The 48,097-nt window shown below is 72.4% G+C and carries 40 protein-coding genes, 1 pseudogene and 2 riboswitches; of the genes and pseudogenes, 16 read left to right on the forward strand and 25 right to left on the reverse strand.

Going from position 1 to position 48,097, the window contains the following annotated elements:
• From ACFOWE_RS26215 to ACFOWE_RS26245, 7 genes and pseudogenes are all read right to left on the reverse strand, one after another.
• A pseudogene (locus ACFOWE_RS26215) lies at window positions 1-685 on the reverse strand (glycine dehydrogenase (aminomethyl-transferring)); the annotation flags it as partial.
• A gap of 160 nt (window positions 686-845) precedes the next feature.
• A riboswitch (glycine riboswitch) is annotated at window positions 846-936 on the reverse strand.
• A 15-nt stretch (window positions 937-951) separates the two neighbouring features.
• Entirely contained in the window at window positions 952-1,572 is a 621-nt protein-coding gene (locus ACFOWE_RS26220; protein WP_377292342.1) for a MerR family transcriptional regulator, read from the reverse strand.
• Between the two features lie 144 nt (window positions 1,573-1,716).
• The gene (locus tag ACFOWE_RS26225; RefSeq protein WP_377292344.1) at window positions 1,717-2,196 is read right to left on the reverse strand and encodes a bifunctional nuclease family protein; all 480 of its coding nucleotides are present in this window, start codon (window positions 2,194-2,196) and stop codon (window positions 1,717-1,719) included.
• An 80-nt stretch (window positions 2,197-2,276) separates the two neighbouring features.
• Entirely contained in the window at window positions 2,277-2,927 is a 651-nt protein-coding gene (ftsR, locus tag ACFOWE_RS26230; RefSeq protein ID WP_449301230.1) for a transcriptional regulator FtsR, read from the reverse strand.
• Window positions 2,928-2,953: 26 nt separating this feature from the next.
• The gene (locus ACFOWE_RS26235) at window positions 2,954-3,466 is read right to left on the reverse strand and encodes an FHA domain-containing protein (RefSeq protein WP_344863388.1); all 513 of its coding nucleotides are present in this window, start codon (window positions 3,464-3,466) and stop codon (window positions 2,954-2,956) included.
• A 289-nt stretch (window positions 3,467-3,755) separates the two neighbouring features.
• Window positions 3,756-6,257, reverse strand: coding sequence for a sugar phosphate nucleotidyltransferase (locus tag ACFOWE_RS26240; RefSeq protein WP_377292349.1), 2,502 nt, complete (start codon window positions 6,255-6,257; stop codon window positions 3,756-3,758).
• 11 nt (window positions 6,258-6,268) lie between these two features.
• Window positions 6,269-6,859 carry a CDP-alcohol phosphatidyltransferase family protein gene (locus ACFOWE_RS26245; RefSeq protein ID WP_377292351.1) on the reverse strand — a complete coding sequence of 197 codons (591 nt, stop codon included), beginning with the start codon at window positions 6,857-6,859 and terminating at the stop codon, window positions 6,269-6,271.
• 139 nt (window positions 6,860-6,998) lie between these two features.
• Window positions 6,999-7,111: riboswitch (TPP riboswitch) on the forward strand.
• Here ACFOWE_RS26245 and thiC point away from each other — a divergent pair.
• A complete protein-coding gene (gene thiC / locus ACFOWE_RS26250; protein WP_377292353.1) occupies window positions 7,104-8,921 on the forward strand; it encodes a phosphomethylpyrimidine synthase ThiC in 1,818 nt (605 codons plus the stop codon). Its footprint overlaps the riboswitch before it by 8 nt.
• A 228-nt stretch (window positions 8,922-9,149) precedes the next feature.
• On the forward strand, window positions 9,150-10,793 hold the full coding sequence (locus tag ACFOWE_RS26255; RefSeq protein ID WP_377292355.1) for a methyl-accepting chemotaxis protein: 1,644 nt from the start codon (window positions 9,150-9,152) through the stop codon (window positions 10,791-10,793).
• Window positions 10,794-10,885: 92 nt separating this feature from the next.
• Here the strand turns inward: ACFOWE_RS26255 and ACFOWE_RS26260 are convergent, their stop codons facing one another.
• The 3 genes from ACFOWE_RS26260 to ACFOWE_RS26270 form a co-directional block, all read right to left on the reverse strand.
• Window positions 10,886-11,305, reverse strand: coding sequence for a hypothetical protein (locus ACFOWE_RS26260; protein WP_377292357.1), 420 nt, complete (start codon window positions 11,303-11,305; stop codon window positions 10,886-10,888).
• Window positions 11,306-11,382: 77 nt separating this feature from the next.
• Window positions 11,383-12,081, reverse strand: coding sequence for a response regulator (locus tag ACFOWE_RS26265; RefSeq protein ID WP_377292359.1), 699 nt, complete (start codon window positions 12,079-12,081; stop codon window positions 11,383-11,385).
• 46 nt (window positions 12,082-12,127) lie between these two features.
• A complete protein-coding gene (locus ACFOWE_RS26270) occupies window positions 12,128-13,792 on the reverse strand; it encodes a sensor histidine kinase (protein ID WP_377292361.1) in 1,665 nt (554 codons plus the stop codon).
• Between the two features lie 130 nt (window positions 13,793-13,922).
• On the opposite strand from ACFOWE_RS26270, the gene ACFOWE_RS26275 reads away from it, so the two are divergent.
• On the forward strand, window positions 13,923-14,513 hold the full coding sequence (locus tag ACFOWE_RS26275) for a class I SAM-dependent methyltransferase (RefSeq protein ID WP_377292363.1): 591 nt from the start codon (window positions 13,923-13,925) through the stop codon (window positions 14,511-14,513).
• Between the two features lie 227 nt (window positions 14,514-14,740).
• Window positions 14,741-15,922, forward strand: a complete 1,182-nt coding sequence (locus ACFOWE_RS26280) for an acyl-CoA dehydrogenase family protein (RefSeq protein WP_377292365.1) — start codon at window positions 14,741-14,743, stop codon at window positions 15,920-15,922.
• Between the two features lie 23 nt (window positions 15,923-15,945).
• Here ACFOWE_RS26280 and ACFOWE_RS26285 read toward each other — a convergent pair whose 3' ends face one another.
• Window positions 15,946-17,352, reverse strand: coding sequence for an amino acid permease (locus tag ACFOWE_RS26285; RefSeq protein ID WP_377292367.1), 1,407 nt, complete (start codon window positions 17,350-17,352; stop codon window positions 15,946-15,948).
• 112 nt (window positions 17,353-17,464) lie between these two features.
• Between ACFOWE_RS26285 and ACFOWE_RS26290 the strand changes: the two genes are divergently transcribed.
• Entirely contained in the window at window positions 17,465-17,929 is a 465-nt protein-coding gene (locus ACFOWE_RS26290; protein WP_377292369.1) for an Lrp/AsnC family transcriptional regulator, read from the forward strand.
• Window positions 17,930-17,998: 69 nt separating this feature from the next.
• On the opposite strand, the gene ACFOWE_RS26295 is transcribed toward ACFOWE_RS26290, so the two are convergent.
• The 3 genes from ACFOWE_RS26295 to ACFOWE_RS26305 all read right to left on the reverse strand — a co-directional run bounded on the left by ACFOWE_RS26295 (window position 17,999) and on the right by ACFOWE_RS26305 (window position 20,590).
• Entirely contained in the window at window positions 17,999-18,844 is an 846-nt protein-coding gene (locus ACFOWE_RS26295; RefSeq protein WP_377292371.1) for an enoyl-CoA hydratase/isomerase family protein, read from the reverse strand.
• Entirely contained in the window at window positions 18,841-19,755 is a 915-nt protein-coding gene (locus ACFOWE_RS26300; RefSeq protein ID WP_377292373.1) for an alpha/beta hydrolase, read from the reverse strand. The genes ACFOWE_RS26295 and ACFOWE_RS26300 overlap by 4 nt, the downstream gene beginning before the upstream one ends.
• A 148-nt stretch (window positions 19,756-19,903) precedes the next feature.
• A complete protein-coding gene (locus ACFOWE_RS26305) occupies window positions 19,904-20,590 on the reverse strand; it encodes a gamma-glutamyl-gamma-aminobutyrate hydrolase family protein (RefSeq protein WP_377292375.1) in 687 nt (228 codons plus the stop codon).
• Between the two features lie 508 nt (window positions 20,591-21,098).
• On the opposite strand from ACFOWE_RS26305, the gene ACFOWE_RS26310 reads away from it, so the two are divergent.
• Both ACFOWE_RS26310 and ACFOWE_RS26315 read left to right on the forward strand, forming a co-directional pair.
• Window positions 21,099-22,214, forward strand: coding sequence for an FAD-binding oxidoreductase (locus ACFOWE_RS26310; protein WP_377292376.1), 1,116 nt, complete (start codon window positions 21,099-21,101; stop codon window positions 22,212-22,214).
• A gap of 121 nt (window positions 22,215-22,335) precedes the next feature.
• Complete coding sequence (locus ACFOWE_RS26315) at window positions 22,336-23,415, forward strand: WD40/YVTN/BNR-like repeat-containing protein (RefSeq protein ID WP_377292377.1); 1,080 nt, start codon at window positions 22,336-22,338, stop codon at window positions 23,413-23,415.
• A gap of 67 nt (window positions 23,416-23,482) precedes the next feature.
• Here ACFOWE_RS26315 and ACFOWE_RS26320 read toward each other — a convergent pair whose 3' ends face one another.
• The 4 genes from ACFOWE_RS26320 to ACFOWE_RS26335 all read right to left on the reverse strand — a co-directional run bounded on the left by ACFOWE_RS26320 (window position 23,483) and on the right by ACFOWE_RS26335 (window position 29,512).
• Window positions 23,483-23,896 (reverse strand): SRPBCC family protein, encoded by a 414-nt coding sequence (locus ACFOWE_RS26320; protein WP_377292378.1) that lies wholly within the window; start codon window positions 23,894-23,896, stop codon window positions 23,483-23,485.
• A 359-nt stretch (window positions 23,897-24,255) separates the two neighbouring features.
• A complete protein-coding gene (locus ACFOWE_RS26325; RefSeq protein ID WP_377292380.1) occupies window positions 24,256-25,818 on the reverse strand; it encodes an ABC transporter permease in 1,563 nt (520 codons plus the stop codon).
• Window positions 25,815-26,711, reverse strand: coding sequence for an ABC transporter ATP-binding protein (locus tag ACFOWE_RS26330; protein ID WP_377292426.1), 897 nt, complete (start codon window positions 26,709-26,711; stop codon window positions 25,815-25,817). Before ACFOWE_RS26330 ends, ACFOWE_RS26325 begins: the two co-directional genes overlap by 4 nt.
• Before the next feature lie 86 nt (window positions 26,712-26,797).
• Window positions 26,798-29,512: an ATP-binding protein gene (locus tag ACFOWE_RS26335; RefSeq protein WP_377292382.1), complete on the reverse strand. Its 2,715-nt coding sequence runs from the start codon at window positions 29,510-29,512 to the stop codon at window positions 26,798-26,800.
• 97 nt (window positions 29,513-29,609) lie between these two features.
• Between ACFOWE_RS26335 and ACFOWE_RS26340 the strand changes: the two genes are divergently transcribed.
• Window positions 29,610-29,825, forward strand: coding sequence for a hypothetical protein (locus tag ACFOWE_RS26340; protein WP_377292384.1), 216 nt, complete (start codon window positions 29,610-29,612; stop codon window positions 29,823-29,825).
• A 94-nt stretch (window positions 29,826-29,919) separates the two neighbouring features.
• Here the strand turns inward: ACFOWE_RS26340 and thyX are convergent, their stop codons facing one another.
• The 5 genes from thyX to ACFOWE_RS26365 form a co-directional block, all read right to left on the reverse strand.
• A complete protein-coding gene (thyX, locus tag ACFOWE_RS26345; protein ID WP_377292386.1) occupies window positions 29,920-31,554 on the reverse strand; it encodes an FAD-dependent thymidylate synthase in 1,635 nt (544 codons plus the stop codon).
• A 136-nt stretch (window positions 31,555-31,690) separates the two neighbouring features.
• Complete coding sequence (locus ACFOWE_RS26350; protein ID WP_377292388.1) at window positions 31,691-32,482, reverse strand: class I SAM-dependent methyltransferase; 792 nt, start codon at window positions 32,480-32,482, stop codon at window positions 31,691-31,693.
• A 207-nt stretch (window positions 32,483-32,689) separates the two neighbouring features.
• Window positions 32,690-33,856: an amidohydrolase family protein gene (locus ACFOWE_RS26355; RefSeq protein WP_377292390.1), complete on the reverse strand. Its 1,167-nt coding sequence runs from the start codon at window positions 33,854-33,856 to the stop codon at window positions 32,690-32,692.
• Window positions 33,857-34,089: 233 nt separating this feature from the next.
• Complete coding sequence (locus ACFOWE_RS26360) at window positions 34,090-36,234, reverse strand: anthranilate synthase component I (RefSeq protein ID WP_377292392.1); 2,145 nt, start codon at window positions 36,232-36,234, stop codon at window positions 34,090-34,092.
• Window positions 36,235-36,413: 179 nt separating this feature from the next.
• Window positions 36,414-37,187 (reverse strand): SGNH/GDSL hydrolase family protein, encoded by a 774-nt coding sequence (locus ACFOWE_RS26365; protein WP_377292394.1) that lies wholly within the window; start codon window positions 37,185-37,187, stop codon window positions 36,414-36,416.
• A 250-nt stretch (window positions 37,188-37,437) separates the two neighbouring features.
• On the opposite strand from ACFOWE_RS26365, the gene ACFOWE_RS26370 reads away from it, so the two are divergent.
• Together ACFOWE_RS26370 and ACFOWE_RS26375 are read left to right on the forward strand one after the other, a co-directional pair.
• Window positions 37,438-39,060: a CocE/NonD family hydrolase gene (locus ACFOWE_RS26370; RefSeq protein ID WP_377292396.1), complete on the forward strand. Its 1,623-nt coding sequence runs from the start codon at window positions 37,438-37,440 to the stop codon at window positions 39,058-39,060.
• A gap of 92 nt (window positions 39,061-39,152) precedes the next feature.
• Complete coding sequence (locus ACFOWE_RS26375; RefSeq protein WP_377292398.1) at window positions 39,153-40,250, forward strand: helix-turn-helix transcriptional regulator; 1,098 nt, start codon at window positions 39,153-39,155, stop codon at window positions 40,248-40,250.
• On the opposite strand, the gene ACFOWE_RS26380 is transcribed toward ACFOWE_RS26375, so the two are convergent.
• A complete protein-coding gene (locus tag ACFOWE_RS26380) occupies window positions 40,241-41,155 on the reverse strand; it encodes an SDR family oxidoreductase (RefSeq protein WP_377292400.1) in 915 nt (304 codons plus the stop codon). The two genes, ACFOWE_RS26375 and ACFOWE_RS26380, sit on opposite strands and share 10 nt — an antisense overlap.
• Before the next feature lie 424 nt (window positions 41,156-41,579).
• Here ACFOWE_RS26380 and ACFOWE_RS26385 point away from each other — a divergent pair, with 424 nt between their 5' ends.
• Both ACFOWE_RS26385 and mctP read left to right on the forward strand, forming a co-directional pair.
• Entirely contained in the window at window positions 41,580-41,792 is a 213-nt protein-coding gene (locus ACFOWE_RS26385; protein WP_377292402.1) for a DUF3311 domain-containing protein, read from the forward strand.
• A gap of 4 nt (window positions 41,793-41,796) precedes the next feature.
• Entirely contained in the window at window positions 41,797-43,377 is a 1,581-nt protein-coding gene (gene mctP / locus ACFOWE_RS26390) for a monocarboxylate uptake permease MctP (RefSeq protein WP_377292404.1), read from the forward strand.
• Window positions 43,378-43,495: 118 nt separating this feature from the next.
• Here the strand turns inward: mctP and ACFOWE_RS26395 are convergent, their stop codons facing one another.
• Window positions 43,496-43,933 carry a DUF6285 domain-containing protein gene (locus tag ACFOWE_RS26395; RefSeq protein WP_377292406.1) on the reverse strand — a complete coding sequence of 146 codons (438 nt, stop codon included), beginning with the start codon at window positions 43,931-43,933 and terminating at the stop codon, window positions 43,496-43,498.
• A gap of 52 nt (window positions 43,934-43,985) precedes the next feature.
• On the opposite strand from ACFOWE_RS26395, the gene ACFOWE_RS26400 reads away from it, so the two are divergent.
• The 4 genes from ACFOWE_RS26400 to ACFOWE_RS26415 all read left to right on the forward strand — a co-directional run bounded on the left by ACFOWE_RS26400 (window position 43,986) and on the right by ACFOWE_RS26415 (window position 47,934).
• A complete protein-coding gene (locus ACFOWE_RS26400; RefSeq protein ID WP_377292408.1) occupies window positions 43,986-45,176 on the forward strand; it encodes an acyl-CoA dehydrogenase family protein in 1,191 nt (396 codons plus the stop codon).
• Window positions 45,176-46,195 carry a phosphotransferase family protein gene (locus ACFOWE_RS26405; RefSeq protein WP_377292410.1) on the forward strand — a complete coding sequence of 340 codons (1,020 nt, stop codon included), beginning with the start codon at window positions 45,176-45,178 and terminating at the stop codon, window positions 46,193-46,195. The genes ACFOWE_RS26400 and ACFOWE_RS26405 overlap by 1 nt, the downstream gene beginning before the upstream one ends.
• A 265-nt stretch (window positions 46,196-46,460) precedes the next feature.
• Window positions 46,461-47,048 (forward strand): TetR/AcrR family transcriptional regulator, encoded by a 588-nt coding sequence (locus tag ACFOWE_RS26410; RefSeq protein ID WP_377292412.1) that lies wholly within the window; start codon window positions 46,461-46,463, stop codon window positions 47,046-47,048.
• Window positions 47,049-47,154: 106 nt separating this feature from the next.
• Window positions 47,155-47,934 (forward strand): hypothetical protein, encoded by a 780-nt coding sequence (locus tag ACFOWE_RS26415; RefSeq protein WP_377292414.1) that lies wholly within the window; start codon window positions 47,155-47,157, stop codon window positions 47,932-47,934.
• Window positions 47,935-48,097 lie beyond the last annotated feature (163 nt).

Consider the following 48,097-nt stretch of genomic DNA (forward strand, 5'->3'; position numbering starts at 1 on the left):
CGCGGACGTCGCGGACGCGGCCGCTCGCGCCGGGGTACTGCACCAGGACGCCGAAGCACTCGGGGAGCTCGGCGGCCAGGTCGCTCTCGACCAGCTCGATGCCGAGCGGCTCGGCGCGGGTGCGCAGCACGGCCTTGGTCTGCGGCAGGGCGTCGGCGTCGACCACGAACACGTCGGACTTCGCCTTGGCGGCGCGGCGGGCCAGGGTCATCGCCTCGGCCGCGGCGGTGGCCTCGTCCAGCAGGGACGCGCCGGCGATGGGCAGCCCGGTCAGGTCGGAGACGACCGTCTGGAAGTTGAGCAGGGCCTCCAGGCGGCCCTGCGAGATCTCCGGCTGGTAGGGCGTGTACGCGGTGTACCAGCCGGGGTTCTCCAGCAGGTTGCGGCGGATGACGGCGGGGGTGACGGTGTCGTGGTATCCCAGGCCGATCATCGAGGTCAGCACGGTGTTGCGCGCGGCCAGGGCGCGCAGCTCCGTGATGGCCTCGGTCTCGCTCGCCGCCTCGGGCAGGTCGAGCCGGTCCGCGGCGCGGATCGCCTCGGGCACGGCCACGGCGGTCAGGTCGGCGACGGAGTCGAATCCGACCGCCTCCAGCATGCGGGCCTGGTCGGTGCCGTCCGGTCCGATGTGGCGGGTCGCGAAGGGCGGGGGGGTGAGCTCGCTGAGCGGTGACAGGTCGGTCATGGGAGCCTCCTGAGGCGGTGGAGACCGGCGCTGGGCGCGGGCGTACGGGCCGGGTCTCCCCCTCTGTCATCTCGACCTGAGAGCTTCACCTGCCCCTGGCGGGGCGGCTTTCACCGTCGGTGAGACGCGCCTGGCGGGCGCGTCTGCTTTCCAGAGTCGCCTCGTCCGTGCGGTACAGGGGCCTGAGAGATTCCGGGGAGGTTGCTCCTTCGGCGCCCCGATCGGGTCGGGGTCTCTCCCGCACAGGGTCATCAGCGCGACCAACTTTACCCCGTGCGGCGAGCCTGGCGACGGCGGGCCAGCTCATCGGCGGGGTGCCCGCCTAAAGGGCTCTCGGCGCTCTCCGCGCGCTCGCCGGGCAGCTCCGCCAGGGAGCCCTCGACCTCCTGCCAGACCCGGCCCAGCGCGATGCCGAACACGCCCTGGCCGCCCTGGAGCAGGTCGATGACCTCGTCGGGGGTGGTGCACTCGTAGACGCTGGCCCCGTCGCTCATCAGGGTGATCTGGGCGAGGTCGTCGACCGTGCGGGAGCGCAGGTGGTGCACGGCGATCCGGATCTGCTGCAGGGAGACGCCGGTGTCGAGCAGGCGTTTGACGACTTTCAGCACGAGGATGTCGCGGAAGCCGTACAGTCTCTGGGAGCCCGAGCCGTGCGCGGCCCGGACGGTGGGCTCGACCAGCCCGGTGCGGGCCCAGTAGTCGAGCTGCCGGTAGGTGATGCCGGCAGCGACACAGGCCGTCGGGCCTCGGTAGCCGACGTCGGCGGGCGGGCTCACCGGTCGCCCGTCGAACAGCAGACCCTCTTCACCGGCGCGCTGACGCGCCGACCGGCGCCGCACCGGATCATCCTGGCCGGCCGCCTTTCCTTCGCCGCTGCTGACCGCCACTGCGGACCTCCGGCTTTCTCTCATCCCGCGGCCTGATCTGGGGGTTTGTGCACGGCCACAGGTTCACTCGCACCGTAAGACTGGGATCTGCCTCAGTCAACGACCCCACTCGGCGCGTCGTGAAGCGTAAATGCACCGAAATTCCTACCCCGCGCGGCCGAAGTCCTCCGGCGAGATCTGGTCAAGGAACTCCCGGAACTTCTCCACCTCGTCCTCCTGGCCCTCCTGGTCCTCCGGAATGATCACTCCGGCCTCCCTGACCACGTCCTCGCTCGCGAAGATGCGGGCGCCGGTGCGCAGCGCAAGGGCGATCGAGTCCGACGGCCGGGCGCTCACCTCGGCCCCGTTGGAGAACACCAGGTCCGCGAAGAAGATCCCCTCCCGGAGCGCGACGATGTTCACCGTGTTCAGCCGGACCCCGAGCGCGTCGAGCACGTCACGGAACAGATCGTGCGTGAGCGGCCGGGGCGGCGGCTCCTCCGCCTGGGCCATGGCGATCGCGGTCGCCTCGGTCATCCCGATCCAGATCGGCAGGTAGCGCTCCCCGTGTGTCTCCTTCAGCAGGACGATCGGCTGGTTGGTGGGCATCTCGACCCGGACACCCACGACCTCCATCTGCAACACGGGCTGCTCCGTCTTTCGCTGGGTTCCAACCGTTTCATTCAACGTAACACCCGCGGGGCCGCGGGCGCCCGGTCAGGCCCTCACCTGCCCAGGACCCCCCGAACACCGGAACGCAGCAGGGCTGCGTGCAATTCCAGCAGCAGCCCGGAGATCTCTCTGGCCGTCTCCTCGGCCCGGTCGATGGCCCCCGGCGCGCGGCGGCGCAGCAGCGGGGCGACGGCCTGCTCCACGAGCCCGGCCTCCCGCTCGGCGGCGGCCCGGACCGCCCGCAGGTGCCGGGCGCGCAGGCCGAAGGGGGCCAGCGCCCCGACGCTGCGGGCCACGGCCAGCGCCTCGGCGTCGTAGTGGCGGGCCACCGCGGCGACCAGCCCGTAGTCCTCGAGCTCGGCCAGCGTCTCCTCGTCGATCTCCGCGGCCGCCAGGAGCTCCTCGCGGCTGAGCCGGACCTCCGGCTGCGCCTCCGAGGGCACGGCGCGCGGCCGGGCGACGGGCCGCTCCTCGCGGTCGGCCGCCTCCAGCCGGTCCTTGATCACACGGAGCGGCAGGTAGCGGTCACGCTGCTCGCTGAGGATGTAGCGGAGCCGCTCGACGTCGGCGTAGGTGAACTTGCGGTAGCCGGAGGGACTGCGCTCCGGCTCGATCAACCCCTCGCCCTCCAGGAAACGGATCTTGGAGATGCTGACGTCGGGGAACTCGCCCTGCAGCAGGGCGAGCACCTCCCCGATGCTCATGTGCGCACGAGCGGCCTGCGAGCTCATCATCCTCCAGCGGCGCCGCGGGTGAAGAACACCAGCCGGAACTTGCCGATCTGCACCTCGTCGCCGCTGTAGAGCGGGACCTCCTCGATCCGCTCGCGGTTGACGTAGGTGCCGTTGAGGCTGCCCACGTCGCGGACGGTGAACACGCCTCCGCCGCGCCGGTAGAACTCCACGTGGCGGCGGGAGACGGTGATGTCGTCCAGGAAGATGTCGCTCTCGGGGTGGCGGCCCACCGTGGTGAGGTCACTGTCCAGCAGGAACCGGCTGCCGGCGTTGGGGCCGCGCTGGACGACGAGCAGCGCCGTGCCCGGGGGCAACTGCTCGACGGCCTGCCTCTCGGCGAGAAGCGTCTCCCCTGTCTCCGCCTCGTAGTTCTCGATCCCGGAGAGGGAGATCGTCGTCGTGCTGTCTCCGGGTGTCTCGACTCGGGTCAGCGGCGATCCGCAACGAGAGCAGAAACGGGCGTCCTCGGGGTTGGCATGACCGCACTGCGTGCAGTAGACGCTCGGCATCGATCGGCTCGGCCTCCTACCGCGAAGGCGCGGCAACGTCGCTCGGAGATGCGCGCCTCGCTTCTTCGCCACTCAAGTGTTTGCTGGGACTGCGAATGCAGCAACTTACGCCCCCTGAGGAGCAAAGGTCAAGGCGAGCACTGGACCGGGGGTTCGGTCGTGACAAAGTTACAGGCGAGCACGGTCCAAGGTCCATATCTTTGCCAAGCCCGGCGCGTCGCACGGCGGCGGGCGCCTCCCCTGGGCCACCGGTCCGGGGTGGCGCCCCGCGAGCACCCGAAGGGCCGCCTCACAGGTCGGCCGCCCGCTCCACGACCTGCGCCCAGTGCTCGAGCAGCGCCTGCGCCGAGTCGGCGTCGGACCCCTCGGCCCACAGGTGGGTGACGGCCTCGGCGGGGTCGGGCAGCACCAGCGCCCAGCCGCCGTCCTCCCCGACGACCCGCACGCCGTCGGTGGTGTCGATGCGCTGGCGCTCGGCCGCCTCGATCACCGAGCGCATCACCGCGCCCTTGGCCGCCCACGGGGTCGGCACCGTACGGCGCAGCAGCCTCGCCTCGGGGATCCTGGCGTCGATCTGGCTGAGCGAGAGCCGGGTCCGGGCGACCAGGCCGAGCAGGCGCAGGAACGCCGCCAGGCCGTCCACCGTCGGGCCGAACTCCGGCACGACGAACCCGCCCCGTCCGTCTCCGGCGAACACCATGTCGGCCCCGCGGGAGGCGGCGGTGAGCGCGTCGAGGGCGGTGGGGGTCCACTCGACCTGCACGCCGTGGAAGCGGCAGACCTGCTCGGCCACCCGGGTGGTGGTCACCGGCAGCGCCACCCGGCCGCCGCGCCGCTCGGCCGCCACCAGGTCCAGCACGACCAGCAGGGCGCGCTCCTCGCTGATCAGCTGCCCCATCTCGTTGACCAGCGAGATCCGCTCCCCCACCGGGTCGAAGCGCACCCCGAACGCGGCCCGGGAGGAGCTGACCAGCTCCGACAGGCGCTGCAGGTCGCGGCGGCGCTCGGCGAAGGTCTCGGTGGGCGAGGCCTCGTCCAGCCGGTTGTTGACGGTCAGCACGTCCACCCCGACCCGGCCCAGGAGGCTCGGCAGCACCAGCGAGGAGGTCCCTCCGGCGCAGTCGACCACGACCTTCATGTCCGCGTCGCGCACCCCGGTCATGTTCACGCAGCGCAGCAGCTCGCTGGTGTAGTCCTCGACCACGCGGGGCGGGAAGACGAGCTCGGCGATCTCCCCGGGGAAGGCGCGGCGGAACTCCTGCCGGGAGAAGACCCGCTCCAGCTTGCGCTGCGCGGACTGCGACAGGTCCGCCCCGCTGGAGTCCATGAAGACGATGTCCACGCTCTGCGGGTCGCCCGCGGTGGTGCGCAGCGCGATCCCGCCGACGGCGTTCTCCTTGGCGGTGTGGAAGCGCGCCACGGGCAGCGGGGTCGCCTCCAGGTCCAGCACGTCGATGGCGCCGGCGTTCAGGGCGCTGACCACCGCCCGCTTCAGGGCCCTGGCCGCGCGGGAGGAGTCCCGGGAGGTGACGACCGCGGCGCCCTTCCTCAGGGTCGTGGCGTAGGCGCTGGCCAGCCGTACGCACAGCTCGGGGGTGATCTCGACGTTGACCAGCCCGGAGATCCCCCGCGGTCCGAACAGGCTGCGCTGGCCCCGGGACTCCCAGATGACGCTGGTGTTGACGACGGCGCCGGCCTCGATCGTCTTGAACGGGTAGACCTTGACCCCGGAGGAGACGTAGGCCTCGGCCTCGATGATGCACTCGTCCCCGACCACGGCGCTCTCCTCGACGCGGGCGCCCGTCATCAGGTCGGTGTTCTTGCCGATGACGCAGCCGCGCAGGTGGGTGCTCGGGCCGACGTAGACGTTGTCGTGGACGACGGCGCGGTGCAGGAAGGCGTTCTCGCGGACCACCACGTTGCTGCCCAGCACGGTGTACTCGCGCAGCTCGGCACCCGCCTCGACCTTGGCGTAGTCGCCGATGTACAGCGGGCCCTTGAGCACCGCCTCCGGATCGACCTCGGCGCCCTCGGCCACCCAGACGCCGGGCGAGAGCTCGAAGGCACCGAGGTCCACCGCGACCCGGCCGGAGAGCACGTCGGCCTGGACCCGCAGGTAGCTCTCGTGGGTGCCGACGTCCTCCCAGTAGCCGTCCGCCACGTAGCCGTAGATCGGGGCCCCGCGCGCCAGCAGCCGGGGGAAGACGTCCGCGGACCAGTCGACCGGCTCCCCGGCGGCGACCTCGCCGAGGACCTCGGGCTCCATCACGTAGATGCCGGTGTTGACGGTGTCGGAGAAGACCTGGCCCCAGGTGGGCTTCTCCAGGAACCGCTCCACCCGGCCCCGCTCGTCGGCGATGACGATGCCGAACTCCAGCGGGTTGGGCACGCGTTTGAGCCCGATGGTGACCAGCGCGCCCTGCTCCCGGTGGAAGCGGATCATGTCGGTCAGGTCGATGTCGGTGAGGGCGTCGCCGGAGATGACCAGGAACCGGTCGTCGCGGAGCTTGTCGGCGGCGTTGCGCACGCTCCCGGCCGTGCCGAGCGGCATCTCCTCGGTGGCGTAGTAGAGGTCCATGCCGAGTTCCTCGCCGTCACCGAAGTAGGTGCGGACCAGGGCGGCCAGGAACTGCACGGTCACCACCGTCTCGGTGAACCCGTGCCGCTTGAGCAGGCGCAGCACGTGCTCCATGATCGGCCGGTTGACCACGGGCAGCAGCGGCTTGGGCTGGTTCGCGGTCATCGGCCGCAGCCGTGTCCCCTCCCCGCCCGCCATCACGACGGCCTTCACGAATCACCTCATTAAGGCGTTCCAGCTCCTTTGAGAAGTTGCCGCACCTGTACCCAATACAGCACGCCGGACCACCAGTACAGACCCACGCCCCAGATCGCCGTCGCCCAGCCGAGGATCCGGGCGGGGTCGGCGTACCAGGCGTCGTGGTGGGCCAGGAAGAGCAGCGGGAAGGAGTAGAGCAGGTTGGCCGTGGCCGCCTTGCCGAGGAAGTGCACCGGCAGCGCCGGGCCGTACCCGAGGCGGCGCAGGATGGGCGGGATGCCGAGCAGCATCACGTCCCGCAGCGGGATGACCAGCGCCAGCCACCACGGGATGATCTCGCGCAGCGCCAGGCCCAGCAGGGTGGCCAGGATGTAGAGCCGGTCGGCCAGCGGGTCCAGCAGCCGGCCGAGCCTGCTGGTCTGGTTCCACGCCCGGGCGAGCTTGCCGTCGAGCCAGTCGGAGAACCCGGCGAGCATCAGCAGCGCGACGGCCCAGCCGTCGGCCTCGGGGCCGAGCACGAGCCAGAGGAAGACCGGAACGCCCAGGAGCCTGGCCAGGCTCAACGCGTTGGGAACCGTCCAGATCCGGTCCTCGACACCCGATACTTCCGCTTTCACCCGTTTTTCTCCCTCACTGCACTCGAAGCGACACTACTGCGTCGGCGGCGGCGCCGCGCGTCGCGGCGAGGGGGCGGGTGACGGACGCCTCACCCGGACGGCGGGTGGTGATCGGCGCGGAGATCGGGTTATGGTTGCGGCCGACCAACGCGGGAGCCCGGAGAACCGGGCTGAGAGGACGGCTGAGACGGCCGCCGACCGCCAGAACCTGCTCCGGATAATGCCGGCGAAGGGAGTTTGCGCGATGACCGACGCGCGCCCGTCCAGCTCCAAGGTCTACAGAGGCGATCTGCGCGTGCCCATGCGCGAGGTACGGCTGACCGACGGCACGTCCGTCACCCTGTACGACACCTCCGGCCCCTACACCGACCCGGCCGTCTCCGTCGACATCACCCGCGGCCTGCCCCGGCGGCGTGAGGAGTGGATCCTGGGCCGGGGCGACGTGGTCCGCTACGACGGCCGGCCGGCCCGGCCCGCCGACGACGGCCACCGGGACGAGCGCTCCCGCGACCACGACCTGCGCTCCCAGGACGCCGTCTTCACCGGCGGCGCGGACCCGGCGCGAACGGGACACGACGCGGACCCGGCGCGGACGGGGCACGGGCGCGGCCCGCTCCGGGCCGCGGGGGTCCCGGTGACCCAGCTCGCCTACGCCCGGCGCGGCGTGATCACCAAGGAGATGGAGTTCGTCGCCCTCCGCGAGGGGGTGGGCGCGGAGTTCGTCCGCGACGAGGTGGCCGCCGGCCGGGCGATCATCCCGGCCAACGTCAACCACCCGGAGAGCGAGCCGATGATCATCGGCCGCAACTTCCTCGTGAAGATCAACGCCAACATCGGGAATTCGGCCGTCGCCTCCACCATCGCCGAGGAGGTGGACAAGATGACGTGGGCGATCCGCTGGGGCGCCGACACCGTGATGGACCTGTCCACCGGCCGCAACATCCACACCACCCGCGAGTGGATCATCCGCAACTCCCCCGTGCCCATCGGGACGGTCCCGCTCTACCAGGCGCTGGAGAAGGTGAACGGCCGCGCCGAGGACCTGTCCTGGGAGGTCTACCGCGACACCCTGATCGAGCAGTGCGAGCAGGGCGTCGACTACTTCACCGTGCACGCCGGGGTGCGCCTGGCCCACGTGCCGCTGACCGTGGGCCGCAAGACCGGCATCGTCTCCCGGGGCGGCTCGATCATGGCGGCCTGGTGCCTGGCCCACCACCGCGAGAGCTTCCTGTACGAGCACTTCGCCGACATCTGCGAGATCCTCGCCGCCTACGACGTGGCCTTCTCGCTCGGCGACGGCCTGCGCCCGGGGTCGATCGCCGACGCCAACGACGAGGCGCAGTTCGCCGAGCTGCGCACGCTGGGCGAGCTGGTGAAGATCGCCCACGCGCACGACGTGCAGGTGATGGTCGAGGGCCCCGGCCACGTCCCCATGCACAAGATCAAGGAGAACGTCGACCTGCAGCGCGAGCTCTGCGACGACACGCCGTTCTACACCCTCGGCCCGCTCACCACCGACATCGCCCCCGGCTACGACCACATCACCTCGGCGATCGGCGCGGCCATGATCGGCTGGTACGGCACCGCCATGCTGTGCTACGTCACCCCCAAGGAGCACCTGGGCCTGCCGAACCGCGACGACGTGAAGACCGGCGTGATCACCTACAAGATCGCGGCGCACGCGGCCGACCTCGCCAAGGGCCACCCGGGGGCGCAGGCCTGGGACGACGCCCTGTCCGACGCCCGGTTCGAGTTCCGCTGGGAGGACCAGTTCGACCTCTCCCTGGACCCCGACACCGCCCGGTCCTTCCACGACGAGACGCTGCCCGCCGCCCCGGCCAAGACCGCCCACTTCTGCAGCATGTGCGGGCCGAAGTTCTGCTCGATGCGGATCAGCCACGACATCGCGGCCGCGTACGGCGGCGGCCCCGAGGGGCCCGAGGCTTCCGAGGTCCCCGGCGGTTCCGGCATGTCCGGTGACGAGATCGAGGCCGGGATGCGGGCCAAGGCCGAGGAGTTCGCGGCCGGGGGCAATCGCGTCTACCTGCCTCTGGCCGACTGACCGAGCGCCGGCTGCCAGGCGCCGGGGATCCCCGGCGCCGGGCGGGCCCGACGCCGTCGGCGGGGCGGGATTCCCCCGGTCTGCGCGGCGGGATCCCCGTCTCCCCGGTGATCCGCGTCGCATCCTCTCAGGAGACCCGCCCGGGTGCCGATGAGGGCTGAGCCACGCCGTCCGGCGCCGCTCCGGCGGCCCGGGACGGCTCTTGCCCCTCGGAAAAGGACTCCGACCATGACCGACCCTCTGCCCGGCGCCGCGTCGCCCGTGGTGACCGTACGCCGCAACCGCCTGACGGGCTGGCTCGCCGACCTGAACATCGGCACCAAGGTGCTCGTCGCCGTGGGCCTGGTGGCCGTCATGGCGGGAGCCATCGGCGTGACCGCGCTGAGCCGCATGTCGACGATGAACGACGGCGCGAAGGCGATGCAGACGGCCAACGCCAATCTGTCCCGGCTCAGCGAGGTCCGCGCCCGCATGACCGACATGTACAACTACTCCATCGGAGCCGCCATCACCGAGGATCCCGCGGGGCGGGCGGCGCTCGTCGAAGGGGTGAAGAAGTACACCGGCCAGGTGACCGACGCGTTCGAGGCATACAAGGCCGGTTTCGTGGACATCCCGCAGGCGCACGCGGAGCTGGCCGCCTTCGAGAAGACCTGGCAGGAGTTCCAGGTGCTGCGCGACATCGTGATGTTCGGCGCCCCGCTGCCGGGCGGCACGGACATGGTGACGACCGCCGAGCAGCTCGGCAAGGCCTCCACCGAGATCAACATCATCATGGACGGCATGGCCAAGAACGAGCGTGAAGTCGCCGACGGGATGGCCGCCGAGGCGTCCGACCAGTACGACGCCGCCCGCATCTCGGTCATCGTGCTGCTGGTGGGCGGTCTCCTGCTCGCCGTGGCGGCGGCCAGGGTGGTCACCCGCATGATCGTCAGCCGGATGCGGGCCCTGTCCCGGACCCTCGCCGCCATGGCGCGCGGCGACCTGACCCAGACGGCCGAGGTGACCTCCCGCGACGAGGTCGGTCACATGGCCGTGGCGGTCAACCAGGCCAACGACGCCATCCGCCAGGCCATCGGCTCCATGGCGGCCAGCGCGGACACGCTGGCGGCCGGCTCCGGCGAGCTGACCGCCGTCAGCGACCGCATCGCCGCCTCGGCGGAGGAGGCCTCCGCGCAGGCGGGGAACGCGGCCGCCGCGGCCGGGCAGGTCTCGCAGAACGTGCAGACCGTCTCGGCCGGCAGCGAGGAGATGGGCTCCTCCATCCGGGAGATCGCGCACAACGCCGGCGAGGGCGCCAAGGTCGCCTCGCGGGCCGTGGAGGTGGCCGCCTCCACCAACGAGACCGTCGCGCAGCTGGGCGCCTCGTCGGCGGAGATCGGCTCGGTCATCAAGACCATCACCTCGATCGCCGAGCAGACCAACCTGCTGGCCCTCAACGCCACCATCGAGGCGGCGCGGGCGGGCGACGCGGGCAAGGGCTTCGCCGTCGTGGCGGGCGAGGTCAAGGACCTGGCCCAGGAGACCGCCAAGGCGACCGAGGACATCTCCAAGCGGGTCGAGGCCATCCAGGCCGACACCGAGAGCGCGGTCGCGGCGATCGCCGAGATCTCCGAGATCATCGGGAAGATCAACGACTACCAGCTGACCATCACCTCCGCGGTGGAGGAGCAGACGGCCACCACCAACGAGATGAACCGGAGCGTGGCCGAGGCCGCGCAGGGCAGCACGGACATCGCCGCCAACATCGCGGTGCTGGCCGACGCGGCCCGGGTGACGGCCGAGGGCGTCACCGAGAGCCGGCGGGCCGCGGCCGACATGGCCGAGCTGTCGAGCCGGCTGCACGGGCTGGTCTCCCGCTTCCGCTACTGAGCGGGCCCCCGCTCCCCCGCTCCCCCTCTCCCCGTGCCGCGGTCCCCCTCCGGGGCCGCGGCACGGGGACCTTCCCGTTCCGGGAGAGCCCGTCAGGAGCGGCGCACGGCGGCGCGGGGCGACCACGCCCAGACGAGCACCGCCACGGTGAGGCCGAAGAGGGCCAGGCCGCTGGGCACGTGGGTGCCCAGCATCTCCCAGGAGAAGTGCTGGCCCATGCCGATCAGGAAGAGGCCGAGGCTGGCGAGCGCGGGCCAGCCCGCGCCGCGGCCCGGCCGCCAGACCAGCACCGCCGCCACGATCTGCAGCAGCGCGATCAGGTGGACCACCATCCCCACCATCACGTGGGTCTCGGCCAGGTCCGCGCCGCCGTTCACGGCCTGGCCCGCGAACGAGGCCGCGACGATCAGTCCTGCCGCCTGGGCGGTGACCAGGATGCGCAGGCCGTACAGCAGGCCGGTGGAGACCGGGCGGCCCGGTGCGGCGGATCCCTGGGTGATGACCTCCTGCATGAGAGGTGTCCTTCCTCGCGGTGGTTGCGGTGGTTGCTCTGCCGCGTTCATCCTGGCCGCGGGAGGACACCCGGTCGTCAGCCCGTGGACGGACCCGCCTGTCCGCCCCGGGAGGGAGACCGCAGCGGGCGGAAGTCCGCGTCGACCAGGCCGATGCGGTGCGCGACCACCGCCGCCTGGATGCGGTTGCGCAGGCCGAGCTTGTCCATGGCGGTGGAGACGTGGGTCTTGACGGTGGTCACCCCCACGTGGAGGGCGTCGGCGATCTCACCGTTGGACAACCCCGCCCCGACCAGGGAGAGCACCTCCAGCTCCCGGTCGGTGAGCCCGGCCGGGACGGCGCCGGCCCGCTCCTCGGCGGCCAGGGCGCGCTCCACCACGCGGCGCAGGACCGAGGGGGCCAGCAGCGGCTCCCCCGCCGCGGCCCGGCGCACGGCGTCGACCATCCGTCCCGGCTCGTCGTCCTTGACCAGGAAGCCGATCGCCCCCGCGCGCAGCGCGGCGTAGACGTTCTCGTCCTCGGCGAAGGTGGTGAGGATGACGATCCGCGCGGCGGGCCAGGAGGACAGGATCCGCCGGGTGGCCTCCAGCCCGTCCACCCGGGGCATGCGCAGGTCCATCAGCAGCACGTCCGGGCGGAACCGTTCGGCGTGCTGCACGGCCTGCGCCCCGTCCACGGCCTCGGCGCAGACCTCCATCTCCCCCGCGGCCTCCAGCAGCATCCGCACTCCGGCGCGGACCAGCGCCTGGTCGTCGGCGACGACGACCCGGATCACGCCGCTCCCCCCGCCGGCCGCCGGTCCCGCGGAGCGGTCCATCTGTTCATGCCGGTTCCTCTTCTCCTCTCCCGCGGCACGGCGGTGTGCTCCCCCGCGCCGCCTCCCGCGGGCGGCCCGCGCGCTCCGCGGGGAGCGTCGCCGTCAGCCGCCAGCCACCGGTCCGGTCGGGACCGGCGGACAGGTCCCCGCCCAGGGCGCGGGCCCGCTCGCGCATGCCCGCGATGCCCCGCCCCGAGGAGGGCAGCGCGTCGCGGGGGCCGGGCGGGGGTCCGCTGATCACGTTCACCTCGAGCGCGCGGCCGGTCTCCTTCAGCTCGACGACGGCCCGGGTGCCGGGCCCGGCGTGCTTGAGCACGTTGGTCAGCCCCTCCTGGACGATCCTGGCGGCCGAGGCGCGGGTCACCAGGGGGGCGAGCGAGGTCTCCGGCCCGAGGCTGAGCTCGACCTCCAGCCCGGCGGCGCTCATGCGCTCCACCGCGTCGCGGACGACGTCCTCGGGGTCGCTGACGGGCAGGTGCGCCTGCTCGGGGTCGCGCAGCACGTCGAGCAGGCCCCGCAGGTCCTCCAGCACCCGGTGGCCGGTGGCGCGGATGTCGGCCAGCGCCTCGGCCGCCGGGCCGGACGGAGCGGCGTACTGGGCGGCGCCGGCCCGCAGCACCATGGCGCCGACGTGGTGGGCCACGATGTCGTGCACGTCCCGGGCGATGCGCTCGCGCTCGGCCAGCAGGTCGGCCCGGGTCCGCTCGGCGGCCAGCTGCCTGGCCTCCTCCGCCATGGCCAGCTGCAGCTCGGCGGCGGCCCGGCGCATGCCGAAGTAGCGGCCGACGATGACCGGCGCGGCCACCATGGCCATGAGGGAGGCGACCCGCAGGAGGGTCACCTCCGTCGAGCCGTCGACGACGTTCAGCGCGGTCACCCCGCTCGCGGTGAGGTAGGCGGTGCCGGTCCAGGACCACGAGGCGTACATCGCGAACGCGCCGAGCGTGACCAGGAAGAGCACCTGCAGCGAGTTCGCGGCGACCTGCGCGTTCTGGTCGGCCGCCAGCACCAGTACGGCCTGCAGCGCGAACGCCGTGCCGGGGAGCAGCCGGACCAGCCCCGCGGTGAGCCCGCAGCCGATGACGAACCAGCCCACCGCCCAGACCGGCCAGGGACCGGCGTTCCAGCCGGTCCAGGTGTCGAGGACCATGAACGCCACGCCGCAGCCGGCCAGGAGCAGGTCGAGGCCGGGGCGGCGCTCGACCTCGGCCACCGTCTCGATCGGGTTGCGCAGGTAGCGGCCGACGATGACGGGGACGGCGGTCATCCCCAGCGGGAAGCACCAGAAGCGCAGGTCGAGCACCGTTCCGGGATCGGCGAGGTTGACCGCGGTGGCGGCCCCGGCCAGGGCGGCGGCGGGCAGGATCGTGCGCCAGGAGCCGAGGTAGGCGAGGAGCCCCACCGTGACCGGGAGCAGGGTCTGCAGGGTGTCGGCGGTGAACTCGGGGAGCGCGGGGAGCCGGTCGCAGGCGATCAGGAGGACGGACTGGTAGGCGCAGACCAGCGCCGGGCGGCGCCGTACGAGCCCCAGGGGGAGCCCCGCCAGCAGCGAGAGGCCCGCCGCGGCCGGCAGCGGCACGGGCTCGCCGAGCTTGCCCGACAGGAACAGGCCGAGGGCGACCCCGGCGAGCGCCATGGAGACGTCCAGCACCGGACCGCGCAACCTCATAGCGAAGAAGGTAGCCCCCCTTCCTCCGGCCGCACTCCTCCCGCAGGAGGGGGGCGTCTCCTCCTACTGGCCGGAAGACCGGCCGGAAGACCGGTCCGAGTGGGCGGGCGGGGTCTCTAGTCTTCACGCCATGAGCAACGACACCGCGATCTTCCTCGGGCAGTGGATGCGGGCCCCGGGCACCACCGGGGCGGTGGCGCCGAGCTCCCGCCGGCTCGCCGAGGCCGTGACCGCGCCGGTCCCCTGCCGGGGCGAGCCCGTCGTCGTCGAACTCGGTCCCGGCACGGGGGCGTTCACCGCCGAGATCCAGCGCAGGCTGGGCGGTCGGGGGCACCATCTCGCGGTCGAGATCAACCCGCGGCTGGCGGAGCTGCTGTCCGCCCGCCACTCCGGGGCGGACGTCACGGTCGCCGACGCGGCGGACCTGCCGCGCCTGCTCGCGGAGCGGGGCCTGGACCGGGCCGACGTGGTCGTGAGCGGACTGCCCTGGGCGGCGTTCTCCGGAGAGGTCCAGGCCCGCCTGCTGGAAGCCGTCACCGCCGCCATGGGGCCGGAGTCCGCCTTCACCACCTTCGCCTACGGCTTCGCCAGGCACCTGCCGCCCGCGCGGCGTTTCCGCCGGCGCCTGGGGGCCGCCTTCGAGGAGGTCGTCGCGGGCCGGACGGTGTGGGGCAACGTCCCGCCGGCGTTCGTGTACCACGCGCGCCGCCCCCGCAGGTGACCCCGGCCCGCGCCGGCCCGCCCCGGCCTCCGTCTCCGGCGGGGCACCGCGCCCGGGCGGGGTCCGCGTGCGGTGCCGCCGGTGCCCCGCGGGCGCCCTCTCCCGGCCTGCCGCGCGGGTTCCGGGCGGAACGTGCGCGTGTGACCCTCGCCACGAACCGAACTTCGTTCTACGATTGCGCGCGCAACGGGATACGTGCGCACGCAACCAGAACGGAGCCGACCACCGTGGATTTCACGCTTCCGGAGAGCGCGCTCGCCGTCCAGCGCGGCGTCGCCGACATCTGCGCACGCTACGACCTGGACTACTGGCAGCGCTGCGAGACCGACAAGCGCTGGCCCGAGGAGGTCTGGGCCGAACTGGCCAAGGGGGGCTGGCTGGGGCTGGCCGTACCGGAGGAGTACGGCGGAGGCGGCCAGGGACTGCTGGAGCTCGCCGTGGCCACCGAGACCCTCTCGTCCTCGGGGGCCGCTGGAGGATCGGCGTTCACCTACGTCCTCACGCCCGGCTTCGGCGCGATGACCCTGGCCCGGCACGGCAGCGCCCGGCAGCGCGAGGACCTGCTGCCCAAGCTGGCCACCGGCGAGATCGAGACCTGCTTCGCCCTGACCGAGCCGGACGCCGGCTCGAACGCGCTGGGCATCTCCACCTCCGCCCGGCGCGACGGCGGCGAGTTCGTGATCAGCGGCCAGAAGATCTGGATCACCGGTGTGCAGCGCGCCACCTGGATGCTCCTGGTCACCCGGACCGTCCCCGCCGCCGAGGCCAGGCCCCGCAGCCACGGCCTGACCGTCTTCCTGGTGAACGTGCCGGAGGCCGTCGCCGCGGGCAGGCTCTCCTACCGGCCCATCCCCAAGATGGGCGCCAACACCACCCCGTCCAACATGGTCTTCCTCGACGACCTGCGCGTGCCTGCGGCCGGCGTCGTCGGCGAGGTGGACCAGGGTTCGCGGGTGCTGTGGGACATCCTCAACCCCGAGCGCATCCTGCTGGCCGCCTCCGCGCTGGGCGGCGCCGAGGTCGCGCTGCAGGCGGCCGTGCGGTACGCCAGGGAGCGCGAGGTCTTCGGCCGCCCCATCGGCGCCAACCAGTCCGTCGCCTTCCCCCTCGCCCAGGTCAAGGCCAAGCTCGAGCTGGCCAGGCTGATGACGTACAAGGCCGCCTGGCTCTTCGACAACGGGCTGCCGTGCGGCACCGAGGCCAACATCGCCAAGCTGACCGCCTCCCAGGCGGCCTGGGAGGCGGCCGACCACGCCTTCCAGACCCACGGCGGCATGGCCTACTCGCTGGAGTACCCGGTCGCCCGCCTGCTGGCCGACGCCCGTATCGGCAAGGTCGCCCCCGTCACCGAGGAACTGCTGCTCAACCACATCGCCACCCAGGTGCTGGGGCTGCCCCGGAGCTTCTGAGCCGCCGCCGGAGGTGCGACGGCTCAGGCGGGCGGGGAGGCGGAGGCCCTGGACGCCTCCGGCGCATCCGGCGCCTCGGAGGCATCGGAGGTCTCGGATGCCTTGGACGTCGCGCCCCGTCCCGCCCGCCGCCTCCTCCCCCGCACGGCCGCGGCCCCCGCTGCGGCCCCCACCGCGGCCGTCACCACGGGCGCCAGCAGGTACGGCCCGCAGGAGACGAGCAGCACGACGGTGAAGGCCGCGGCCACCGCGGCGAGGCGGCGGCCCCGTCCGGTCAGCAGCCGGGCGGCGGCGGCCATGCCCACCGCGGTGACCGCCGCCAGGCAGGCCGAGGTGACCCGCAGCAGCGGGTCGAGCCCCATCCCCAGACCCGCCACCGCCGCGGTGACGGCGCCGCACAACACGGCGAGCAGGGCCAGGCTGCGGTGCGGCACCTCGCCGGGGGCCGCGCCGGCGGCCAGCCGGGCGGGCAGGGCCCCGTCGCGGGCGAGCGCGGCGCCGAGCCGGGCGCCCCCCGCGAGGTAGGCGTTGATCGCGCCGAAGCTCAGCAGCAGGGCCGCCCCGGCGGTGACCGGCCCGGCCAGGTCCCCGGCGCCGTGTTCCAGCAGCAGGGCCAGCGGCACCGGTGAGGTCGCCGCGCGCTCACCGAGCACGCCCACGGTGGTCACCGCCAGCCCCAGGTAGAGCACGCCGACGACGGCAAGGGTGAGCACCGTCGCCCGCCGCAGCCGGCGGCGCGGGTCGGCGAACTCGGCCGACAGGTGGCTGGCCGCCTCCCAGCCGACGAAGGCGAAGAACAGCACCCCGGCCGCCTCGGCGATCCCGCCCCAGCCGTGCGGGGCGAACGGCGCGAAGTTGCCTGGCCGCACGGAGGGCAGGGCCACTGCGACGGCGGCGACCAGGAGGACGGCCAGCAGCGCGGCCAGCAGCAGCTGCGTCCCGCCGGAGACGCGCAGCCCGGCGTGGTTGGCGGCGAACGCCGCGACCAGCAGGGCGCAGGCCACCGCCGTGATCCCGGCGGCGCCGAGACCCAGAGCCGAGGCGACGTACTCGGCGCCGATCATGGCCCCGGCCGGCACCCCGATCGGGACGGCGAAGTAGAACCACCAGCCGGTCACCGCGGCCGTACGGGGGCCGAAGGCCCGCGCGGCGAACGTCGCCACCCCGCCGCCGTCGGGGAAACGGCCGCCCAGCGCGGCGAAGCTCAGCGCGACCGGCACGCTGAGCGCCAGCAGCGCGGCCCACGCCACGATCGAGGCCGGGCCCGCGGCGGCCGCGGCCAGATGCGGCAGGGCGAGCACGCCCGGCCCGAGCACCGCCCCGAGGAGCAGCGCCGTCCCCTGCGCCGCGCCCAGTCCGCCGGACGCGCCGGGTGCGCCGGGCCCGTCATCGGCTCCCGCCGTCCGCGCGCTCCGTCCCGGGTGTTCCATCCGTCCACCTGCCTTCAATTCGATCGGTCACGTCGGAAGAAAGGTAGGCAGACGGATGGCTTGATCTACGATCAGCCGAACGAACGGCCGGAATCGACGGAGAATAATCGTCATGGACGAACTTGATACGGAAATCATCCGCCTTCTCCAGACGGATGCGCGGAGATCGAACCGGGAACTCGCCCGGACGCTCGGCATCGCCCCCTCGACCTGCCTGGAGCGCGTGCGCGCGCTCACCCGCCGGGGCGTGATCCGCGGCTATCACGCGGACATCGACCACGCCGCCCTCAACCGGAGCGTCCAGGCCATGGTCTCGGTGCAGGTGCGCCCGCTCAGCCGGGCCGTCATCGAGAGCTTCAAGAACTCCGTCAGCGCCCTGCCGGAGGTGCTGAGCGTCTTCGTGCTGGCGGGCGGCGACGACTTCCTGCTCCACGTCGCCGTGCAGGACCTGGACCACCTGCACGGCTTCCTGCTCGACCAGCTCAGCCAGCGCCGGGAGATCGCCGGTTTCCGCACCTCGGTGATCTTCCAGCAGGTGCGGAAACCGGTGCTGAGCCGCCTGCCCGACCCCGCGTGACGGCGTGGCACGGCCCGGGACGGGCCGTGCGACGGGCCGTACGGGGGGGGCGGGTGCCGGGCCCGCCCGTCAGGTGAAGCGGGGCGGGCGCTTGTCGCGCAGCGCGCGCACCCCCTCGGCCGCGTCCGGCCCGGTGAAGCCGAGGAATTCCATGGCCAGGGAGGCGTCGAAGGACGGGCCCGCCAGGCGGAGCCAGTTGTTCAGGGAGTACTTGGTCAGACGGATCGCCTCGGCCGATCCCTCCGCCAGGCGGGCGGCGATCTCCAGTGCCTTCTCGTGCACCCGGTCGTCGTCGACGCAGACGCTCACCAGGCCCATCGCCTCGGCCTGCTCACCGGTGACCGGCTCGCAGAGCAGCAGGTGGTACTTGGCCTTGGCCAGGCCGCACAGGAGCGGCCAGACGATCGCCGCGTGGTCGCCCGCCGCGACTCCGAGCCGGGTGTGCCCATCGATGATCTTCGCGCTCCGCCCGGCGACCGAGATGTCCGCCAGCAGCGCGACCGCGAGCCCGGCGCCGACCGCCGGGCCCTGGATCGCCGAGACGACCGGCTTGGAGCAGTTGAGCACGTTGTAGACGATGTCGCGGGCCTCCGCGAAGATCCGCATGCGCGTGGCGTGGTCACGCGTCATCTCCTCGATCATCGACAGGTCGCCGCCGGCGGAGAACGCCTCGCCCTCGCCCCGGATCACCACCGCGCGCACGTCGTCGTCGCGGTCCACCTGCCGCCAGATCTCGGCCAGCTCGCGGTGGCCGGTCACGTCCACCGCATTGCGCCGGCGCGGCTCACTGATCACGATCCGGAGCACCCCGTCCGCCGCCCGGTCGACCTTCAGCTTCTCGTAGCCCTCGTAGCCCTTGCAGCTCTCGTGACCTTCACGGCCCTCACGGCCCTCACGGCCCGCCTGATCCTTCACGCGAACGCCTCCTTCAGCCGCGCGGCGACGTACTGCCGCGCCTCCACCGCCTGGTCGAAGAAGCCGGGCAGGCCGAAGAAGCCGTGCACGGCCCCGGCGTAGCACCGGTAGTCCACCGGGACCCCCGCCTGCTCCAGCCTCCCGGCGTAGGCCGCGCCCTCGTCGCAGAGCGGGTCGCACTCGGCGGTGACCACCGTCGCGGGGGCCAGGCCGGCCATGTCGGCCAGGCGGAGCGGGGCCAGTCTCGGGTCGGCCGGATCCCCGCCGTACTGCGCGATGAACCAGGCCATCTCGTCGGCGCCGAGCCCGAAGCCGGTGGCGTAGGCCCGGTAGCTCAGCGTGTCCATCGCCACGTCGGTGACCGGGTATATCAGCGCCTGGTGGGCCAGGCGCAGCCCTGCGTCGCGGGCCTGCCAGGCGGCCACGGCGGCGAGGTTCCCGCCCGCGCTGTCGCCGAGGACCGCGATCCGCTCCGGGTCGGCGCCGTAGAAGGACGGGCGGGCGAAGACGTCCTCGACCGCGGCCCACGCGTCGTCGGCCGCGGCGGGGAAGGGATGCTCGGGGGCGAGCCGGTAGTCCACCGAGACCACCACCGCGCCGGTGCGCGCGGCCAGGTCCCGGGCGAGCGGGTCGTTACGGGCCACGCTGCCGAACACCCAGCCGCCGCCGTGGAAGTAGACGAGTGCCGGGAGCGGGTGGCTCCCGGCGTCGGCCCGGTAGACGCGGACCGGCACGCCGCCCGCGACCTCGTCGCGCACGACCGGGAGCGGGATGACCGGCCCTCGCTGCTCGGCGAACCCGTCCAGGGCCCGCATCTCGGCGATCGCCTGGGGGGTGAGGTCGGCGAGGGGCGTGCCGAGGTCGGTGGGGAAGAGATCGAGGTAGGCCTCTGCCTGGGGATGCAACGCCATGGCCGAACCTTACTCGGCGGCCTCGAGCGCGCCGCGGGCGACACCGCGTCCTGTGGACGTTCGGCAGGTGACGCCGCGCCCTGTGGAAACCCCGTGGACCGCCCCGCCCGCGCACCGCGGGCGACCCTGCGCGGCGGGCCGCGGGAGCTCAGCGGGCCGCCTCCACCAGGGCCTCGACGAGGCGGTTGTCCCCGCCGCGCTCGGGATGCCACTGCACGCCGACGGCGAAGCGATGGCCCTGCAGTTCCACGCCCTCCACGATCTGGTCGTCGGCCCAGGCCACCGCGAGCAGCCCGGCGCCCAGGCGCCGGACGGCCTGCCGGTGCGGCGCGGGCACCTCGGCACGGTCGCCGAGCGCCTTGCCCAGTGCGCTGGAGACGCTGATCTGGACGGTGTGCGTACGGCCGGCCTCCCCGTGCCGCTCGTGCCCGACGACGTCGGGCAGCCAGGGGATCAGACTGCCGCCCTGGGCGACGTTGAGGACGTGCATGCCCCTGCCGATGCCCAGCAGCGGCAGCCCGGCCTGCACGGCGGCACGGGCCAGGGCCAGCTCGAACCGGTCGCGGTGCCGGTCGGGGGCGTCGAGGCGCGGGTCGGGGGCCGCGCCGTACAGGCCGGGATCGAGTTCGGCGCCGCCGGCCAGGATCAGGCCGGACAGGTGGCCCGTGTAGTCCTCCGCCCCGCCCGGGCCGAGCGGCGGCAGCAGGACCGGGACGCCGCCGGCCTTCTCCACCGCGCGGGCGTAGGGCACGGGGGACAGGACGGCCTCGCGGACCCACGTGCCCCAGCGGGCGGCCTCGAGGTAGGCGGTGATACCGATCAGGGGTCGGGACATGCGTCCTCCAGGCCATGCGCGGGGGCGCGCCGCCCGCGCGCGGGCCACGCCCATCCCATCTACAGCAGCACCCCCATCATGGCGCACAGTATTTGCCCTATGTCACACATCCCGGGTATCGGTGTGATCTCACCGGAAGCGGCTCTGCGGCCGCAGCGGAGGGATAGCGGAGGGATAGCGGAGGGATATCGTCCCCGGAAAAGGCGATTCACCGGGGCCGGGAGGCCGTCCTCGCCCTCCGCGGACGCCCAGGTCAGCCCGAATGCGATTCTCATTCATTAGCCCGCCCCGGAAATCACCCGGACGACGGGCAACGGCGGACCACCTGCGACTCGTTGGCTTCGCACCATATTGCCGGGAAACGGTTGTGACGCTCAGTACGTGATGGAAGACTCGAATTCGAGCGACCGAGGGCCGGGGCCTCCGGGCACTCACCACCCGGAACCGTCAGGGAGGTGCGTCTGCACGACCGGGCAGCGGCCCGGTCACTCAGGTTGGGTTCCGTCACATGTCATTGAATCCGCGTCTCGTCAAGGAGAGCTTCGCCGTCGTCGAACCCGTCGCGGACAAGGCCGCGGCGTACTTCTACGGCCGCCTGTTCGCCGAGAGCCCCCATCTGCGGGGCATGTTCCCACCGGCCATGGACGTCCAGCGCGACCGCCTGTTCAACGCGCTGGCCAGGATCGCCTGGAGCGTCGACAGCCCGGACGGGCTGGCGCCCTTCCTCTGCCAGCTCGGCCGCGACCACCGCAAGTACGGAGTGCTCCCCGAGCACTACCCCGTGATCGGCAGGGCCCTGCTCGCCACGGTCCGGCGCTTCGCCGCCGAGATCTGGACGGAGGAGATCGAGGCGGCCTGGACCGCCGCCTACGCCACCGCCGCGGGCATGATGATCGAGGCGGCCGAGGCCGACGCCGGGGTCTGCCCCGCCTGGTGGACGGCCGAGGTGATCGACCACGAGCGCCGCACCCGGGACATCGCGGTGATCACGCTCCGGCCCGGGCAGCGCCTGCCGTACCTGCCGGGCCAGTACGTCAACGTGCAGACCCCGCGCTGGCCCCGCGTGTGGCGCACGTTCTCCATCGCCAACGCCCCGCGCCCGGACAACACGGTCCGCCTGCACGTGCGGGCGGTCCCCGGCGGCTGGGTGTCCACCGCGCTGGTCGAGCACACCCGCATCGGCGACACCCTGACGCTCGGCCCGCCGGTCGGCACGATGACCCCCGCCGACTCCGGCCGCGACCTGCTCTGCGTCGCCGGCGGCACCGGCCTGGCCCCGCTCAAGGCCATCGTGGAGCACGTGATCGCCTCCGGCCGGCGCCCCAACATCCACCTGCTGTACGGCGCCCGCCGCGCGAACGACCTCTACGACCTGCCGGACCTCCTCCGGCTGGAGTCGAGCTTCCCCTGGCTGCGGGTGCTCCCCGTGGTCTCCGACGAGCCCGGCTACGACGGGATGCGCGGCCGGGTGCCCGAGGTGGTGGAGCGCTTCCGCTCCTGGGCCGGGCACGACGCCTACGTCTGCGGGCCCGCCCCCATGGTCGACGAGACGGTCCGGCGCCTCCGGCGCGCGGGGGTGCCCCCGGCGTGCATCCACCGGGACGTCGCCCTGAGCGAGTTCTGAGCGGACTCCGCCTTCCCCTCCACAAAAACGACTTTTCGTTCCAATACGGAACGATGATTCGACAACACGTGCGATTTCGCGTGCGCCGTGGAACCATGGGGCCGAACCGAAAGGAGACGAGATGCGTGACGCACTCCTGGCCATCGGCACCCGCAAGGGCCTTTTCCTCGCCCGATCCACCGGCGGCGGCCCGTTCGAGGTCGAACCGGTCCGCTTCTCCACCATCGGGGTGTCCGCGGTGGCGATCGACACCCGGGGCCCGGCGCCCCGCCTCCTCGCCGGCATCGAGTACGGCCACTTCGGCCCGTCCGTGATGTGGTCCGACGACCTCGGCGCCACCTGGCAGGAGGCCGAGCGCGCCCCTATCGCCTTCCCCGAGGAGACCGGCGCCGCGCTGGAGCGCGTCTGGCAGCTCCAGCCCTCCCCCAGCGAGCCCGACGTGGTCTGGGCCGGGGTCGAGCCGGGGGCACTGTTCCGCTCCGAGGACCGCGGGGTCACCTTCTCCCTGGTCGAGGGCCTGTGGAACCACCCGCACCGGGCCCAGTGGCATCCCGGCGGCGGCGGGCTCTGCATGCACACCGTGCTGCCCCATCCCGCCGACCCGAAGACCATCGCGATCGCCGTCTCCACCGGCGGCTTCTACCGCAGCACCGACGGCGGCACCACCTGGGAGGCGGCCAATCGGGGCATCCGGGCCCCGTTCCTGCCCGAGGGCTCGCAGTATCCCGAGTTCGGCCAGTGCGTGCACAAGGTGACCGGGCATCCCTCCCGCCCCGAGCGCCTCTTCCTCCAGCACCACTTCGGCGTCTACCGCAGCGACGACTTCGGCGACTCCTGGACCTCGATCGGCGACGGGCTCCCCTCCGACTTCGGCTTCCCGATCGTCGTGCACCCCGAGCGGCCCGACACCGTCTACGTCTTCCCGCTCAAGGCCGACATGGACCGCACCCCCGTCGACCACCGCTACCGCGTCTACCGCAGCGACGACGCGGGCGGCTCCTGGCGGGCGCTCAGCGCGGGCCTGCCCGACGAGCCGGTCCACTCGAGCGTGCTGCGCGACGCGATGTGCGCCTCCGGCGCCGGCGTCTTCTTCGGCACCCGCGACGGCGAGGTGTACGGCTCCCGCGACGACGGCGAGAGCTGGTCCGCCGTCGCCCGCCACCTGCCCGACGTGCTCACCGTCCGCGCGACCCTGCTCTGACGGCGCCGCCAGGCGGGAATCTGCCGGCGCCGCCAGGCGGGAAGGGGTATCGGCCCCGGTCTGCGGGTCAGCCCCGTACCGCCGCCTCGATCGCCTGCTTCATCTCCACCGCGCCGCGCTCGATGCGCATCCGGGTCTCGGGGGCGACCGAGTGCGGCAGGATGTCGGTGGTCCAGATCAGCCGGCTCGCCAGGTCTCCGGCAGGATGAACCTCGAACGAGGCGTGGTGATGCTCGAGCGGCGGCCGGGCGCCTTCGACGACGGAGTAGGCCAGCCGGCGGGCGTCGTCGTCGACCGCGACGATGAGCTCTCGGACCACGTGTCCATCGGGGAAGGTCAGGAGCCGCTGGTCGCCCTCGATCCGGGTGTCGGCGACGCGGCCCGGCAGCAGGCGCTCGTGCACGGCGCCGACGTCGCGGAGCACGTCCCAGGTGTGCTCGGGAGATGCGTCGATCAAGATTTCGTGGCGGATGGAGGCCATGGGCCCAGGGCTCCTCTCAGGGCAGGACAGATCGTGATCAACCTAGCCTGGGCACGTCCGGATCGGCCCACGGGCTCCTCGACCCGACGGAGAGGGCTTTCGGGAGCGCGGACGCCGTCTCCCGGGGGGCCGGCCACGGCGCACTTGGTGCATCCCGAGTGGTTCCGCGGTCGGCGGCCGAGTCCGCCGCCGCTGCCGGCGCGGGTGTGGAGCAGCCAGCCGCCGGCGGCTCCCGAAGCCGACGAAGCCCAGGCCGCAGCACAGACACCGAACGTGGCTTGATGTCTCAACAGATTTGACAGGTACCGGGAGAATCCGCCCGGGTCGCCGGGCGGATTCTCCGTAACGGTCCTTGCAGCTCAGGTGAGTGCCCTGCGTCTGACGGCGCTCAGGCCGACCGCGACGAGGACGGCGGTGATGCCTGTCATGATCGTGATGGCGTTGGCCGTGAAGGGCTCACCCGTGATGACCATGGGCAGGTTGGGGTAGGGCACGGCGTACTTGGCGATCCAGTAGTCGATGCCCAGGATCGGGCCGAGCACCTCGCCGAAGAGGTTGACGAACAGGAAGGTCGCCCAGGAGATCGCGGCGGCGGCGCGGGGGAACAGCCCGAAGGCTAGGACGCCGATCCCGGCCAGGACCCAGGTGGCGGGCACCTGGACCAGGGCGCCCGCGAGCGCCTTGCCGGGCGCCCCGGCCGCCAGGCCCATGGTCAGCCCCGCGGCGGCGAGGATCAGCGTGCTTCCTGCCAGGGCGAAGAGCAAGTGGCCTCCGACCCAGCGCGCACGGGAGACCGGGGTGGACAAGAGCAGCTCGGCGCGGCCTGAGATCTCCTCGTTGCGCAGCCGCAGCAGGACCAACAGCGGGTACAGGGCCGAGACGTAGCCGAGGCTGAGCACGATCAGCCACAGGTAGGCGTCGGTCATGGTGGCCTCGGGTGAGGCGGTGTAGCGGTGGAAGAACTCCTCCACGGCGGCGCCCTGCCGGGCGACCTCCTCGACGGAGGTGCCCAGCGCGCCGAGGGCCAGCCCGGCGATCGCGTACCCGGCGATCCACCCGAAGAGCAGGCCCTTCTGCAGCCGCCAGGCCAGGATCAACGGGCTGCGCAGCCGGTCGGACGATGCCGGTCCCGGGCGTTCGGGGATCAGGCCGTGGCCCAGGTCGCGCCGGGTGAGCAGCCGGTAGGCCAGGGCGAGGGACCCGGCGGTGAAGGCAAGGCTGAGCAGCAGTACGGCCATGTTGTCGTCCCCGTACGGGCGTACCAGGTGCGACCAGCCTTGCGGTGAGAGCCACTTGAGCGCGGTCACGCCGCTGCCGTCGGCGAGGAAGCGCAGCACGTAGCTGACACCGAGACCGAGCGCGGCCACGCCGATGGCGGTGCGGGCGGTCTGGGTGAGCTGGGCGGCCACCGCGCCCATGCCGGCGAAGACCAGGGCGACGGCGGTGATCGCGGCGCCGAAGGCCAGCGAGCCGGCCGTATCGGCGCCGGTCGCGGTCATGGCGGCGGCGGTGAGCAGCCCCGCCAGCACGGCCGAACCGCACGTGACGGCGAGCGCGGCGGTCAGCGGCGCGAGACGGCCGACCACGCCGGCGCCGACCAGCTCGGCGCGGCCGGACTCCTCCTCGCCCCGGCTGTGCCGGACGACGGTGAGGATCATGATCAAGCCGAGGATGGTGTAGATGGCGTCGGCGTTCTTCCAGACCGCCATGCCCGCCAGAGTGGCGGAGTGCACCTCGCCGGCGAACGCGGTCAGTGCCTGGTTGGCGGCCATCTCGCGGGCGAACGCGGCGATGTCGGGAATGCCGGTGGCGTACCGCTGAACCTGCCCGGCCGCGAGCGCAACGAGCAGCAGCAGCCAGAGCGGGACGACGAAGCGCTCACGCTTGAGCGCGAGCTTGGTCAGGGTCCAGGTGCCGTTCATCGCTCCGCCTTCTCACCCTCGTAGTGGCGCAGGAACAGGTCCTCCAACGAGGGCGGGGTGCAGGTCAGATCGCGCACGCCCACTCGGATCAGCTCGGCCAGCGCCGCGTCCAGCCGGGTGCGGTCCACCTCGAAGGAGATCCGGTTGCCGTCGACCTGAACCTCGTGCAGGTCCGGCATCCGGGTCAGGCCGTTCGGCGGCGAGGCCAGCTCGGCGCTGACCCGGCTGCGGACCAGGCCCCGCAGCTTGGACAGCGGGCCGGCCTCGACCGTACGGCCCCGCCGGATGATCGTGACGCGGTCGCACAACGCCTCGACCTCCGACAGGATGTGGCTGGACAGCAGCACGGTACGGCCGCGCTCCTTCTCCTCGGCCACGCACCGCTGGAACACCGCCTCCATCAGCGGATCCAAGCCGGAGGTGGGCTCGTCCAGGATGAGCAGGTCGGCGTCGGAGGCGAACGCCGCCACCAGCGCGACCTTCTGCCGGTTGCCCTTGGAGTAGGTCTTGGCCTTCTTGCGCGGGTCCAGTTCGAAGCGCTCCAGCAGCTCCGCCCGCCGGGCCCGGTCCAGGCCGCCGCGCAGCCGGCCGAGCAGGTCGATCACCTCGCCGCCGGTCAGGCCGGGCCACAGGCTCACGTCGCCCGGCACGTACGCCAGCCGCCGGTGCAGGTCCGCCGCCTCGCGCCAGGGGTCACCACCCAGCAGCACGGCCCGGCCGGCGTTGGCCCGCAGCAGGCCCAGCAGGGTCCTGATGGTGGTCGACTTGCCTGCCCCGTTCGGGCCGAGGAAGCCGTGCACCTCCCCGGCTGGTACGCGCAAGTCCAGCCCGTCCAGGGCCCGGGCCCGGCCGAAGGACTTGACCAGTCCCTCCACGTCGATGGCCAGTTCCATGGCCGCCACGCTCCTCGTCTTGTTCGCTTTGATGCGGGTCAAGACGGTAGAAGCGGCGATCACCCGGCGGTATCGGGCATGTTCCCCTATTCGAGACTGAGACGCGCCAGCTCCGTCCGGGTGGAGACGCCCAGCTTGGGGAAGGCGCGGTAGAGGTGGTGGCCGACGGTCTTGGGACTGAGGAACAGCCGTGCGGCGATCTCCTTGTTCGTCGCGCCGGTCGCCGCCAGCCGTACCACCTGCAGTTCCTGCGGGGTGAGCTGGGATACGGCGTCCGCCACCGCCGGAGCGGAGCTCTCGCCGGCCGCGCGCAGCTCGGCGCGGGCGTGCTCGGCCCATGGGACCGCGCCGAGCCGGTCGAACCGCTCCAGCGCCTCACGCAGGTGCGTACGGGCCTCGGCCTTATGCCGCTCGCGGCGCAGCCATTCGCCGTACAGCAGCTCGGTGCGGGCCCGCTCGAACGGCCGGGCCTCGCCCTGGAGCTCCAGCGCCCGCACATACAGCGAGCCGTCCCCGCTCGTCAGCGCGCGGCAACGCAGCACGAGCCCGTCCTCCCAGGCCAGACCGGCGGCGGCGGCCCACTGCTCCAGCCGCGCCAACGGCGCGGCGGCGCGCTCGGGGCGGCTGAGCCGCACGGCGGCCTCCACCTGGTCGGCCGCGAAGTGCACACCGGGACCCACGTGCCGGATCGGGCCGCGGGTGGCCGTCTCCAGCCGGTCCAGCGCAGCCTCGTAGCGGCCGTGGCCGAGGTCGAGCAGCGCCAGCGCCCACTCCGACCACGCGGCCACCAGCGCGTTGGCGTGCGCGGGGAAGCGTTGCAGGTTCCGCTCGGCGGGACGCGTGCCGGGCTCGTCGCCGCGGACGGCGGCCACGTACGCCAGCAGCGCCCCGGCGTGGGCCGCGTGGCTGGGCTGGCCGATGTCCCCGGCGATGCGCAGCGCCTCGCTCGCGGACTGGATCGCGTCGCGATGGCGGCCGAGGTTGATCTCGGCGGTCGCCAGCGTGCACAGCACCGTCGGCAGCCAGCCGATCGCTCCGCTCGCGCGACTCTCCTCCGCCAGGCCGGCCATGATGTCGCGGGTGTCGTCGTAGTCTCCGGTCAGCAGCGCCTGCGAGGCCACGTTGAGCCGCAGCCCAGGCGGCGCGTTCCTGCCCTGCGCGATGTGCTCGCGCAGTAGCGCCACCCCGTCGGCTGCCTCGGTCGCGTCGTCGGAGTACAGTTTCAGCGCCCCGCCGATGGAGGCGACAAGCATGTCCCTGACCGGATCCGGCGGCAGTTCCGCGAGAATGCGGCGGGCCTGCGCCACCCGCCCGGGTTCTCCGGCCGACCAGGATGCCCGCGACGCGTCCGCCAGCATGGACGCAGCGGCGTCCGGATCGAGCGGCGCGACCTGGCGAGCCGCCGTGACCAGCACCTCGTGCGCCGTATGCAGCGAGCCGTGCTCGAACTCCACCCGCGCCCGCACCGCCGCGACGCGCGCCAGCAGCCGGGCGTCCTCGGTCAGCCGCAGCGCCTGACCGGCCAGGTGACGGGCGCGATCGGGCAGCCCCGCGTCCACAGCGATCTCGGCGGCCAGCGCCAGCCGCCGCGCCCGCTCCGCCTCCTCGGCGGTGAGCCGGACGGCCCGTTCCAAGGCCGCGACCGCCGTGGCGTGCCCGGAACGCCGGCGGGCCCGCAGAGCCGCCGCCTCCAGGTCCGCCGCCACCCCCTCGTCCGGTCCTGTGGCCGCCGCCGCCCGGTGCCAGGCCGCCCGGTCAGGATCGCCGGCCAGCGCGTCTGCGAGCGCGGCGTGCGCGGCCAACCGGCCGGTGAACGGCGCGCCCCGGTAGGCGGCCGTACGGATGAGCGGGTGGCGGAAGACGACCGTCTGGTCTTCCACGCTGATCAGCCCCTCAGCCTCGGCCGCCGCCAGCGCGTCGGCCGTGAGCCCGAGACCTGCCATGGCGCACAGCGTGGCGGCCAGCGCGCCGCTCTCCTCCGCCGCCGCGATCAGGAGGGCGTTACGGGTCGGTGCGGACAACTCGGCGATGCGCCGCCGGTAGGCGTCCTGCAGGCGGTGCGGCAGCGGCAGGTGCCGCGGGTCGCCGTCGTCGGTCCTGGGCAGCTCCAGCAGGGCCAGCGGGTTGCCGTCGGCCTCAGCCAGCACCCGGTCGCGTATGTGGGCGGGCAGGTCGGGAGCGTGCTCGGCCAGCAGCGCCCGTGCCGCCATAGGATCCAGCCGCTTGAGCGCCAGTTCGGGCACGCCCGGCAGGATGGCCCCCTCCCGGGCCGTGAACAGCAAGAACACCTTCTCGGCCGCCAGCCGGCGAGCGGCGAACGACAGCGCCTCGGCCGAGGGCCGGTCCAGCCACTGAGCGTCGTCCACCAGGCACAACACCGGCCCCTCCGCGGCCAGCTCCGCCAGCAGCGACACCGTGGCCAGGCCGACCAGAAAGCGGTTGTCACCCCCCGGTGCGGCCAATCCCAGCGCCGCCCGCAACGCCTCCGCCTGCGGGCCGGGAATACCGACCAGATGCCCCATCACGCCGGACAGCAGGGCCTGCAGCGCCGCGAACGGCAGCTCCGCCTCGCTCTCCACACCCGTGCAGCGCAACACCTGGAACCCCTGGCCCGAGCCCGCCCACTGCAGCAGCGCCGACTTGCCGCCACCCGGCTCACCCAGGACCACGACGGCGCCGCCCCGGCCAGAAGCGACCTCCGCCAGGAGCCGGCCGAGTTCCCGCTGCTCAGGCTCCCGCCCATACAACATCAGGCACTCCTCGTAACCCACCCAGCTGGTGATCTCAACGCCGGGCAGCATACGCGTCCCTGCGATCGACGCCGGACGGGGTGGCGCATCGCTGACACGTCGCATCCTCAGCTCGCGGCCGAGCCGTGATCAGTACGCCCTCGCCCTCTTGCTCGATCGATTGGATGTGCACCTGGTGGAGATGTGGGAACAGCAGGGTGACACAGCAGGCTTCCTCGCCCGCCAAGGCGTGCTGCACAATGACCTCGCGACCGCTCGTGATGATCAGTTCCGGGATGAACCGGATCATGACGATGCGGCCGCTTTGATGTATCTCGAGTTACGAAATCGCGATCACCCGACGCCTCCTGCGTCGGCGATGTGATCGCCGATAGTCGGCGTTTCACGGACTTTGATCCAGATCCACTTCCCACCGGCATAGCCACCTTCGCCAACAGGCGCTCAGGGAGATCCCCGCGTCAGGGGGCGACGCGGCCGTTCGCCACGAAGGCGGCGTGCGTGAGCGGCATCAGCTCCGCCCAGGCGGCCTCCATCTTCTCGGCCACCATCTCGATCTCCCGCTGCGGGAACGACGGCACCTTCGCCTGCTCGCTCTTGGTGCGCAGGGACAGGAAGTGCATCAGCGAGCGGGCGTTGCAGGTGGCGTACATCGAGGAGAAGAGCCCGACGGGCAGCACGGCCCGGGCCACCTCCCGGGCCACTCCGGCCTCCAGCATCTCCTGGTAGGCCGCGTACGACTGCCGGTAGGACGTCTCCATCGCCTCGGTGACGACCTTGTGCTGCTCCTCGGTCCCCTCCACGAAGACGTACTTGCCCGGCCGCCCCTCCTGCACCAGCTTGCGAGCACCGCCCGGGACGTAGAACTTGGGCTGGAGCTCTCGATACCTTCCGCTCTCCTCGTTGTACGAATTGTGGACCACGATTCCGTTGGCGAGAAAGTTATGCCAGGGGCCTTCGACCGACAGGTCGTACGTCATCTCCTCGCCGTCCTCTTCGATCGAGACGATCGGATCGGGTTTCGCGATGGAGACCTTCCCGCCACGCTTCGCTAGAGCCTGCTCGGAGTCGGTCTTCTTACGATGGCATGAACGGCACGCAGGCGCGAGATTACGCTCGTCCAGAGCTTTCAACAGATCAGCGGCCACGGGGACGACATGGTCGAGTGTCAGTTCTTCCCGAGGAAAGCTCCCGGAGCACAGGTAACAGGTATCGGTCTCCTTGATGAGCCGACCACGCTGCATGGAGGTCCAGACACCGATACCGCGTCGCAGGGACGGAGGGATCAGCGCCTCTGAAGGACGCGGAGCAGTTCCGGCAGCCATGAGCTCGTCTCCGACCTCCAACTCACCTGCCTTTCGCCAGCCATCGGGTGTGAGCATCGCATGGTCGACGGAGCACCTAACGGATCTGCCGCCGGCAGTGGTCAGCCGGATCAACCTCTTGACTCCGGACTCCATGACGTCCAGGATCCTGGCGCGCGACGCCAGAAGAGTGGTCTCGTCGTAGCAACGCACATGATTGCGGTGGACCGAGGCCAGCTTCCGTGTCCTCTTGGACGGGTTCTCCGCTCTGAACGCGGCCACAGCACTCTCGGCCGACTCCCTTGTGTCGTACAGACCCAGATAATGGAACACACCCGCGATCCGTACCTGTGCGTTCCACTTCCCCGCCTTCGCGTGCCATGACACGCCTCCGCGGGTCATGGGCAGTGTGTCCTCGACTCCGTGATGCCAGAGACGGTACAGCTCCGCAATCGTCCGCCTTCGGACATGACCCTTCTCACTCACCAGAGTGATCTCCGAATCACCCGCCAGACACCATCCAACGCGGTGCCGATGGAACTCACGGAAGACGAAGATCGGGGCGCTGACGAGGAAGGTCATGGCGTTGTGCTCGAACGGGCTGCCGTGCCGGTCCCGCATCAGATAGTTGATCAGCCCCTTGGACCGCTCGGGGTCCTTGCCGATCTCGTCCAGCGACTGCTCCCCCGCGGTGGACACCCGGGCCGCCCAGAGCACGTCGGTGTCCGAGGCGCTGTGCTTGACCAGCTCCACGGTCACGTCGTCGAGGAAACGCGGCTGACTGTCGTCCACGGCAGGACCTTCCAGATGTCGGGGTCAGGACGGCGCAAGCCTATCGCCGACCGGAGGCCGGCACGGGCGGCGGTCGGCGGCCGGCAGTCAGCGATCGGCGATCGGCGGTCAGCGATCCCCCGCGACCGGAGTGGCGTCATGCCCGCGTGATCGCGACGAAGTTCTGGCTCATGCCGACGGCCGAGGGCTCCGTCTCGACCAGGCGGAGCACGGACAGCAGATGGTCGCGCCGCGCGGCGTCCTCCATCTGCTGCTCGATGCCGGGAAGGAGCTTGACGTTCCCGCTCACCGCGACGAGGGCGCGCAGCTCCAGCCCCGCCTCCCGCACCTCGCCGGCCAACTCCTCCGGCCGGTGGAAGTAGGAGGTCGTGAACCCCATGGGGTCACCGCCCGGGTTGCGGTACTGCCCGTCGTCGAGGAACCGCGCGGTCTCCTCGATCTCCCCGGGCCCGGGCGGCCGGCCTCCGGCCAGGGCCTCGAAGACCGGATAGAGCCGGGACAGCGCCTTCGCGATGACGACTCCTCCGGGTCGCGCCACCCGCCGGGCCTCGCGCAGCGCCGCGAGGCGGTCCTCCTTCCCGGTCAGGTGGTACAGCGGGCCGAGCAGCAGCACGGCGTCGGCACTGTCCTCGGCGGCTTCCAGCGCCCGGGCATCGCCGACCGTGACGCCCGCCAGCGGGGCGGCCGCGGCCTGCTCGACGTGGAGCGGCACCGGGTCGACGAGGTGCACCTCATATCCGGCCTCCGCCAGCGGCAGCGCGTAGACGCCGGCGCCGCCGCCCACGTCCAGCACCCGCGCGGGAGGCGGTGGCAGATGCCGCTCCAGCAGGTCCCGCATCCGGAGGAACTCGATCCGCCGTCCCCCGGCGGCCAGCCGGTCCTGCTCCAGGCCGTGCCCGTAGTACTCCAGGATCTCCTTGTCGATCATGGCGCACACCATAGACGCCCCAGCGCTCGCGCAGCGAGGGGAATTCACGGCCGTCCGGGCCCCGGACACGGGACGCGGCGGCCGGCGGCTCGTCTTCGGCCGTGCCCGTCGGCGACGGCCGGACACGGGACCGGACCGGACCGGCCGCGCCCGCTCCCGAAACGGCTACAGCCGGTAGAGGCGGCGGGCGTTGCCGGAGCGGTACGGCTACAGCCGGTAGAGGCGGCGGGCGTTGCCGGAGCCGAGGAGGTAGGCGACCCGGGCCGCGTCGGCGGCGCTCCACTCGTCGGCCGCCAGCCGCTGCGCGAGCGCCCGGGCCAGGCCCCTGCGGTAGTGCAGCGCGCCGAGGTAGCAGGTCTCGGCCACCCCGCCGCCGTGGGAGCCGAACAGCTGCTTGTGGAAGGGGACGAGCTCCAGCAGCTCCCCGATGACGGCGGCCGCCCCGGCGCCGGTCAGCGCGAGCCCGGCGTCCACGTAGACGTGCGGGAGGGTGGCGGCGAGGTAGGCGGCCTGGCGGTGGAAGGGGTAGCAGCCGAGCAGGACGACGGGCACGCCCATCGGCTGCAGCGCGCGGGCGAAGGTTGCCAGCAGTGCCGGGTCGGCCCGGTGCGGGGCCGCCTCCCGCCCGCCGTACCCGGTGTGGAAGCGCAGCGGCAGGCCGCGCTCCCGGGCGACCTCCACCGCGGTCCAGAGCAGGTGGCGCAGGAGCACCTGGTCGGTGAGCGGCTCCTTCGGGTCGGCCAGCCGGCGGTTGGCCGCGGCGATGACGGCCCCGCGGCTCGGCCGGGCGGGGTCGAAGTCGAGGCCGCGGTGGTGGGCGATGGCCGAGGTGAGCGCGGTGGCGCGGGCGGCCCGTTCGGCGAGCCCGGTCTCCAGGGTCTCGATGTAGGCGACGCCGGAGCCCGCGGTCTCGGCCACCTCGTGCTCGATCTGCTCGAGCTGGACGATCTCGTCGACCGCGGCTCCGCCGTACCGGCCCATCTCCGCCGCCGAGAGCAGCTCGGGCGCCTCCGTGCCGGCCTCGACCAGGAAGGCCGCGATCCCGGCTCCGCGCAGCAGCCGCCGGTTGACGTCCTCGGGGCCGAGCTCGGCGCGCCGGGCCAGGTAGACGGCGGGCGGGGCGTACGGTTCCAGGTCGAGGAGCGGGGCGCACCAGCGGCGGATCGCGGCGCCGGCGGGTGTGTCGAAGTGCGTCGTGCCGGGCGGTGCGGGGCCGTCCGACTCGGTGATCAGCGGCTCGAACCGGGCCCGGACCAGGTCGTCGCGGCGCACGCCGCGGCAGTGGTGGTCGACGAGCGGCGCCAGCAGTGCCTCCCGGACACCGTCGGGCAGCGCGGCGGGCAGCCCCTCCGGCAGCGCGTCCTGCGGTCGCATCGTGGCTCCTCTCACACGCCCGCGGGCGGACCGGTCCGACCGGTCCGCCCGCAGCCTCATGCCAGGAGCAACTGTACGACTACCGAGCGTGTCCGCGCCGCCGTTTCGGCGCACCCGCCCGCGAGAAGGTCCGGCCGCGTCCGATCCGGCGGAGGCGGCCGCCCTCCCCGGAGTGCCCGGGGGGAGCCGCCCGTGGGCGGGAGCGTCCGCCGGAGCGCTCCGCCGGGGACGCCTCAGCCCTTCCCGCGGGAGAGCCGCAGGACGTTGGCGATGATCTTCGCCCCGGCGCCGCCCTCGGCGGTGAGGATCGACTCGGGGTGGAACTGCACGGCGAAGCGGCGCCGCTCGACGTCCTCGATGGCCATGACCGCGCCGTCGGGGGTCAGGGCGGTGACGGCGAAGCCGTCGACGCCGGGCTGCTTGGCGTGGAGCGAGTGGTAGCGGGCGGCGACGAACTCCTCGGGCAGCCCGTCCAGCAGGGCGCTGTCACCCAGGCGCTTGACCTGCCCGCGCTTGCCGTGCTCGGGGTAGGACAGCAGCTCCAGCGTGCCGCCGGCCTGCTCCACCATGCCCTGCAGGCCGAGGCAGACGCCGAAGACCGGCAGGTCGCGGGTGTACAGCTCGCCGACCAGGGCGGGCAGGCCGAAGTCCGAGGGCCAGCCGGGGCCGGGTGAGAGCACCACGAGCGAGGGCGCGATCTCGTCGATCATCCCGGTGGGGAAGCCGTGCCGGAGCGTGACGACCTCGGCGCCCTGCTGGCGGAAGTAGTCGGCGAGGGTGTTGACGAAGGAGTCCTCGTGGTCGACCAGGAGGACCTTCATGCCCTCGCCGGGCAGCGCGGACTCCGCCTGCTCCCGTTCCTGCGCCGCGGCCTGCGGGGCGCCGACCGCGGCGAGGGCGCCGAGCAGGGCGCTGGCCTTGAGCTCGGTCTCCCGCTCCTCGGCGTCGGGGTCGGAGTCGAACAGCAGCGTGGCGCCGGCCCGGACGGTGGCGACGCCGCCGCGGATCTGCGCGGTGCGCAGGGTCAGGCCGGTGTTCATGGAGCCGTCGAAGCCGATGTAGCCGACCGCGCCGCCGTACCAGCGGCGGGTGGTGGCCTCGTGGTCCTCGATGAACTGCATGGCCCAGGTCTTGGGCGCGCCGGTGACGGTGACGGCCCACATGTGGGTGAGGAAGGCGTCGAGGGCGTCGAACCCGGGGCGGAGGCGGCCCTCGATGTGGTCGACGGTGTGGATCAGCCGCGAGTACATCTCGATCTGCCGGCGGCCGATGACCTGGACGCTGCCGGGCACGCAGATGCGGGACTTGTCGTTGCGGTCCACGTCGGTGCACATGGTCAGCTCCGACTCCTCCTTCACGCTGGACAGGAGGGTGCGGATGGCCTCGGCGTCCTCGACGGGGTTGCCGCCGCGGGCGATGGTGCCGGAGATCGGGCAGGTCTCGACGCGGTCGCCGCTGACCCGGACGTACATCTCCGGGGAGGCGCCGACCAGGTGCTCGCCCTCGCCGAGGTTGAACAGGAACTCGTAGGGGGCGGGGTTGGCCTTGCGCAGCCCCCGGTAGAAGGCGGCCGGGTCGGTGCAGGGGGCGTGGAAGACCTGCCCGGGCACGACCTCGAACAGGTCGCCGCGGGCGAACCTCTCCTTGGCCGCGGCGACGACCTCGGCGTAGGCGCCCTTGACGGGGTTCGGCGGGAGCTCGGCGGGAGCGGGCGGCAGGGGGACGACCTCGCCCTCGCGGGGCAGGCCGCGGGTGGAGGCGCCGTTCACGGTGAACTCGTAGCGGTACTCCTTGCTGGTCTCCCGCTTGCGGTCGATCACCATGATCCGGTCGGGCAGGTGCAGGACCAGGTCGCGCTGGTCACCGGCGCGGGTCAGCACCTGCCGGATCGGCTCGAACTGGAAGGCCAGGTCGTAGCCGAAGGCGCCGTACAGGCCCAGGTGCTCGTCGTCTCCCTTGAAGGCCGCGATGACCTCGCGGATCGCGGTGAAGACGGTGGGCCTGCGGCTGCGCATCTCCTCGGGGAGGATCTCGCCGGACTCGGGGACGTGCACCTCGACGTAGCCGGCCGACGGCTCGGAGACGGGCTCGCCCGCGGCGAGCAGGCAGGAGGCGACGGCGGGCAGCACGACGCGGCCCCGGTCGTTGAGCGCGCGGGCGGCGATGGTGCGGCCCCGGGCCGTGATCTCCAGGCAGGGGTCGACGTAGGCCAGGTGCCACCGGCTGTAGCGGCCGGGGTACTCCATCCCGGAGGAGAGGACGCCGCCGCGCCGCTCACCGAGCGTGCCGACGACGTCCTCGAGGATGCTCTCCGGAACGTCGGCCGTCTCGACCTCGACCTTGATGCCTGCCGCGGTGGTATATCCGCTCGTCTCCACTGCTGTCTCGCCCCTCGTGTGGTCTTCCCGAAGCCCAGGGGGCGGACACAGAAAAGGCCGCCTCCCCGGGCGGCCGTCATCTGCTCGCGTATGCGAAACCTGCGCCGCCTAGAAGCGGCGCCACCACTGCAGGTTGCCGGGGTTTCGCATGCCCGCAAGAGTAGCGGCGTTCTCCGTGGTCAGGCAACATCCTTGGCGACAGGCGCGAGTTCGGGTCGCTTGGGGTCCACTCCGTCTCCGGAGGAGCGGCCCTGCAGGCGGCGGTTGATCCACGGGACCAGGAAGCTCCGGGCCCAGCGCAGGTCCTCGCGGCGGGCCTCGGCCCAGACCGCCGGGTCCAGCGGCGGGTACGGCTCGCGCCAGTCCTCGGCGGCGGGCAGGCCGAGGACCTCGGCGGCGCGCAGCGCGATGCGGCGGTGCCCGTCGGCGGACAGGTGGAGGCGGTCCTCGCTCCAGGCGCGCCGGTCGCGGAGCACGTTCATCGCCCACAGGTCCACGAGCGTGCAGCCGTTGCGGGCGGCGATGTCGTGGATGTGCAGGTTGTAGACGGCCACCTTGTGGTGGACCAGGCGCATGACCGGCACCTGGCGGATGTCGAAGCCGGTGAAGAGCAGCACCCGGGCGCCGGTGGCGCGCAGCCGGGCCACGGCGCCGTCCAGTTGCGCGGCGACCGCGTCGGGGTCGCTGCCCGGGCGCAGGATGTCGTTCCCTCCGGCGCAGAGCGAGACCAGGCCGGGGGCCAGGGCCTCGGCCTGGGGGACCTGCTCGGAGACGATCTGCCCGATCAGACGGCCGCGGACGGCGAGGTTGGCATAGCGGAAACCCGGCTCGCGGGCGGCCAGCGTCTCGGCCAGCCGGTCGGCCCAGCCGCGGTAGCGGTCGCCGTCGAGGTGGTCGTTCAGGCCCTCGGTGAAGCTGTCCCCAAGAGCGACATACGAGGTTATTGCTGACATGTCGCGATAGTTTGCCGCGCGATCGGCACCCTACGCGACCGTAGCCCGACCCAGCGCTCCGGCCGCCCACCGGCGACCCCGCGGAGTCCTCTCCGGCACGGTCCCCGAACGGGGAGCGGGCGTGGATCTCCCGGAGGATTTCATTCCTCCTGCGAGGAAATGGAGCAGACATCCTCTCTTGCCGGTTCCTGCCCAAAGAGAGACCTTTGTTCTATTACTGGTGGGTAAGAAGCCGGGTGAGGTGAGGCACATGGTGACGACGTGGCCGAGTTGGCCGGGCCGGTCCATGCGACCGCAGTCCATCCACCGGGTGACGGTCGAGCGCGATCTCCCGGTCCCGATGCCCGACGGCGCGGTCCTGCTCGCCGACCGCTACGTCCCCAGGGGAGCCGTCCGGCCGCCCACCATCCTGATCCGCTCGCCGTACGGCAGGCGCGGGATGTTCGGGCTCATGTACGGCCGGGCCTTCGCCCGGCACGGGTTCCAGGTGATCATGCAGAGCTGCCGGGGCTGCTTCGGCTCCGGCGGCGTGCCGAGCCCGCTCGACGAGCACGAGGACGGGCTGGCCACCCTGGCCTGGCTGCGCGAGCAGCCCTGGTACGGCGGGGTCCTGGCGATGCACGGCCCCTCCTACCTCGGCTACGCCCAGTGGGCCATCGCCGCGTTCGCCGGCCCCGACCTGCGAGCCATGGCCACCTCGGTGACCGCCTCGCAGTTCCGGGACGCCGCCTACGTGGGCGGGGCCTTCGCCCTGGAGTCGTCACTGATCTGGAGCACGCTGACCGCCACCATCGACAGCCCGTTCGGGGCGCTGACGGCCCCGCGCCGCACCCGGCGCGCCGCGCTCTCGGGGCGCCCGCTGAGCGAGCTGGACCTGCTCTCGGCGGGCAGGGCCGTGCCCTTCTTCCAGGACCTGCTGGCGCACCACTCCGCCCCGGCAGCCTACTGGGACCGGCGCGACTTCTCCGCCTCGGTGGGCGAGGTGGACGCCGCGGTCACCATGCTCGGCGGCTGGTACGACATCTTCCTGCCGTGGCAGGTGAAGGACTATCTGGCGCAGCGGGCCGCCGGGCGCCGGCCCCAGCTGACCATCGGTCCCTGGTACCACACGGACATCCGGCAGACCCGGGCGGCCAACGCCGACGCGCTGATCTGGTTCCGGGCGCACCTGATGGGGGACGCGTCGGGGCTGCGCGAGCAGCCGGTCCGGCTCTTCGTGACGGGCGCGGACACCTGGCGCGACTACCCCGACTGGCCGGTGCCGGGCATGCGGCCGCAGCGCTGGCACCTGCAGGCGGGCCGCGGGCTCGACCCCGCCGGCCCGGGGCACGCGGAGCCGGACCGCTACCGCTACGACCCCGCGCATCCCACCCCGGCGCTGGGCGGCCCGGTGCTGCTCGGCAACTCCGAGCCGCGCGACCAGCGGCGGCTGGAGGCCCGGCGCGACGTGCTCGTCTACACCGGCCCCGAGCTCCGCGAGGACACCGACATGATCGGCCCGGTCACCGCCGAGCTGTACCTGCGCTCCAGCACCCGGCACACCGACGTCGTGGTCCGGGTCTGCGACGTGCACCCCGGCGGCGCCTCCTACAACGTGTGCGAGGGCGTGCGGCGGCTGACCTCCGGGACCCCGCTCCCCGACGCCGACGGCGTCCGCCGGGTCGAGGTCGACCTGTGGCCGATCGGTCACCGGTTCCGCCGCGGTCACCGCATCCGCGTACACGTGGCGAGCGGCGCCTACCCGCGCGTCGCGCGCAACCTGGGCACCGGAGACCTGCTCGGCGCGGACGGCGCCATGGTGGTCGCCGAGCAGGAGGTCCTGCACGACCCCGGCCACCCCTCCGCGGTCGTCCTCCCCCTCGTGCCCCGCTGACCCGGCCGCCCGCGCGGCGCCGTACGGGAACGGCGGGGCCGGGGAGGCCGGGAGAGGACGGCCGCGGGGGGGAACGGCGTTAGAGTCGGCGCGTGCGCGCGGCCAGGCTGGTGTCGTTGGTCCTGCTGCTCCAGGCGCGGGGCGGCATGACCGCCGCCGAGCTGGCCCGGGAGCTGGAGGTCTCCGAGCGGACCGTGCACCGGGACGTGCTCGCCCTGTCGGAGGCCGGCATCCCGGTCTACGCCGACCGGGGGCGCGGCGGCGGCTACCGGTTGCTGGACGGCTACCGGACCCGCCTGACCGGCCTGGACCGGGTCGAGGCCGAGGCGCTGTTCCTGTCCGGCGTGCCGGAGGCGCTGCGGGAGATGGGCCTGGGCGAGGTGGCCGCCACCGCCCGGCTCAAGGCCTCGGCGGCGCTCTCCCCCACCCTGCGCGACGCCCCCGCCACGGCGGCGCAGCGCTTCCACCTCGACGCCCCCGGCTGGTTCGCCAGCGAGCGCCCGCCGCCGGAGCCGCTGGCCCCGCTGGCCAGGGCGGTCTGGGGAGACCATCCGGTCGGCGCGCGCTACCGGGACGCCGAGCGGGTGCTGGAGCCGTACGGGCTCGTGCTCAAGGCGGGGGTCTGGTATCTGGCGACCCGCTCGGCGATCTACCGGGTGGACCGCTTCTCCGCCGTCACCGTCCACACCGACCGGCGCTTCGACCGGGACCGCGACTTCGACCTGGCGGCCTTCTGGGCCGGGCGGGCCGCGGAGTTCGCCCGCTCCCTGCTCACCGAGCGCGTCACCGTACGGCTCAGCCCCGCCGGCCTGCGCGCGCTCCGGCACGTGGCCGACCCGGCGGCGCTCGGCGAGGCCCTGGCCTCGGCCGGGGAACCCGACGAGGAGGGCTGGACCACGCTCAGCCTGCCCGTCGAGTCCTCCGAGATCGCCTACGGCCAGCTGCTCCGCTTCGGGCCGGAGGCCGAGGTCGTCGGCCCGCCCTCCCTGCGCGCCCGCCTCGCCGGGGCCGCCGCCCGCACGTCCCGCCTGTACGGCCCGGCCCCGGCGGACCCCCGGCAGGACGCCGGACCGGACGCCGGACCGGACGCCGGGACGGACGCCGGGACGGACGCCGGGACGGCCCGGGACGGCCCGGCGGGGAGCGCCGTCCCCCCTGCGGGGCGCCGGCGCTCCCGGGCTCAGCGGTAGCCGGTGTCGTCGGCCGGCCTGCCCGCCTCCTGGACCTCGACGATGTAGCGCCAGGCGTCCGGCCGGGTGCCGTCGACGTCGGTGAAGCCGTACACCCGGGCCAGCCGCCCGCTGGACAGGGACTGCCCCGACCAGCGTTCCCGGTCCGGGTCGGCGGCCAGCGCGACGACCGCGCGCCCGGTGAAGGCGGGCGACTCCGAGATCACGAAGTGCGGTTCCTTGGCGGTGGCGTCGCGCCAGTTCTCCTCGGTGACGCCGTAGATCTCCAGCATCATCTCCGAGCGGAGCCAGCCGGGCGTCAGGGAGACGGCGGTACAGCCGTGCGGGCGCAGCTCGTGCGCCTGGGAGAAGCCGAGCCGGTTCACCGCGACCTTCGCCAGGTCGTAGAAGCAGGAGACCCGGTAGTGGTCTGCGTTGTACTCCCAGGTGCCGTCGGTGACCTCGACGAGCAGGCCGCCGGGGTTGCGGATGAGCAGGGGCAGCGCGAAGTGGCTGGTGATCAGGTGGGTGTCGACGGCGAGGCGGAGCAGGCGCAGCCCGTCGTCCAGGGGGTGCTCCCAGACCGGCGTGTCCCAGGCCGCGAACTTGTCGCCGCCCCAGATGTCGTTGACCAGCACGTCGAGCCGGCCGTGCTCGCGGTCGACCCGCTCCACCAGCGCCTCCACCTGGTCCGGCTCCAGGTGGTCGACCTGGACGGCGATCCCCTCGCCGCCGGCCCGGGTCACCCGCTCGGCCGTCTCCTCGATGGTCTCCGGCCGGTCCATCTCCGAGCGCTGCCCGCGCGTCGTACGGCCGGTGCAGTAGACGGTGGCCCCGGCGGCGCCCAGCTCGACCGCGATCGCCCGGCCGGTCCCCCGCGTCGCCCCGGCGACCAGGGCGACCTTTCCTCTCAGTGGCATCTCCATGGCCACGATGCCATCAGGAAAAGAGGCCATCTCCTGTCATGTTTTCCCGAGGCGCTCCTTGGAGGCGTACCGGTCGCCGTCGAGGAGGACCCCTCCTCGACCGCCTGACCCGCCGCGCCCAGGAAGGCCCCGCATCCGGCCCGCGGCCGCCCGGTCCCGCCAGGACGGCACGCGTTCCTGTCAAGAGCGGTGCGGACAGGGTGCGGCGAGCGGGGGGAACCGGTCGCCGGAGCGGTACGGCGGGCGGGGAGCGGGCGTGCGACCTCGGCGGACGGAACGCCGCGGCCGGGGACGGGACCGTTCGCCGCGCCGACGGGTCCACTGGGCGCGCGGTGACCGCAGCGAAACGATCACGTGGTTACTCTCCGGACAGCTCAAGGGCCGGTCATGGCCGACCGGCTCTCTCCACCACGAGGAGATCGCGTTGACCACACCGAACGGGGAGCGGAGCGACCACAGCCCGTGGAACTGGCTGCTGCTCGTACCGATCGTCCTGCCGCTGCTGCCCTTCCTCTTCAACGCCGACGAGCCCCGGCTGTTCGGCTTCCCGCTCTTCTACTGGCTCCAGCTCGCCTTCATCGCGGTCGGCGTCGCCACCACCACGGTCGTCTACCGGATGACGAAGCGGGGGCGGTGACCGCATGCAGGAGCACCTGACCGAAATCATCATATTCACCGTCCTTTTCGCGGTCGTCAGCGGCATGGGATTCGTGGCCTCGCGCTGGCGCCGCCCGGACGACCTGGCCACCCTGGACGAGTGGGGGCTGGGCGGCCGGAGCTTCGGCTCGTGGATCACCTGGTTCCTCGTCGGCGGCGACCTCTACACCGCCTACACCTTCGTGGCCGTGCCCGCCCTGCTCTGGGGCGCGGGCGCGATGGGCTTCTTCGCGGTGCCGTACACCGTCGTGATCTATCCGATGGTGTTCCTGGTGCTGGTCCGTCTCTGGTCGGTCTCGCACATCCACGGTTTCGTCACCCCGGCCGACTTCGTCCGGGCCCGGTTCGGCTCGCCCACGCTGGCGCTGCTGATCGCGGTCACCGGCATCGCGGCGACCATGCCGTACATCGCGCTGCAGCTCGTCGGCATCGAGGCCGTGCTGAAGTCGATGGGCGTCACCGGCCACCTGCCGATCGTCATCGCGTTCGCGATCCTGGCGGCCTACACCTACCAGTCGGGCCTGCGCGCCCCCGCGCTGATCGCCTTCGTCAAGGACACGCTGATCTACATCGTGATCCTGGCCGCCGTCATCGTCATCCCGGCCAAGCTGGGTGGCTGGGACTCCATCTTCGACGCCGCCCAGGCGAAGTTCGACGCCACCCCGGCGCCCGACGGCATCCTGCTCAACGCGAACAACCAGCTGCAGTACGTCACGCTGGCCTTCGGCTCGGCGCTGGCGCTGTTCCTGTACCCGCACAGCGTCACCGGCGTGCTGGCCTCGAAGAACCGCGACGTCATCAAGCGGAACATGTCCGCGCTGCCCGCCTACAGCCTGCTGCTCGGCCTGATCGCGCTGCTCGGCTACATGGCCATCGCGGCCGGGGTCCAGCCGATCGGCAAGGACAACAACACGATCGTGCCGCAGCTGTTCGACAAGATGTTCCCCGACTGGTTCACCGGCGTGGCCTACGCCGCGGTCGGCATCGGCGCCCTGGTCCCCGCCGCGATCATGTCGATCGCCGCGGCGAACCTGTTCACCCGGAACATCTACAAGGAGTACATCAAGCCCGCCGCGAGCGACGCCGACGAGGCCCGCGTCTCCAAGATCACCTCGCTGCTGGTGAAGGTCGGCGCGGTGGCCTGCATCCTCTTCCTGGACACCGGATTCTCCATCGACCTGCAGCTCATCGGCGGCGTCATCATCCTGCAGACGCTCCCGGCGGTGGCCCTGGGCCTGTACACCCGCTGGTTCCACCGGGGCGGCCTGATCGCCGGGTGGGTCGCGGGCATGACCGCCGGCATGGTCATGCTCTACAACGTCTCCAGCCCGACCAAGGCCCACTTCGCCGGCTCGGCCTTCCCGCTGGAGAAGCTCGGCCTGGACACGAAGATGACCATCTACGCGGGCATCCTCGCCCTGGCCGTGAACCTGGCCGTCGCGGCCCTCGGCACGGTCGTCGCCCGCGCCGCGAGGCTCGCCGACGGTGACGACGCCACCCACCGCGACCACTACTTCGCCGACGAGGGCGACCCCCGCGTCAAGGACCTGGACCTGGACCACTGACGCCCGGAGCGCTCCGGGTCCCGGTACGGCCCGCACCTCGCGGTGGCGGTGCGGGCCGTACCCGTGTCAGGAGGGACGGCGAGCGGGGGTCCGGCCCCGGCGTGCCACCGCCCGGCCGTCAGTCGTCGAGGTAGGACGGGTTCGCCACCGCGAGCTTGTCCCGGACGGCCCCGGTCAGGGCCGCGACGAGAGCGGGATGGTCCAGCCCCGCGCGGACGGCGGAGGCGAGCTCGGCGTCGGAGGTGAAGCCGAGCCCTTCCAGGCGGGCGGCGTGGGCGGCGGCCTGGTCCGGCCCGAACTCGAGCTCCCGCTCCACCATGCCGAGCACGTTGACCGCGACCCGGGTGTGGAAACGCACCCGGCCGTCGACGGCGGGGAGCACATCGCTCTCCAGGAAGTCGCGGACGGCGGCGACGAGCCGGGCCGCGGACGGGACGTCGTGGGGGCCGGGAGCGGCCGGCGACGGCGTCCCCGGTCCCTGCGGCGTCCCCGGTCCCTGCGGCGTCCGCGGCTCCTGCGGCGTCCGCGGAACGTGCGATGACCTGCCCTGCGACATAAGTGGCTCCTTATCCGTTGACCCGGCAACGAATCTCGGGTGAGATCATCGCATGACCTTCGCCGTCCCCGACAGCGTGCGCCCGCTCCGCGACGCCGTCCACGCGTTCATAACTGAGCGGGTCGAGCCCGCCGAGGACGTCCTGCACCGGGTCGGGCCCGAGGCCGCGGCGGTCCTGCGCGAGCTCCAGGAGGAGGCGAGGAAGGAGGGGCTCTGGGCCCTGGGCCACCCCGCCGAGCTGGGCGGCGGCGGCCTGCCCTTCCTCGACTACGTCTACGTCAACGAGGTCCAGGGGCGCAGCGAGTTCGGGCAGCTGGCGCTCGGCACGTTCACCCTGCAGGACTCGCTGATGCTCCACGAGTTCGCCGGGCCCGAGCAGCGTGCGAGGTTCCTCGAGCCACTGGTCAGGGCGGAGATCTGGCCGAGCTTCGCGATGACCGAACCGGCCGTCTCCAGCAGCGACCCCACCCAGCTGCGGACCGAGGCCGTGCTCGACGGCGACGAATGGGTGATCAACGGCCACAAGTGGTTCACCACCGGCGCGGACCGGGCCGCGTACACGACCGTCATGTGCCGCACCGAGCCGGACGCCCCGCCGCACCTGGCCTTCTCGATGATCCTCGTGCCGACCGACACGCCCGGATACACGATCGTCCGCGACACGCCCGTGCTCGGCCTCGACGGCGGCCACTGCGAGGTCCGCTACGAGAACGTCCGCGTGCCCGCCGCCAACCTCCTCGGCCCGCGCGGCCAGGGGTTCGTCATCGCCCAGCGGCGGCTGGGCCCGGGCCGGATCTTCCACTGCATGCGCTGGCTCGGCCAGGCCCAGCGGGCCTTCGACCTGATGTGCCGCCGCCTGCACGAGCGCAGTTCCTCCGGCCGGCCGCTGGCGGACCGGCAGCTGATGCGGCAGCACGTGTTCGACTCCTACACCGAGATCCAGTCGGCCCGGCTGCTGACCCTGCACGCCGCCCGGGCGATCGACCGCGGAGAGCAGGCGCGGGTGGAGATCGGCGCCGTCAAGGTGGCCGGGGCGCGGATGCTGCACAACGTGGTCGACCGGGCCGTCCAGGTGTACGGCGCCGCAGGGCTGACGCCCGACACGCCCCTGGACCGGATGTACCGGCACGCCCGCGCCGCACGCGTCTACGACGGCCCGGACGAGGTGCACATCGACGCGGTCGGCCGCCGGATCCTCGGCGAGTACGCCGCCGGCGGCAACTGGGAGTTCGGCCTGCGGTGATGAGCGAGCCCAGAGCGGCGGACGGCGCCGGCGCAGGAACCGGATGGGCGGACGGGCCCGGAGCCGCGCACCGGGCGGCCGTCCTCGGCGAGGCCCTCGGCGAGGGGACGACGGTCACCGCGGGCGTGCGGTTGCCGGGCGGGGCGTCCCGCGAGACCTGGGCGCTCGACGCGGTGGACCCCGCCGGGGCCGTCCACGAGCTGGTCCTGCGTCTGGACTCCCCCGGCTCCCCGCCCGGGACGGGGATCGGGCTGGCTCGGGAGGCCGAGCTGATGCGGGCCGCCGCGACGGCCGGCGTACCGGTTCCCCGGGTCCTGTCGGCCGGTGACAGGCACATCCTGATGACCCGGGTGGCCGGGGAGACGATCCCTCGCAAGATCCTCCGGGACGAGGCGTTCGCCGCCGTGCGTCCCCGGCTCGCGGCACGGTGCGGGGAGATCCTGGCCGCGATCCATCGGATGCCGCTCTCCTGCCTGCCTCAGGACTCCGTGCCGGGGCCGCGGGCCGTACCGGACGATCCGCTGGCGACCTGGCGTGACCTGCTGGACCTGACCGGGCAACCGCACCCGGTCTTCGAGCTCGCCTTCCTGCGCCTGGCCGCGTCCCGGCCCGCGGGCGACCGGGTCACCGTCGTGCACGGCGACTTCCGCAACGGCAATCTGATCATCGGCCCCGATGGCGTGAGGGCGGTGCTGGACTGGGAACTGGCCCACCCCGGCGATCCTCTGGAGGACCTCGGATGGTTGTGCGTGAGGTCGTGGAGATTCGGCTCGCCGCTGCCGGTCGGCGGGTTCGGCGAGTACGGCGAGCTCGTCGAGGCCTACGAGCAGGCGAGCGGGCACCGGGTGGATCCGGACGCGCTGCGCTGGTGGGAGATCTTCGGCGTGCTCAAGTGGGGCGTCATCTGCGTCATGCAGGCCATACGGCACCTGAGCGGCGGCGCCCGATCGGTGGAGCTGGCCGCGATCGGCCGCCGCGTCTGCGAGACCGAGTGGGATCTGCTCCGTCTTCTCCGGTGACCTTCTCCGGACCCCGGACCGCTTTCTGCGCCCGTCCGCCCGCCGGCCGGCCCGGATCTCCGGGGCGCGCGAGCCGCCGCGACGGCCGGGCCACGACCCGCTCCGTCCGGGGCGAGGCCGCCTCGATCCACCGGATGGGGAGCCGAGCGCACCACCACCGCTCCCCTGTCGCAGAACCTCCACGACCAGCACCACTAGGATAGAGAGCATCAATTATGTACAAAATTGCATATTGTGCATTTTTTCTCCATAGAATGATGGTCGCATGGACAACGGCATGGGACTCCGCGAACGCAAGAAGGCCGCCACCCGGCAGGCCCTGCACGAGGCGACCCTGCGCCTGTCCCTCGAGCACGGTTTCGACCACGTCACGATCGAGGCGATCGCGGACGAGGTGGGCATCTCGCGCAGGACGTTCTTCAACTACTTCGGCGGCAAGGAGGACGCGCTGCTCTACCGCGACGAGCAGCAGATCCAGGCCCTGGTCCAGAGCGTACGCAACCGCCCCGCGGAGGAACCGGCATGGACCGCGCTGCGGGCGGCCGTCCACGACATGCGCGACACCCTGGCCAACCCCGACCGGGAGCTGGCGATCCGTACCCGGCTGGCCCAGCAGCACCCTTCCCTGCTCGCCCGCCAGCTCGCCAACCACTCCGCGCTGGAGGACGATCTCACTCTGGCCGTGGCCGAACGGGAGCATCCTCCGGGAGTGCGACCGTGGGTCATCGCGGCCGCCTTCCTCACCTCGTTGCGGCTCGCCGCGCAGATGTGGCTGAAGGAGGAGTCCGCGCGCCCGCCGGCGGACGTGATGGACGAGATCCTGGACGAGATGGCGTCGTCCTTCACCACCTGACGGTCTGCTCTGCTGCCTCCGGCCCATCCGATCATGATTACCGGAGCCGGACGAAACGATCACAGCGCCGACATGATGGCGGTATCTTTCTCCAGTTGGAGGAAAGATGACGCAATCAAACGACATTTCAGACAAACCGGATTCTGCAATAGAAGCAGCTCAAATAGCCCGAAGCGGGCAGATAGAGCAGGCGCAGATCGCGCGAAAAACCGCGCTGCAAGTAGGCATAGTGGGCGCCATCGCGACTGTTGCGGTAGGGATCGTCTCTTCTTTTGTCACGTATCGGGTCGCGATGAACCAGGAGCGCGATGAAGCCAAGGCGAAACCGACCCCAACGATAACGGAAACGATCACGTCGGAAGAATCCAAACCGAAATCGGGCGGAGCCCTACCCGCCTCCTCGGACGCATCAGGAACCGACGATCCGTGGAGACGCAGAGGGGGTGCGACATGCAAATTCGTCCTCACGACAGAGACCGACTCCCAGACCCCGCCCCTGCCACGTGACCTGGATACCCAAGGGTGCCCGGAGACCAAGGAAGAATCAGAACGGCTGGATGGTGATTTCGGTCTCCTGAACAGCGATCTCGTCGGCTCTCCACCCGGAAACGGGGTCGAGTTCTCCCAGTCGCAACACCGACTGGCCGGCGATCTAAGAAAATGCGGAATGCATGACGACTATGAGGCACGGAACGGCATAAGCATCGGCAAGATGGCTGCCGGCATCAACGGCTCCGAGGATAAAGTCTTTCATTGGAGCTCATGCGTACTGACCACCAAGGGAAGGCATGCCCAGATCCGAATCGTCGCGGTAGAGAAAAGTCAGGACACCCTGCGCCTCGAGACCTATGTACTGGTGGACGAAGAACAAGAGAAAGCCCGATGAGGAGACACAACGCTCCGCCAGGGCCTCCCTCGCCAGAACGACCGCGAAGCCGAATGGAAACGTTTCAGAAAACACGAAAACCCCCGCCACAGGCGGGGGCCCTCGTATAAAGAATGTCCGGCGGCGACCTACTCTCCCACACCCTCCCGAGTGCAGTACCATC

Origin of the sequence: Planomonospora corallina (assembly GCF_042650625.1) — a bacterium.
In the GTDB taxonomy this organism is placed as follows: domain Bacteria; phylum Actinomycetota; class Actinomycetes; order Streptosporangiales; family Streptosporangiaceae; genus Planomonospora_B; species Planomonospora_B corallina.

What these genes read in the sequence shown, in the direction of transcription:
- ftsR (WP_449301230.1), bottom strand. Translation starts at nt 2,927, where the DNA reads ATGAGCATCGGGGAGGTGCTCGCCCTGCTGCAGGGCGAGTTCCCCGAC.
- ACFOWE_RS26235 (WP_344863388.1), bottom strand. Translation starts at nt 3,466, where the DNA reads ATGCCGAGCGTCTACTGCACGCAGTGCGGTCATGCCAACCCCGAGGAC.
- thiC (WP_377292353.1), top strand. Translation starts at nt 7,104, where the DNA reads ATGACCGACGCGCGCCCGTCCAGCTCCAAGGTCTACAGAGGCGATCTG.
- ACFOWE_RS26255 (WP_377292355.1), top strand. Translation starts at nt 9,150, where the DNA reads ATGACCGACCCTCTGCCCGGCGCCGCGTCGCCCGTGGTGACCGTACGC.
- ACFOWE_RS26260 (WP_377292357.1), bottom strand. Translation starts at nt 11,305, where the DNA reads ATGCAGGAGGTCATCACCCAGGGATCCGCCGCACCGGGCCGCCCGGTC.
- ACFOWE_RS26270 (WP_377292361.1), bottom strand. Translation starts at nt 13,792, where the DNA reads ATGAGGTTGCGCGGTCCGGTGCTGGACGTCTCCATGGCGCTCGCCGGG.
- ACFOWE_RS26275 (WP_377292363.1), top strand. Translation starts at nt 13,923, where the DNA reads ATGAGCAACGACACCGCGATCTTCCTCGGGCAGTGGATGCGGGCCCCG.
- ACFOWE_RS26285 (WP_377292367.1), bottom strand. Translation starts at nt 17,352, where the DNA reads ATGGAACACCCGGGACGGAGCGCGCGGACGGCGGGAGCCGATGACGGG.
- ACFOWE_RS26290 (WP_377292369.1), top strand. Translation starts at nt 17,465, where the DNA reads ATGGACGAACTTGATACGGAAATCATCCGCCTTCTCCAGACGGATGCG.
- ACFOWE_RS26300 (WP_377292373.1), bottom strand. Translation starts at nt 19,755, where the DNA reads ATGGCGTTGCATCCCCAGGCAGAGGCCTACCTCGATCTCTTCCCCACC.
- ACFOWE_RS26305 (WP_377292375.1), bottom strand. Translation starts at nt 20,590, where the DNA reads ATGTCCCGACCCCTGATCGGTATCACCGCCTACCTCGAGGCCGCCCGC.
- ACFOWE_RS26310 (WP_377292376.1), top strand. Translation starts at nt 21,099, where the DNA reads ATGTCATTGAATCCGCGTCTCGTCAAGGAGAGCTTCGCCGTCGTCGAA.
- ACFOWE_RS26315 (WP_377292377.1), top strand. Translation starts at nt 22,336, where the DNA reads ATGCGTGACGCACTCCTGGCCATCGGCACCCGCAAGGGCCTTTTCCTC.
- ACFOWE_RS26320 (WP_377292378.1), bottom strand. Translation starts at nt 23,896, where the DNA reads ATGGCCTCCATCCGCCACGAAATCTTGATCGACGCATCTCCCGAGCAC.
- ACFOWE_RS26325 (WP_377292380.1), bottom strand. Translation starts at nt 25,818, where the DNA reads ATGAACGGCACCTGGACCCTGACCAAGCTCGCGCTCAAGCGTGAGCGC.
- ACFOWE_RS26330 (WP_377292426.1), bottom strand. Translation starts at nt 26,711, where the DNA reads ATGGAACTGGCCATCGACGTGGAGGGACTGGTCAAGTCCTTCGGCCGG.
- ACFOWE_RS26335 (WP_377292382.1), bottom strand. Translation starts at nt 29,512, where the DNA reads ATGCTGCCCGGCGTTGAGATCACCAGCTGGGTGGGTTACGAGGAGTGC.
- ACFOWE_RS26350 (WP_377292388.1), bottom strand. Translation starts at nt 32,482, where the DNA reads ATGATCGACAAGGAGATCCTGGAGTACTACGGGCACGGCCTGGAGCAG.
- ACFOWE_RS26355 (WP_377292390.1), bottom strand. Translation starts at nt 33,856, where the DNA reads ATGCGACCGCAGGACGCGCTGCCGGAGGGGCTGCCCGCCGCGCTGCCC.
- ACFOWE_RS26365 (WP_377292394.1), bottom strand. Translation starts at nt 37,187, where the DNA reads ATGTCAGCAATAACCTCGTATGTCGCTCTTGGGGACAGCTTCACCGAG.
- ACFOWE_RS26370 (WP_377292396.1), top strand. Translation starts at nt 37,438, where the DNA reads ATGGTGACGACGTGGCCGAGTTGGCCGGGCCGGTCCATGCGACCGCAG.
- ACFOWE_RS26380 (WP_377292400.1), bottom strand. Translation starts at nt 41,155, where the DNA reads ATGGAGATGCCACTGAGAGGAAAGGTCGCCCTGGTCGCCGGGGCGACG.
- mctP (WP_377292404.1), top strand. Translation starts at nt 41,797, where the DNA reads ATGCAGGAGCACCTGACCGAAATCATCATATTCACCGTCCTTTTCGCG.
- ACFOWE_RS26395 (WP_377292406.1), bottom strand. Translation starts at nt 43,933, where the DNA reads ATGTCGCAGGGCAGGTCATCGCACGTTCCGCGGACGCCGCAGGAGCCG.
- ACFOWE_RS26400 (WP_377292408.1), top strand. Translation starts at nt 43,986, where the DNA reads ATGACCTTCGCCGTCCCCGACAGCGTGCGCCCGCTCCGCGACGCCGTC.
- ACFOWE_RS26405 (WP_377292410.1), top strand. Translation starts at nt 45,176, where the DNA reads ATGAGCGAGCCCAGAGCGGCGGACGGCGCCGGCGCAGGAACCGGATGG.
- ACFOWE_RS26410 (WP_377292412.1), top strand. Translation starts at nt 46,461, where the DNA reads ATGGACAACGGCATGGGACTCCGCGAACGCAAGAAGGCCGCCACCCGG.
- ACFOWE_RS26415 (WP_377292414.1), top strand. Translation starts at nt 47,155, where the DNA reads ATGACGCAATCAAACGACATTTCAGACAAACCGGATTCTGCAATAGAA.